Below are 57,671 nucleotides of genomic sequence, written 5' to 3'. Positions count from 1 at the left end.
GCACTGCATTGGTCTGGGCCTGAGGTAGTAAGCACAACCTGAAAATTTGCAGCATCTCCAGATGGACGTGGAAAAATATGTGTAATCTTGGGGATGGTCGTCGTAACCGCTTTACTGCCATCGCCAAAATCCCAGACAAAAGCATTGGGCAAAGGTTCCGGAAGTGATAGTTGAGCTTCAAAGGCAACTTCCATTCCCGATGCTACGGGTGTACGGGCGGTAAAGGCAATCCTGGCAATTTCCGGGCAGACAAACGGGACATCCACATTGACGGATGCCTGGGTTTTGCATGGATCCGGTCCCACACCGGCGACCGTTATTTTATAACGGACAGCTCTCCCTACAGGCCGCGCAAAGGTATGGCGAATTTGCGGTTGCCGGGTAGTTTGCTCAGGCGATCCGTCACCAAAATTCCAGACATAACTTTCTGCACTCAGATCGTTGAGTTGTGCAGAGAATAAACAATTAAGTTTTGAAGTTTCCAGAGATTCATTTTCTACAGAAAGATTCAAAATTTCCGGACATCTTCCTTTTACAGAATGCACAACCGTTTTTCCATCAATACATGAAGCAGGGCCGTTGATGGTGAGTTTGATCTGAAATTCTTTGTCCTTACCAGCAGGGCGGGAAAACGTATGGGTCAGCACATTGTTTTCGGTCACAATCCTTTCCGAACCATCATTTACATCCCAAGTAAATTTTTCAGGCTGAGGACCATGCGTGATCGCGGTAAATGTTACGGTCTGGGTTTTCTCTTCCAGTGCTGAAGGTGCGAGGGTTACAGCATCAATAACCGGGCAGGTTCCCGGGATTTCGCAATAATCGCGAAGGACTGTATAACATTCGCCAGGGCCCATTCCGACAACTTCAACCTGTAGCAAAACCGGTTTACCTGCCGGGCGCTGAAATGTATGCGTAATACTGTTTACCTGAACGGACACTTTCTCACTGCCATCTCCAAAGTCCCAGACATAGGATTCGGGGGAAGGCCATTCATGCACAGCCGTGAAGGTTACTTCATAGGTTTCGAGCGATTGTTCTTTTACAACCTGTTGCAATTCAGTAAAATGCGGGCAAACCCCAGGTATTTCGCAATCGATCCGGGCCTCTGAAAAACATTCTCCCGGCCCATTTGCTGCAACCCTGACTTTATAGGAGGATGATTTTCCCGCGGGCCTGTCATAGACATGAACAGGCATGGCGCTGTCTGTGGTGAGGACAGGTGTGCCATCGCCAAAATCCCATTCATAAGAATCTGCTGCCGGGCCATCTATCCATGCACGGAACTGAACTTCCTGTTTTCGGGGCGATGGCGCAAGCAGATCATAACTCATCTCACTGATGACAGGGCAAACCCCCGGAAGGATAAAAGTAAGCTCGCCCCCATCACTACAATTTGACGGGCCCTCCATCAGCACGCGAATCGTGCGTTTTTCAGGTTTTCCTCCGGGCTGTTTATAGATATTGGTAAATATCGGTTCCTGCGTAACAAACGGTTCTGTTTTTCCACCCAGCTCCCAGATAAACTGACCAGGTTTGGGACCCTTGTAGTGAACAGTAAAAGTGTATGCGAGCGCCTGGGTTTCAACCTGATCTGCCTCAAAGGTAATTTCCTGAAAAATCGGGCACTCAAACTTGATTTCCTTACCAGGCACAAACACATTTGTTTCAGCCAGGCCAGAACAGCTACCCGGGCCGGACGTGCCCACTTTCACCGGCAATTGGATGCCCTCTCCTTCTGGTTGAGAAAAACTATGGGAAATAGAAGGCAGTTCAGATATCTTTTCTTCTGTTCCATCGCCAAAATCCCAGATAAATTTTTCAGGCGCAGGGCCAGTGAATAAAACTGTGAAAGCTACAGAATAGCCATTTTCATTAGAATCCCCTTCACTCTGACTGATACCGGTGAGTATCGGACATTCACCCGGAATCTGGCAAAATACGGTAGCCTCATCGGTACATTTACCTGTACCATTTATCACCAGCCGGACTTCATACGTCATGGCATCGCCATCAGGGCGCTCAAAAATATGCGTAATTTCTGGTTCTGCTGTTTTTTCGGCTTTACTGCCATCACCAAAATCCCAGATATATTCTGAAGGAGATTCGCCATCTATATCAGCGGTAAAATTCACCGTCATCTGACTGGATGTGAGTTCGCCAGGAGTTTGGCGTATTCCCCGAATGGAAGGACAGACGGGTTCATCGGGAACCGAAGGTACTGTCAATCGGGTCTTGGATGAGGATTCACAACCGGCAGCGCCTTCCCCTTTCACAGAAATTTCATACGTTTTTTCTTCACCCGGCAGCCGTGGAAAGGTATAGGTAAATTCAGGCGTATGGGTGGATTGTTCGGATGAGCCGTCTCCCATATTCCACAAAAAGGATGTCAATCCGGAGCCGTTGGTTATGGCCAGAAAATCAATGGTCAGTGAACCCTCCGACAGGTCTTCCCTGGCAATTTTAAGCCCGGTAACGTCCGAACATTCGACAAAAATCTGCATGGGCTTTCCGCTCATCGGATATTTGCTGCGGGGAAGTTTGGCTTCAGCAACGATCAGCGTCCAGCCAGTTTTTTCTCCGGCGGTTCGCTCATTTGTGGCATCCAATGATCTTTTATCTTCCAGCAAACGCCAATGGTCGCGAAGGATTACGCTCCCCCCCTCTTCCATAAAAAAGCCCTGAGACCGATCGAGTGCCACACCAAATACGTGGGTGGTTTTAGCCTCCTTCTGATTATTTACCCGAATTCTTTCAAAATAATAACCACCTATCACCGTGAAATACCTGTCCGTATCTTCAGGAGGTAATTCGGTGTTTTCAACAATCGCATGAAGCAAAAGCTGGGGATCAAAATCTTCAGGCGAAGGAGAAACACTGGTAGTGAAAATCACCCCGCAATCTTTGAAGCCGGAGGATTCGTCCTGAGGGGTGATGGCACCGGAAACGATGGTGGATCTTTCGGTGAGTCCGGAGGGAATATTGATGGGAATCAGTCTCATGGCCAGGATGATTTTCAGAAATTCGGTAAAAAAATTATTTATTAAGCTTGAGCAACACTTCCTGAGAAAGTTGCATATAGTCAAAAGCACCGTTGGAGGTATTGTCAAAACGGAAAATATCCTGCCCCCACTCCTGAGCCTGAGCCAGGCTGATATTGGTGCGGATATAGGTTTCGAAGACAAGGTTTCCGTATTCAGCGTTTAGTTGATCCATGACATTTCGGTTCATCGACTTTCGCTGGTCATAGCGGGTAAACACAAACCCCAGAATCGCTAACTCAGGGTTGAGCTGTTTGCGCACTTTTTGAAAAGTTTTCATAAAACTATGCACGCCCCGTAGCGGCAAAAATTCAGCCTGAAGGGGCATAAGGACATAGTTGCTGGCGTTTAGCGCATTGATGGTCAGCAGATTAATCGCCGGAGGGCAATCGATAATGAGAAAGTCATATTTATCTTCAAGGGGCTGAAGCATCGTTTTCAGAACCTTTTCCCGGTTGTAAACGCTGACAAGTTCCAGTTCTATTCCGGCAAGATCCAGCGATGCGGGAATCAGGGGAAGATCACCTGAAAACAGAATCGATGCATCAATATCCGCTTCTTCTCCATCAAACTCCTGATGCAGAAGGTCGTAGAGATTGGGGGAAGGATCTTCAAAGCCCAGCGCCTGGGTCATATTAGCCTGGGGGTCAAGATCAAGGAGCAATACAGATTTGCCCAGTTGCCGGAGGCCGGCCGCAAGGTTGATGGCAGTAGTGGTTTTGCCCGAACCACCTTTCTGTATAGCTATGGAGAGTGTGATCATTCGCTTTCTCTTATTTGATATTTTTTAAAAACCTCCGCCAAACTGGATGCCGCCTACAAACCCAGGCGTTTGATCGGAAGAATCTGGCCTCGGCATAGGCAAACCATCCGTACCAGATGCACCAGGAGCCATAACTCCGACACCTAACTGAATCCAGAAATGGCTTTTCTTGGTCTGGACAGGAATCGCAATTCCCAGTGGCATTTTCATTGGGCCATAGGAAGAAGCTTCCAGATTTCGTAAAGGACTAAAGGGAGATTGATTGATGGTCTCCGGCGTTCTTTTCTGTATCCGGTCCAGTTCGGAATCGATATTGGCTGGCGCTGCCTGCTCAAGGTCTTGCCACCATGGATCGGAAAAATCAGGCGGACGAAAGTATCGCAAAACCTTTTTCATGAAAGTATTTTCCAGCATCTGCTTTCGGGCCTCTGGCGTAGTGGCCAACAATGCGATCAAAAGATCCGTCGATAGTTGCCTGACTACGAGTGCTGCCAATCTGCGTGCTACAACAAAATTATAGGCACCCGGATGATCCTTGGACATTTTGGAATGTGATCCTTCCGGAGAACGTTCTCTCACTGCTTCAGCCTGGTCGTGATAAAAACCTTTCATCTCCTGCCCACTTACGCTTTCGCCGATCTGAAGCAGGCTGTCGCTGGTTCCGTTAACACTTCCGGTTATCAGGTCATTTCCATGGCGGGAATCTTTCTGTGTTAATTCAACAAAATTAGAGTGCGCAAAAAAATCTTCTATGGTATGAAAGGCATTCCCGGCATATACCATTTTCTGTTCATCCGTCAATCCTTCTTGATCATAATTTGTTGCCAGTTCAAAAACCTGAGACCTGATATAGTCGATAGGGGTTTTATCAGCATGATTCAGATCGGCAAATTTGAACTTTCCGCCAGATCCCCTGGTTCGCCATTTTCCGTTTTGAACATCAAAAATGAAATTATCAAAATGTTCTTCGGGGTGGTAACCACCAAAGTCTTTATATTGATTTAACAGTACGGCATTCCCGGCTTTAGGTACCTGGCTGTAATCCCGCTGAGTATTTCCCTTGTGAATACCCTCAATTTGCCCCTTGCTAAATTTCAATTCACCTGTTTTCCCGGCCTTTTGAATAAGCGCGATTTGCTCATCTGTAATTTTATATCTTTCCCTCACCATAGCCTTCTCTTCTGCTGTATTGGCACTAATAATCGTCGTGATAGCTCCCGCCTCCAGTCCGGCATTGCCCAGCGCATACTCCTCCACCTGATGATGTACAGAATCACTAAATCGGGAAATCATGGGTTTAGACACCTGTGAAAGGGTCCGATGGCCCGACGAAATAGGTTTTGACAACCCCTTGGCCTCCCTCGAATAGACCTCGTCAGATATATTTGTTTTTGGAGAAGCAGTTGATTGGGGGAAAAAAGATTCACCCGAAACCCTTCCGAAGAATGGAATCGACTTTCTATATACGCTCGTGGATTCAGACCTTTCAACCGTTCTCATACTTTAGTGGTTTATTGCAGTTTGAATTTTTATTTTACAGCTCCCTGCTGAACAGTATGCGTAAGTTCATGCGCCAGCAATTTCTTGCCCTCACTGCTTTCTGGATTGTATTTTCCATGATTGAAATAAATATCACTACCATTTGTAAATGCCTGTGCCTGAATACTCTGGCTCATCTGAGCTGCATTCGTATTTGAATGAACCCGCACGCCGCTGAAATCGGCACCAAATGAGGAATTCATTTCTGCCTGTACAGATGGGGAAAGGGCCTGACCGCCGCCTTTGGTCGAACTGAGTTTTGACTCAAGGTCTGGGCTTGCCTGCAACAAATCATTTTCCTGCCGCATGATTTCCGGCTTCATCTGAAGTTCTTCTTCTTCCGGCAGGGGTTCCCGCTGGAGCATAGGGAGTATTTGCTTCTCTTTCTCACATTCGGCGCATTGTTGTTGAATACTGGGCGTAGAAGCTGTTGACCGGGAAACTACTTTTTCTGCCATTGCATCTGCCTCCTGCTCATACTTATCATTGGGTTGACCAATGGTAAGTTTTCGCTGAATGGTTTCCGGAGAAAAAAAGGACCCATTGCCCGACTTGTGAAAGAAGGGTTGGGAGGATTTTTGACTGCCGGAGGAAATGCCTTGTTTCTCTGATTTCATTGCCTTTTCATTTATCAATGTACAAATCCAAGCGTCTGTTATTAAGCATATACGACTTTCACCTTTGTTCTTCCAATCACGGAGTGGTAGTTGATCTGCCGCATTTTGATGGCGTCGCCCGGATCTACATGCACACAGCCGTGTGAGGAATCACCCAATGGCCCCAGGTGAATTGCTTCACCGCCGTTGTAAAACACAGCAAAGTGCATATTGGCCGGGCCCAGATTTTTGGTGTATCGTTTGCCGGGACCTACGCCGTCGGTCAGATCCGAGTATTTCCCGCTGTTATAAGAAATTCCTTCTATCCGATGTACCGTAAAGGTTCCCGCATCAGTATTGCCGACCTGTACAGAACCTCCGGAAATGGCAAAACTAAAACCGGATAACGCTACTGCATTGGGATAATAGCTGACATCAACCGTTCCGTTCCAGGTATCATTTCCGTCTGCATCTTTTTTCTTTCCGGTAAATGTGATGGTAATATTTTGAATCCAGGGTTTCTTCTCTTTATCTGATTTATTAAAGCTGTCTTCGACCATTCCGCCGCCATCCGCTTTTCCAAAGTTGAATGCAGATTTATTTCGGTATGGCTGAATCATACCATCAGTAAAGCTGACTTTTTCTTTGAAAAAAAATCCGCCTTCAGGGCCTTTATTGAAAAAGGGTTTTGCAGCAGCAACCCTATTTCCACTTGATTGTATGTTCTCTCTGCTTCTCATTGTGTATACATTTATGCCCAGTCCACCCGAAGTAAATCGGGCATCCATGAAAGTTTAATCCGGCTGATTCCCCAGGGCAGCTTGCCCAGCAGTATATCTTGCGTTTTTTGTTCGACGGCCAGTGACCAGCCATTTTCGGTAAAAGTAAGCTTACCTTCCCGCATGAGGAAATTGTACCGCAAGCCATCGGGACTGGTATTTTTTAATGCCTTCCAATGGCCAATTACCGCCTGAAGCAGGGTTTCTGACTCAACAGATTCGGGTTCCGTAATTTCAACTCCCCGTGTTACGGGAATTGATAACGGCAATCCGCATAAAAGTTTATTCAGACTCAGGTCGTGTTCCGGCGTTTCGGTTTTTCCTGATGCCAGATATTGTATCAGGTGAATCGCCCGGTGTCTGCTTTCTTCATTGACAAAATGGCCGTTTTGTATCAGATTTAACGCTGTGAAATAGTTAGCGAGAAATGGGTGGAGCAGTACCAATCCGGCATTTTCGATAAATATTCCTGTCCCGGGCTCCAATGGTTTTTCGGGTTGATTTTCCGCATCTTTATCAAACTCATTTTCGTCTGCAAAATCTTCTTTTTCCGGTTGAATGCGCTTTTTATTGGCAGGAGTTTCTGACTCAGGTGTGGGAGAATCTTTGGTCTGAATCTTTCCGGACAATGGTTTTTTTCCGGTTTGTTCCCAGAGTTGCAGAAGTACGGGCTGTAAGACGGATTCTCCAAAAACAGAAACGGGTTTCCCTTCCAGCAAAAATTCCAGCATTTGTTTCAGCAGTTCGCGGTAAGGGATTTTCAACTGACCGGAAAAAATGCGAACCAGCAGATGAACAGCCCGGCTTTCCGGAATCTGGCTTGTTTCCAGGCTGTATCTCAACACTTGAACTGACTGGTGAAATACAAAAGGAATGTCGTGTTTGTCCCAATGATTGGCTTTCCCCAATTGGCTAAAAAATTCCAGCCATTCTGCTTCCCGGCCTTCTATGACATCGGGCAAATTGCCCGTATAAGCGGTCAACGTTGCTTGCATTTTGGCGCCAAACTGCCACAGAAACCGGTCTCTCGCCCGGGGATTTTTGCGAAGCAAATTCAGAACCTTTTGTGCAGAATCCGGGTTTTTCGCAATCGTATCTGCCAGGGCAATTTCCCACTCTCCCCAACTTTCCTTATTCCCCCACCAGGGGAAAAAACCGTTTTCAAGAAAATACAGCAGGCTTTCTGTCAGACTGTGAGGAATCTTAAATGTGCCCTGGTTTTTGGCAGAGGCGGTTGCTGAAAGGCTATTGATTTGTTCACGAAGCGCCTGCTCCACTTTCGGGAGAATTTGCTCCATCAATGAGGCCGCCAGCCGCTGGGGATCCAGTCGCCCCAAATCCACTTCCAGTAAATCCAGGCGAATAACCGTATCCGCATCTACCATGCGGTCAAACATCGCTTCGAGTCTGGGTAAAACCTCATTCCGGAAAACAAAACTCACTTCCTGCTGAAGGGCAAATGTATCCCCTCCCGAAGGAACCTGTAGTTCAATAACCTGTTTTCCAATTATGTGTTTCTGCCCTGACATTCAGCGGTTTTTATTGGGTTTATTTCAACAATCGATTGATTTGATCGACAATATTGCCAGAGGTGGCTTTTTTCAGGGAAGCGGCATTCCAGGATTTTTTGACACCTGTCGCAGTCAGGCCGTACTCGGCAAAATCTGCAACTTCACCGGAGATAACCTCACTGGCTTCCGTAGGCAAGGCTGAAGGCGAGGTTTCTGCCAGACGATCCATATATGCGAGAAAGACCATTTCCAGCATTTGGCTGTAGTCCTTTTCCTTCGATCCGCTGGCTCTTTTATAGACAGATTTCAATTTGCCGGCAGCATCCTTAAACGCAGTGTTTAATGCCGTTGCGGTAAGTTTGTCCTCACCGATAAATTCCTGTGCCGCCTGGTACGTTCGGTTTCGCTGGTAGTCGCCCGACTGATTGAAGGCAAAAATGGCCTTTACCCGGCTTTGTCTTCTTTCAGCAAATATATCCTCCGTTACAGTGGCTTTTCGTGCTGGCGGAGCTACAGAAACAGCGGTTTCCTCTTCCATGGCAAATCCGCGCGATTGCGCCTGAGGCTCTTCTTTCGGATCACCGATCAGGGCAAAAAGGATAAGTTCGACCACCCGCCCCTCCGCGCTGGCTGTAGCGGATGCTACACCGGAGTATAAAATATTATCTTTCCGGGCCGTACCGGTCAACTCATAGCCGACCTTTTCTGTCAGCCCATCGAAGGACACAATTCCCTCGCGGGTCGAGCCATCACCTTTTGTCTGATTGGGCGTAACCTTTGAAGCCAAAACATCCTTTTCTCCTTTTTTACGAAGTTCTACAGTTGCATTTCCGAGGTAATATTTTTCTTCATCAAAAACATGAACTTCCATTTTTGCCCTCGGCTCAGAATAATAGGTCTGTTCCACAGATTCCAGATTCAGGCAACAGGATAGTTTGCCTTTCAGGGTGAAGTCTGCAACGACGACATCGTCATCAAAACCCGGACATTTGGGGTCGGCAAGTAAGATGAGTGTATCACCGGGTGCAACTCCGTTCAGGTGTTCCATTCCGGTCAAATGGCTCACATAATCTTTGTAGAGAAGCGGATTCGGAATCGGATCGCGTACTTCATCCATAGAGGCCGACAGGTAAAACAATACGACATCAAAATCGAGATTGTGCACAAGACGGGCGGCCTGTAAAAAGTCCATCACTTCGCCCGGGGTTTTGCCCAGATGCCCCTCTATCTGGAAAAATGATTTTTGCCGGAGGTCAAACTGCAATGGCTGCGCTGCATACAAGTTGCCTGTGGCTTTGGGATTCTGATGGAAAGTAAATGGCTCTTCGGGTGTGCAGTTCATGGCAGGTTGCCAGGCTTCGGGGAAGCTGATCAACGCTGAGACTTTTTCCTTCCAATTGTAATAAAAGGGTATAGCCTGCTCACCCAGTGGATAAAACCCAGTCTGCCCCGGTGTAATGCGAATATCCGGAACCCGCGAAAGGTCTCCATAAGTGGCTACTGTTTCTACATCAAAATACCCGATCAGATACAGGATCCGGAGAAACATTTTCCGGGTCCGGTCCCAGTCCTGGTACATTTGGTTTTTAACCGCAGAAGGCTGGAAAGTATGTCTATATGTAGTACCGTCTGGTTTTTGAGGCGATTCAAAGCGGCGAATCATCAGGTGGCGGGGGAAATCAGCCGGGCCTTTACAGGATTTGACCAGCTTACACCATTCGACTTCAAACTCATTGATTGCGACCACCAGATCGCGGATAAAATCGTAGTGGTACTGATTATAATCACTGGCGTCTTTTCCCTCAGGAAAGATGTGCAACAGTCTTTCCTGTAGTTCAATGATGGGATCATCGCCACCGACCCGGTTGATCATTTCAAAGAGATCTTCCTTCTTCATTTGAAGGAAATTCCTCAGTTCGTCATGCCGGCGGTATTTATCCAGTACATCTTTGATATGCGGCAGCATTTTTTCGATAATAGTACCATAAGCAAACCGGATATCATCTGTACGGGTGATCATCCCAAGCGGCATCAGACGATTGCCATCTGCTGTAACTGAAGGTGCCGGCAATACCGTATGAAAACGGGGAATGTGCAGCATCCGGGCGCTCAGCGGGCTGTTTTTTGCCATGCCCGTCAGATCCGTGTCATGCACCAGCAATACTTTTATATTCAGTCGGATACGCGACCCCTTATTGCTGCAATCAGTTACCCTGCATGATTTCAGGCTTTCGTCCATCGGCTCGATATACACCACCAGCACATGGCTTCGGATATATTGCTCTTCCAACGGATAGATTTTTTCCGGCTCCTTTTTCACCTCAATATCTACCTTATCCACCTGATCTGCCACCAGCTCGTATACAGGTTTTTTTGCATCACGCCAATAAGGGTAGTCAATGGTTTTATCTCCGTCACGGTCAATGCCTTCATAGAGGCGGTATCGGGAAAATGTCGCAGCCCCAAGTTCAATCAAAAACCCGTCAGAAGTAATACCCAAACCACTGCTAAGCGAAATCACATGTGACTCCTGGTCTAGCTTTTTTTCTGTAGCGGTATAGCTGGCGTGCAAGCCACAGACAATTCCGGTTCCGATCAGCCGGTTGCGGGTCAGATGATCCTGCTGGTCGAGGAATGAGCGAAGTTCATTGAGCTGAGTATCAGTCAGTACCTGATTGGGAACAAAACTGGGATAATAATTCTGTATGCTGTTGCTCATGGCAATAATTTTTCGTGAGTGGTTTATCCTAATGTGTCAAGATTGTTTTGCCCCAGCACAAACTGCGGGGTATCATTTCCGGCAGATTCACAATCGTGAAGATTCGCCGGTGGGTAGATATTTTCCAGTTGAAAAAGTTTGTCTATCAATGCGGCCATACTTTTCCGGTAGGTTTCGTGTTTTTCTTCTGTCAGATCTGCGAGCGCACATTCCCATTTTTCGAGCACCTGCTCAAACTGCCGCATTTGCTCATGCCCGATCCAGCAAATCCGCAGGTAAACATGCGCAGGTGCTTCCATGCGAATGGTTTCTTCCATCAGACGGCGGAAATGGATATTTCTAAACCGCCGGGGCCAGGCAGGAATAATGACGGAAGCGTGAAAAGAATAAGGATCCGGTACTTCCGGGCAGTCTCCATCACAGCCTTCATTTACGGGAAGATGTGGATCGCCAGGCTTTCTTTCCCGAAGCAGGATATGTTCAACCACATGAAACCCTTCTAAGTGCGCGATCTTCTTTAGGTAATGGATGACGGGTTCGCGCGCTTCTTCATTCGCCAGTACACCTACCAGTTGATCGTCTTTGCCCGGGCAGTCAACGATCATTTGCCATTCGTGATCGCATTTTTCCACGCGGAAGGCGATTTTTCCGGCTTCCATTACCAGCAAAAGCACAAAGTCCAGCATGGAAATCATAGCTGCTTTAGATGGGCAGGAAATGCTTCGAAACAGGATTTCCCCGTCCTCATCCACAATCGTAAAATATACTTCGCCCGGGTTATCAGCCACAATCTTCAACCGCTCGCCTGCCAGGTTATGGCTTTTCACACAGTGGATGCCCAACTTGCGGTAAACCCTTCGCTGAAGACCGGAAAGGTTTTCAGAATCAAGCGGATAACGATAATCATAAGCCTGTCCTCTTTCACTGCTCTGTTTGGGGTAGTCGGTGAGAAAGGCTTGTTTGTCTTCAATAATTCTCCGGGATACGGCAATCTTGTCGTCGTACATCCCAAACATCGTCAGGCTGTAGTCGGTAAAAACCTCGCCAAACCGGGCGATAAGGTGTTCGAGAAAACGGAGTTTTCTTTCATGCGCGACTTCAGGCGTTTCTATGATCGCTTCGAGTTGTACCTGCAGCTGCGTGTATTCTGCATATAAATCGGGAAGCCCGGCAATTTCTGTTTCATTGAGCTTTTGGGTGAAGTAGGTTCTGACTCTATCACCCTTTTCAGGATTTTCCCATGAAAAAAGGTCGTTGATATGCGACAACTGGGCAAGGTAGTTGGCGAATAATTGCTCAAAAAAAAGCAAAAATCCTTTCAATTGCGCCGCCTGTCCTTTTCTCAATGCGGATGCCGATTGTGGCACTTTATACTGCCCCACCATATAGTTTAGCGGAAGATCATTTTGCACGGGAAAATGGTCGGCCAGCTCCATATCTTCTCCTACGGGAACCGGAAGATTATCCTGATGTGCCTTGTGTTTTATCCGAAAACTCTCTGCCTCCCTGTTTTGCAAAATCTGAAGCGCTTTATCAGCATTGGCATAAAATGGGCGCTCATTTTTATAAAAAATAAAATTGGAACGGGAAGGACTAAAGTTAGGAATACGGCAGGGATCGGGAGAAGGGCAAAGCTCCCACTTTTCCTCATCGCGGAAACGATCATCTATAAAACTTACCATTACCAGATTTCTCACGGAAATCACACCCGGTATATCCATCAGCTCCTGGATGATATCAGAAGCGCGAAGCGGACGGCGGGGAATGAGTTTTCTAAACTCCTCATCATCAATAAAACCGTGATCCAAAGCAGGGCCATCAAATATTTCCTCCACAGATTTTTCTTTGGAGAACATTTCTTCCAGTGTATAAAATCTTACCGGTGGTTTGATGAAGTTTTCCATCCGGAAAAGAATTTCGGCCATGGTTTCCTCCACGTCCACGTTCGGTTTCAATTCAATATCGGCGCAGATCCCAATGTCCTCAGGCCGCAATTCTTTGATTCCGACCAGGTCTTCACACAAGTTGCGGCTGGAGAGAATTTTGTCCAGCGCTCTTTGTTTGACCGCAGTTTTGGTGAATAACATGGAAGGGATATTTTTCCCAACCGGTTTTTCAAAACTGATTTCCCAGTCATAGAAAAAATAGTATTCCTGCTCCAGGTATTCGCCAGCCATTCCCCCCAGCAAAATCATCACCTCCGGTTCTGAATAGGGAAAATCAGCCTGATGATTGGCGTACAATTTTACGGTTTCCGACCGGGCTTCGATCCGGTAGTTTTGACATGGCGGCAGTTGGCATCCCAGCGTTACGCGCGTTCTTCGATCCTCGCCCTTAATAACGACCTCTTCACAGCAGACGACGTTACCTGCCATATTCTTCACTTCGACGGTTACCTTTCCCTTTTTATGGCCATAGATATATACTGATTCAAGCGTTAGTTTACGCTCAACATCAAACTGGATACACTTGCCATCGGTAAATAAAAATTCGCCTTCGAGGTTTCTTTTGTCGTAGTCAGAAAGTCCAAGAACCGCTTTAGCCGGATAATCGGGCGCACTTCCCGGTTCGGGAAAATCCAATATCAAGTCATAGAAATAATAATAATTATCTCTTTCAGGCCCGCTGTGTTTGTCTCCGGGAATGATTTCCGCATATCCTTCAATTTCTGCCAGACAATCCACGCGGATACCGCCGATATTCATATACAGATTCACGGTAGAACCTTCTGCATCGAGAATATAATAATTATCTTCTTCTTCATCCGGAGATGGCACCAATACCCAGTTTAACGAAATGGGTGTTTTTACCCCGCTTTCCAAGACCTCCTGACTGGCAGTTTTGAGTACTTCTCCACCGGCATTGAGCAGGCGCACAACGACCGTTCCTGGGCAGTCAGGAAATACGCTCAAGGACCTGAGCAACATATCCCGGGTAACTTTGACACGCATTTTTCCAAAGCCGGGCGTTTCGTATTTGCCTTTGAGTTTTTCACCTAAGCAGTTATCTCGGTCTTTGAGTCCCAGCTTCAGGTCTTCGACAAACTCCTCAAACTCCAGAAACACCTCATACAGCCCGTTTAACTCCGTATCTGTAAATTTTTCCACCCAGGCATTTCTGACGCCCTCAATGTCCACCAGCATTTTTCGCAGGTCATTAAAGGTCACAGGGCCGTTGGTGAGAATTTCCCGGGCTTTATGAAACCCGGAAGGCGCAATGGCCGCCCCTTTTTCAGACCTTGTGAGCAAATCTTTGAGATCATACGCTGTCCTGTATCCCAGGTCCGTAATGCCATAACACAGCGCTTCCAGCAGGGTAATCCCTGGGTCAGAGGCGTTGTAGTCCGTCCATAGTCTGTTTGCCAGATTCTGAATATGCTGAATGCCGGTCTTTCGCAGCAGCTCGTAGTTCTGGCTGTCAGGCAAAACCTGATCGCGGATTAGAAAGAGGTTGTTATCTGACATTTTTCATCTTCTATGGGGTGAATCTCATGCAATAATGCAGGGGCGGGAACAAGCAATGACGAAGCGGTCGAAGCGGCCACAACATCACCCGTTACTTTTGCCCATGGATCATCTGTGTTTTTCCGGTATTCCAGCCGGAAGTCGGTTACATAGTCCACATATTGCTGCTCGTCTAAGAAATTGAGTATACCCGACGGCGTAATTTCGTTGGTAAATGAAATGCGGGTCTCCGGATCGTACAGCCACGGCGCCATAAATCGAATAATGTCTTTGACAATCTGTCCAGAATAAAACCCAATATCTTTTCCCCTGGCGAATTTCACATTGGCTTTTACCCGTACTTCTTCATAAACCGGCGATTCGACAATCACTTCGGTAAAATCAGAGACGCGGGTCTTGAGGAAATTGCGGATTTCGTTTCGAAGGTTGACACTTACAGCGGGTCTTTGCCGGTTGACAGCATTTTGATTGCGCAAATCGGGAATGACCACCAGATGCACATAACCTGCCGCCAGTTCGTTTCCAGGTTTGCCGTGATTGATACATTTGACTTTATAGATCTGGGGAAACTGCTCTAATACCAGCCGTTCATAATCCCAAATCGTAATTCCCCGGTTTTTGTGGCGCAGACGCTCACTTACTCTCACGTAAAACTGCTCGTCTGTTTCGGCCAGTCTCCCGCCAAAAGACGGGAAAGGTTGCAACACTTCACTAATCGCTGCCTGTCGGTTGATCAGACTGGTTATTGATTCCGAAGGCAAAACGGTCGCCAGATGCCGGGGATCATTCTCAGGTTGTTTTCGATAACCTGCCAACAGTGCCTGGGGAAGAATTTTTAATCCTTTCGCAATACCATCTGCGTAGTTGATAATACTCCCCCTGATCCAAAACAGCCCCCCACCTGGCAGAAGCGTATTGCTGTTTGTCATGTCATCGGGCAGCGAAAACTTCACGATACCAGATGTCAGCAAATGATTGGTTGTATCACCCAGAATACGGGAATTGTCGAGATCTTTCCACCGGTTATGGGAGAGGTACGACCAGGCCACCCTTTGCCCCGAATGCGCCGGGTCTTCACTTCCCTCGGCTACCTGAAACAAGATATGCAGATTTTGAGGCAGATCAAGATTTCGGATACCGATAAACAAATTACCGGTAGCATCAATGTACTGATGGTCCGCAGTTGGCGGAATGATATCTTCAGGGTTCAGGACTTTTGCCTCAAAGACAGGTACGAGCAGCGGGCTGGCAAATACCTGATCTGAGGGAGATTCGTCCACCGGAAAAAACTCCACATGGCCAAAAGGATGAATATGGAAGAACTGCTCTACGCGGTTTGGAAAATCTGCAGAAGATTTTACGAAAAAGTTAATAGTCTCCGAAGCAGAATAGCTGAGAGAAATCCGGTTAATTAGCGGCGTATAGGGCTCATTGGGTAACAGCTGAGATTTTCGCTCCATCGCAGATTTTGCGACAAACCGCGGGTAATCCGCATGGAAAAAGTCTTTCAAAAGTCGCAACTGCAGGAAGCCCCGTGCCATTCCATTCCGGAAAGCAGTAAAGGGTGCAAGTAAAGGATCGCGTTTTACATTCAGCCGGTCAAATGCAACCGCAATATCGACTTGTTGGGAGTGAAAATTGCGCAACTGATCGAGATCTTCCGGAGTAGCAGCATTTTCAGAAAACAAAGCCAATGGCCCGGAAGGAAGAGTAATCGGAGAATTGGGTTCGCCAAATGTTCGCCAGTTTCCATTAAGCAGCAGATTTACCCCGGCCTTAAAATAGCTATTGGAGTCAACCGGAGAGACAGCCGTTGCTGTATTCCCCGTATTCCCGGTATTATCAGAATCCTGGCTGAATAGGGCGTCGTTGTAGTTGGCATAATGGGTAGAGAAATCCAGCTTATCACCGGTTAAAGGCAAATCGCCCCATTCCAACTGAATATTTACGGTGGAGGGCGCTTTGGAAAACACCTCATGACTACCGATGTAGAAATTGCCGCCTACTTTGGGAGCAGAACCAAAAGGGGAAAACGGTTTGCCCGGAGCAATTGTGCCATCGTCATTTTCAAGAATCAGGTTTTGAATTCCGGCAACGGTTACCCCCAGATCAAATTTATAGACTTTGGGTTCGCGGAAAAATTTGTAAGGATAGCTATACAACACTTGCCGCCAGACTGCATGAGCGGTATCAGCTTCAGGGGACAACCCTTTGGTATTTCTCATCGCCATATACACCTTGCCCCCGGAAAGAACATGGCTATACTGGAAATAGGGCTTCTCATTATTATACACCGGAATCGCGCCGATAATCTGCCAGAGCTCAGGTGAGTTTTCGGGGTCATCCCCCACGACGGTTGTAAGCGCCCGGTAAATGTTGCGCCCGTACTGAACGTATTCCCCCGGCAGGAACCGCTCTATACCATTAAATGCTGCAATTCGGATCACCTCCTCCCAAAGCAGAAAATTTTGCCCGGGTGTGTGTCCGGTAGTTTGAGTAAGGGAAACAAAATACCTCCCCAAATCATATACAACTGCACCTGCATCATAAGCAACGGCAGAGTCATAATTTAAAATCTCTGTAATCTCTGTCCAACCGGTCCCGGAGCCCGGTTTGCTTTGGTTGGCGGGTAGTTCTGATTTATAGATGGCGCCCCCTATCCAAACGTGGTCGCCGATATCATAGCCTTTTCCCGGCTGATAGGTGGTAATTTGAACCCACGGCTCGTCTTCGGGTTCTAACTCAGGGGGAGGCGTACCCGAAATACCCGCATTGGCGCGAAAAACGGATGCGCCTGACTGAACATAATCCCCCATTACATATACTTCCTGCGGATCGTAAACCCCAATCGTGGCCAGATCGATTTTCTCCCAGATGAGAAGGTCAGAATTAGGCGGGATCCCCCGCGTCAGTGCCTGTGTGCGGTATATACGCCCGCGGAATCGGACAAAGGTGTCCACCGGATATTCCTGGCGCGCATCGTATTCTGCCAGCGTTGATTTTTTCTCCCAGGAAGGATTGAGATCGGGCGAAAGCTCTGCCGGTAAAATACCCGAAGAATTATTTACCTGGTAAATCGTTCCGCCATACACGCTGTAATCCCCATTGATAAATGAGCGTTTGGGATCGTAAGGCAAAATATTAAACGAACTGTAATCAGAAGGGGCTAATTTTTTCCAGATTTTCTCCCCGGAAGAAGGTCTGATTCCTGTAGTTTTGATATTAGCCTGATAAAATACATTGTCTTCAGAGACCAATGTTTTGTGAACATAAGCCCCCGAGCTGACCCAGCTTACAGGCGAGGTAGCTTCAACTACCCAAATCGGCGAATTGACAGAAGGATCGGATCCCAGAGTAATTCCTGTCGATTTGAAAAACTTAAAAAAGCCCGGATTGCCCGAAACAGGCACTTTTACCTTATCATCAACCTGGTATTGTAACGCAGCACTATAGTCCGGAACAGCGTTTGAATCTTCCACCCAGGGATTAGTGGCGCCGGTGGGATCAGCCCCTTTATTGCTTTGAAGCGCGACAAAAAAGCGCGTCGCCTGCGGGGTGACTACTTTGATTTTAGCATCCTTCAGATATTCTACATTCGCTGTCCAGGTCAACACGCCGGAGCTAATATCGGCCCATACACTGATCGTATCGGTAGGATGATCGCCCAGGCTGGATTCTATTGCCCGGAAAAAGCGAACATTTCCCGCGCCTGCCGTAACCTTAACCAGACTAGATGTTGCGTAGAAAAGCGAAATCGAATACTCTGTCACCAAAGCAGAAATATTTTGCCAGGGAAAACTCAGGTTCAACGGATGATCGCCGATGACATTTTGAGTGGCGACAAAAAAGCGATTGCTGGCAGGAATCCCCTGAAAGATACGCACCGTATTTCCAGTCTGATATTCGGTAGTGTCGTTGTAAAGGTTGACGACCGAAATGAGCTCCCACAACGGACCGGCTTCATTGGGTTGTACCCCTTGCGTTCTTGCATTGGAAAGGTAAGGGAGCAGTCCGGTGCCGGGATCAAATTGAACAAATTGCCCGGAATCATATAAAGTGGCAGGATTGTACAGCGCCATGGATGCCACGGGGAGGACACTTTGCCAGAAGGGATCGTTGGCTGCGCCTGTGGGAGGAACAGAAAAAAACATTAAGAATTTTGCCTGGTACACAACCCCATTGTGACTTACGTATGCACCCACAGAGTAAGTGGCACTTGTCTGATAAGTCGGGATTAATGTCCATCCATTGGCATTGGAATTCGGGTCAATACCAGACTGCACGGCCTTTGACTTGTACAATGATCCGGCATAATTGACCTGATCGCCTACCTGATAAGGTGCCTGAGGGGCAGCATTCCAACTGGCGACTTCACTCCATGAATTGGTGCTGCCATCAGGGGCAACCCCTTTTGAGCGGAAACTGGCCTGGTACAAATTTCCATTTACAACCGCAAATGAATTAGCAAGGTAGGCAGTTGTCGGATTCCACACAGCGTTTTCAATCCAGGAAGATCCCGATTGATCCGGAGAAGCATTCTGCGATGCAAAAGTGGCCTGGTACAGTTTATTATTTAATACCGCAACATTGCCGGGAAAATAGGACTGCACGGTGCTATACAAACCAGCCTCTGCCCAAACGCCCGAAATTCCTTCAGGAGAAACGCCCTGATTGGCCACAGTTGCCTTATACAATTTATCTTTAAAGACGACCGTATCGTTTGGCTGATAGCTTGTCCCGGAGACATACCCATCCATAGGCCCCCAACCATTGGAATTTGAACCCGGAGCAATGCCTTTTGACCCGGCCCGTGCCCGGTAGAACTTAGGCCCTTCCACCAGGATGACATCATCCTTTTTATATAATTGAGCAGGAGCGTTTTCGTAAGCTTTTATTTGTTGCCAGATCAAAATATCAGCTGCGGAGCCCGGCTCAATTCCCGAAGCTTCATCAGCCAACAACACAAAATAGGCAGAAGCAGAAGGCAAAAAATTGATTTCCCCTTTGACCAAAGGCGTATTGTTTGCCACATAATCGGGCGTCTTTCTCCATGAAGGAGAGAGCGAAGGTGCGATGGCCGGAACGAGTACTTTAGCCTGATATAGCCAGTTTTCAAAACTGACATACTCCCTGGCGATATAAGTTTTGGCGGGGTCAAATCCGATATTTCCCAAAGGGCCAGATTCCCAGATTTTCACCTGAATGGTGGGATTCAGGTCCCATACTTTGGCATTTGTGCGATATTTTTCCGGGCCATAAGAGACAACATCACCGGGCATATAGGGCGCGTCTGTTGAGCGATTTCTCACCTGCCAGGGATCGGGCGCATCAATATTGATTTTACTCCAGAGATACGCATTGGCATCGCCGGGCGGAATGCCAATCACATCTGCATTTGCCTTAAATATTGCGTTATCAAAAGAGATAAATTCGCCTTTGAGATACTCTGCATCCGAAGCATAAACCGCCACTCCGCCTCTTAAGTTGAGGTCCAGATCGCCCAAGGTTGAGAGTCCCCGGTTGTCAAAAATAAATAAAGCTACAGGGAAACGGGCCTCCAGTCCGCGTTGATGAATTTCCTCAGAATAGGGAACAATTGCAGGAACATCAACCCCCAGTGAAAGTTCGAATATCACTTCTCCCAGCGTTTCTTCCGAACCGGCTGATTCAGAAAGAAAAGGAATATCTGTGAGAATATCTACGACCCGATTTTCGACAACCACCCAGTCTTTTTCTCCTGAAAGATATATTTTCACATTGTTGCCCAACTCACTTTTGATACGGGATCGCCCGTATTTGGCAACGGTAGCGGCCAGATTGCGGAACTGAAAGACCATACGGATGGTGCGAGTTCCTTCCCCGAGCAAAAGCATAGGCGAGGCGATCGCAAAGCCTGTTTCGGCAAAAGGCATATTTTCACTTCCCATTAATTCCCAGGTGGGAAAATCTGCGGGCAAAACGCCGCCCAGGCCATTGGAAGAGTCTGCATCGGGTGCAGCATAGATATTTTCGATGGTAAATTCAGCAACTGCCTCTCCCGGATTTGTGGAAACCTCTATTGGCGGATCGAAATTTTTGCGGATAAACAGGGTTCTCAACCCAACTTCCGGATCGATTATGGCGCGGTTTACGACAACTTCTTCATTTGCAGCATAGATCCGGTCTGCGCCATTATCGTCTGCCCCCGCATCAAAGGTGGTATTTTCCGGGATCAGATGACTGTTAAAATTATTTGCCAGTGTAAAGATGAGATGAACTTCATCCGGATCTTCAGGACGGTTTTTGAGTTGAAGTACTTCTTTAAAATAAAAATCGAGATGGCGTTTTGTCAGGCTGTTCATATGATCCCGGGCAATCTTCATCAGATTGAGAAAAGCCAGGAAAAGTGCCATATGCGGTTGATGTTCAGGATATGCGGCAAAAGTTTCTTCCAAAAACTCCGGCGCCTGATGGATCATTGCCGCCATTACCTCATAAAACCTCCGAAAAAGACCTTCGAGTTTTGCCGTTTCGCGGTATATCTGGCGTTTGGTTTCAGGAATACCCCAGAGGAAGGGTTTTTCTTCCACAGGAAGATCCCCATTGGGCCAGGTACGCGTAAGCCTGTCGAGGTTTACATCCGGTAATCCGGCAGCTTTCATCGGAAGTCCCAGACTTCTCCCCTGTATTAACCACTGGAGGGTTTCGGCAAATGCATACTCAAGCCTTGATTGAATCTGACGATCGAGTGTTTTGTGCAGGCTGAGCCCAGGAATGGATTTCTGGTACCATAGATTGAGGGTTTGGGCAATTTCAAACAGGGAAACAAGAATCCCTGCAAATGCTTTTGCACTATCATCGGGTTGGTTTACCGATTTTTCCGCAGCTTTCACCTGGGTTTCAAACCGGCTTCGATAAGCTTCAGCCCCCGTCGAAGAAACCATAGCCACGAGGGTACTGATATCATTTTCGATAAATGTCTGCCAATTTCCCTCAGGCTGATTTTGGGTATTATAATATTGCACCAGCCCGGCATATTGACGGGTGTATAAGAGCCAATCCTGAATTTCCTTTTCGTCCACACGCACAAAGTCAGCACGAAGGCCATCCAGCAGTCGCTGGTCCTGGCTGGTGCCATCTCGTCTGAGCGGATTTTTATAGGTTGAACTAATCTTGTTCATAATATTTTTTCGTTCCGGTTATGCTTCATGGCGTTTCATTCCTGATCTGGCTACCTTCTTCGAGGTAGTAAGGGAAAACAAAATTGGTGCGGGTATTTGTCCCTGCGACCGTGTATTCGATAAAAATCCGGACAAGTCCTTCTTCAGCCACTGGCTCAAGTCGCACGTCGTCCAGTACGACCCTTGGTTCGAAATAGAGGATCGCCGTCTGGATTACATCTTTCATATAGACCTGAAGCGTGGTGTCCAAAGGCTCAAATAAAAGTTTCTCCATTCCTGCCCCAAAGTCAGGGCGCATGACCCTTTCGCCGATTCCGGTGGTAAGGATAATTTCAATACTACTTTGAATGTCCTCTTTCCCAGTGAGCATCTGCACGCCACCGGTTGACTTGTCAAATGTGGGTGGAAACCCCCACCCCCTGCCGATAAAATCGTAATCTGCCATATCGTTATCCTCCGATCATTACTGTAAATTCTCCCAAAATAATAGACCCGCCATGTGCCGTACTATCGCCCAGACGGGCTGCGGGTTTTCCGCCGATCATTACCGTTGAAGAGCCCTTGACAATCGAATCGGGAGGTCCCGTGCAGGTAATCATATCACCGACAACTGCGGCGGGTTTTCCGCCAATCAGAACTGTAGGTACACCTGGCCCCGTAATCGGGCCGCCCACATGGGGGGTTCCTGATGGATCCACCATCGGGCATACGTGCATATCGTTGAGTCTGGCTGCGGGCGGCATGGTTAATTGTTAATTGTTAATTGTTAATGGTTAATGGTTAATGGCTAACGGCTAATAGCTAATAGCCAACGGCTAATTTATTTTAACAAGAGAGCCTTTGATGGTAGCGACGGCGCTTGAGCTTAATTCTGCGCCGGCGGAGCCGGAGGCTTTTAACTGGGCGCCGCCTTTGAGTTCCATATTGGCCGAGCTTTCGGCCTTCAGATTTGCGCCTGCTTTCAGGATAATATCCTTGGCGCTTTTTAGGGTTATTCCGGCGGAATCGAGTGTGATGGTATTGCCATTCTTATCTTTGATTACGATGGATCCGGCTTTGTCGTCAATCACGAGGCTCTGCCCGCCGGGTGTTTCCATGGAAATGGATTTATCGTCGTCATTAAACACCAGCTTCATCTTCGAGCGGGTATAAAATCCTTTCTCATGATTGGTATCTTTTACCTTCACTGGGGCGGGGTTTTTGCTGCTGTGCAATTGTCCCAAAATCACCGGGTTGCGCGGATCGTCGTTGAGAAATCCGAGCACGACTTCATCGTTGATTTCGGGGCGGAAAAAACTTCCTCTTTGTTTTCCGGCGTCCAGACTTGCTACTCTCGCCCACACACCTTCTCCACTGGCATCGATAGTCGGGATAATGACTCTCACCCGGTCTTCGCCATCGGGATCTTGTTCCAGTTTGGTTACCAGTCCGATCGTCAGACCATGAACTGCCGGCAATAAACCAGAGGCCGGATTATCCATGATATTATCAAACTGCTCGTGAAACCAGGCTGGATCCAGACCAAAGCTCACTTCCGTTTCCCAGTTCATATTATCAAACTCATGCCTGACACCGGAAACATATGCATCGCCATTAAATCTTTTTCCCAATCCACCTAAAGCGATCGTATCTCCGGGTTTGATTTTGTCGTACCCCTGAAACCGCACGCGTCCGCGGATTTTCGACAACTGGCTCTTCTGCATCTGTGCATCTGCCCATTCTTTCAACTCCATATCCTTCAACTGTCCGCCATGCATCATGGGAAGATTTTTTATTCCAAGCGTTTGGGAAAGTTTGGAAGTGTCGATATTGCCAGGGGAAAGTTTTGGAGGTTTTGATCCTTTGGCAGAGACGGTTTTTTGTTTGGAAGAATCCCACGAAGTAGCTTCCACGCCGCCATACTGATAACGGGCATCCATTTCGGCCTCAAAGCTCAGAATAGAAGCCCCATAAAGTGCCGAAACAACAGGACTTCCCAGTTTTGGTTTTTTGGCAATTACTTTTCCATCTTCCGTAAACACAAGTAAACCATTGGCCTCAGCCCGGCTTAGCAGAAAATCCCAGTCTGTAGTATAATATTGGACCATTTCCGGGTGAGTCACCTTGGTGCCCTCGACCGAAGCCTGCGCCCCACTTTGAGAAATCAGCGATTTGATGATATCACTGTCTTTCTTTTTGTAATAGTAGGAATTTTTGCGGCCAACCGTCATTTTCACGGCTTTATCACGGCAGGAAATACGAAGAATCGAAGGCCGGGAAGCGCTTACTTTAATCGAATGGTGGGTAATGATCCCCTTAAAAACCGTCTGGTTTTTGGACTGATACCCCATCTGTATTTCCACATCCACACCAGGTACAAAATCCGCCGAACTACTCACTGAAAAGTTTTCCTCCGCAGAGTTGCCATCCTGAAGAATAATATCGGCAACCGATATCCTGTTTGCAGCACGGGTAACCACCATAGACATCACCTGATACTCAGGATTTATGTCTTTTCCATTGACCCTTAACTGGAAAGTAGGCGTATCAGGGATTATATTCTGGTGGATAGTTCGGGGAAATGTCATTCGTTTTCATTTTTTAGTGGGGGAAACTGAAGTTCCTGACCAGTTTTCAGCCTGCGGAAGTGTTTCAACTTGTTGTGGCGGGCTACTTGTAAATAATAAGACGGGTCATTGTAAATAGTATCAGCCATGAGTGGCAGATTCTGATTTTCACCAGCGAAGCGAATATGTGTAAGGTCGGGTGAACTCACGCGCCGCCTGCGTTCGAGCAAGGCATCGTCGATACTTTCTGTAAATGTGGCCTTTATTTTGGCGCGAAGTGGTTTTCCGTCGGGTTTAAACAGCGTATAGTTGACATCCGCAGACTTCAAAATACAATGTGAAACCAATGTACCCCAGCTAAGAATCAGATATCTCGGACGATGGGTTTTTCCTTCTACCTCAAAACACACATCCATAAATGCCTTGATCTTGTCCTCTATTTTTACGGGAGGAAGGATCTTATTTGCCCCAGGTACAGCAGCACCTATTCCCAGCCCGTTGCCAGGATCAGAAGCGCCTGTACCGTCAAACAGGAATTCGAACTGATAATCCTGTGGCCCGATATTGTTAAATACATGCCTGCGGCTATCATTTCCGGGCTCTCTCCGGGGAGTAAAATTGATCTGAACCCGCTCCGTATAGGAATTGGGGTTATACATCACCTCAAAAGATTTCTGAGGGGCACTTCTGGGGGTTCTCGCAGAATTTTTAAAACCCTCAATTTTGAACTTCTTCAGTTCACCGCTGGTAACACCGGGTATTTCTGGCAACATGGCTAACGTTCATTTTTCTTTTCCAACATCTCCTGGACGATTTCCAGAATCAGGCGTTTTTCTTCTGCCTGACGAAAAGCATTTTCATGCTCAGCATTTTCAGAAGCCTGATCATCCATTGATTGCTGTGGTTCAGGTGCGACCAGTGCCCTGATGACGAGTTCTCTGATTTCAAGTGGCATAATTTAGAAGGCTAACCGGATGTTTTTAAAATACTGGTAACTAAGTGTTATGGTCTCGATCACCACCGAGCTTTGTTCGGCATTGAAGGCCGACACTTCCCATCGTTTTGGGATGGCGTTGACCACATACCAGGAAGCAATCGGGGTATGCGCTTCATTCAGAAGGGAAACCACAAGGTTTACGGGCTGGAAATGAAAAAACTCAATGGCATTTCTTGCCCAGTTGAAAACGCCCGAAGAGATCGGCGCAATTCCCCTTTTCAACGTCAGATCAGAATAGCGCGTGCGGGTAGGAAGCTGGTGGGTAAACCGGTTTTCCCCACCCTCCACATAAGATTCCATTTCCATATCTACCGAAAGGCCGGAGACTTCCTGAAACATAATATCTCCCGGCGCAGCCGGTAAAAGCTGGAAAACGACGGAAAAGTGAAACCCCACGGGCGGATATTCTCCTAAAGCCATAGCTATCCGTTTTGAATGGTCAAACCTTCATGCGCTATTTCGATGCTCTCAATCGCCACTTCATTTCCGTCTGATTTCAAATCGGTAGATTGCACTTTCACCGGCCATGCATTTTTAATTTTCCACACAACCACAGGCTCGTGATTTTCATTGAGCAGGCTGATGGTCAGGTCCCTGCGCTCGATGGTGTTTAGCGCAACGGTATTCCACCAGGCGAAATACTCATTATCACCGGCAAATGTGCCGCGCTTCATGGTAACATTGCCGTACTTCTGCATTCCGGGCATTTTGGTTTTGAAATACTCCGGACTTGCGCCATGACGGTATTCGATGACTTCTGTCTCTACATCCAGGCCGGATACTTCCGTAAACCCGATGCTTGTTCCGCCCCATTCAACCTGAAAGTGGAACTTTGGTAATGGATAAGCTGCCATAAAAAATTTTGGTTATCGATACAATAATTAATTGAACTAAAAAATTCTATCTGATTGATGGTCAGGATGTTTCCATCCGACATGTATAGTGAATCACAATAAATTCTGCCGGGCGAACCGCAGCCAGTCCAATCTCAGCGATCAGTCTGCCTTCCAGAATATCCTGGCTGGTCATCGTTTCCCCTAAACCAACTGAGACATAATAGGCTTCATTGGTGGTTGTCCCAACTAGTGCGCCCTGCCGCCATTGGGCCCGAAGGAAATTGTCCAGCATAAGCCGAAACCGCATCCAGGTATTGGCATCATTGGGTTCAAAGACAAACTGCTCTGCGGATTGAGAAACAAAATCTTCCACAAAACTGAAATAGCGCCGTACCGGAACATACCGCCATTCGTTGTCATTTCCGGCCAGGGTTCTCGCGCCCCAAATAAGGGTTCCCCGTCCTCGGATGGAACGAATCACATTCACCGATTTTCCTGTTGGGTGTACGTTGAGCGATTCCTGATCACTGTCATCGAGCTCAATACACGGTCCCAAAGTAGATTTGATTTGCTCATTTGCCGGGGCCTTCCACACACCTTTGGTCGCATCTGTGCGAACAATCACCCCGGCAACTGCACCGGAGGGCGGCATTTTTTTCAGTTGAAGGGAAAGCGAAGCCTTCACTTTTGAGAAAAAGGGATGCAGGGAAAACAACTGAGATTCTGCGGATAATTCCTGAGCCAGAGCCAGATCAAATAATCCTTTGAGCGCCTGCAATATCGGCTTAGCCACAAGCAACAGATGTTTCACCAAGGATTCCAGAAACGGCGTTTCGCCCTCTGCCTCGCCTTCCGCCCAGTCTGAAAATGCTGGAATGTGCGGCACGACAGCTGTGCGAATCCAATTGGTTCCATTGAGATCGGAAAAAATTTCGTGGATCTCGTCAAAGTTTTGCTGCGGGAAGAGAAAGTCATACATCGAAGCTGCTTTGTACAAAGCAATCAGTTTTTCCAGCGCAGCGATATAGGTTTTGTCCGTTTTGCGAATGAATATGTAATCATCCAGCACATCTGAAAGCTGATTGTCCAGCCGGGGTAAAACCAATGCAACTTCCGAAATCCATAACAAAGCTTTTTCAAACAGCACCTTTCGCTCTTCGTCAGTGGGGATCAGAATCGCCTCATACAAGGAGCGCCAGCGGGTTTCGAGCAGGTGGAAATGTTTCCGGTTCAGCGATGAATCATGAACAAGACCAGCAATTGTGTTTACATATTGACCTTGCCGCAAAACTTCAGCGATCAACTCCCAGTGTTTTTGCGCTTCTGCCGAAGAAACATTTCCTGAAAAAATTGAATAGTCAGTGACAGGAGTCAGCGTTTCTCCGTCTTTGATCCGGAACTTCAGTTCATAAAAATGGAACTGATGATCGTACAGCGAGTAAATCCAGGGAAAATAAGCTGCCCCATATTGAAGATAATTGTTCCCAAGGGAATCTCTGAACCGATCAACTGCGGTCAGAAAACGGTCATGATTTTTGAGATCAGCAATCAGGAAACAATTTTTTGCCTTGCCACAATGCGCCAGAGCAGTCATATGCAGCTGACCGAGCTCTGTAAGATCAGAAAGCCCTACTGCATCGGGAAATAGTACCAACGTCACGCCATCCGCCTTTTCCAACGCTTTTACGCCTCCGAGTAGCCCCGAGGCGGTTGTCCCTCCGGCTTCCCCAAGTGTGATCAGATCTTCATATCCGCCTACAGAAACAATAAAACAATCGCCACCCCCATTGTCAAAATAGAGCTGCAAACTTTCATAGAGAAAAAACCGCCGGTCCGGGCCTGTAGCTATAAGGGTTTCCCCGTCAGGAAGCACATCTGCAAAGTAACTATCCGGCTGATAGTTTCCACCAAAAAGAGATTCAAAGTGAGCCAGCGTTTTGATCCGGAAAGGCTGAAAGTCGCCGTTTTCCGGTGCAAATTCGGTATAGCCGATAAATGCCGGGAGCGCGGTTTCTATCAACGGATCAGCAGGCTGCGGAGGCGTGAGATCCCGCAGGTAAATACCAGGCGTCTTGTAGGTCATGGGCGTTTTATTCTATATTCCAGATCAGGATTCCTGCATTTTGTGTGAGAATCTCAGAATGATAAATTCTGCAGGGCGTACCACGGCCATTCCTATCTCGACATTCATTCTGCCTTCGAGAATATCTACCGCCGTCATCGTTTCGGGAAGACCTACTCTTACAAAAAAAGCATCTTCCGGTTTTGCTCCTGCGAGCGCACCTGCACGCCACTGAAGTACAAGGAAGTTCTCAATCATTGCACGCACTTTCACCCAGGTATTGGCATCATTGGGCTCGAAGACAAATTGTTCGGAAGCCTTTTTTACAGATTCCTCTACCATATTGAAGAAGCGACGAACAGATACATACCGCCATTCATTATCATTTCCAGCCAGGGTACGGGCACCCCATACGAGATTGCCTTTGCCAACAAACGAGCGAATAGCATTGATTGACTTTCCGGAAGTATGCACATTCATATCTTCCTGTTCTGCATTCGTAATTTTCATAATCGGCTGAATCACCCCGTTCAGGCTGACATTTGCGGGAGCTTTCCATACACCGCGGCTGCTGTCAACAGAAGCATAAATGCCGACAATTGCCGGACTGGGCGGAAGGATACAGGGGATACTGTTGATGGCCAGTTGAGCACGTGCAAACAGTCCTTTATCCGCAGCTTCAAGCGCGGCCAGGTCTGCGATTGCTGCATTAGGCGCGCCATTTACCATATAACTAACGGTTACTCCAGCGGGTTCAAACTGATAATCAAAAATGGTTTCCAGGTTTGGAGCGTAAGCTGCACCGTATTTCAGGCTATTGTTGCCAACGCCTCTGTCGCGGAAGGCATTTTGCAGATCAACCACACGTGTTGTACTGCTATGCGGCAACATATCCATTACTGCAAAACGGTCCTGAAGTTTTTCACACTGCTGAAGGGCAAAATCGTATAAGGCACCCTGATCTGACTGGCCCGTACCTGAAGGATCAAAACTCAATGCCTGGGCTTCGGGAAATACGAGCAGGGTGGGTTCATCTTCTTTTTCCAAAAGGTTCAACCCGCCTCTGAGCCCGCTGTCATCATCGCCCAAAGCAATCGGCGAAGAATAATCACCCACCGATACGATGTAACAAGGGCCACCGCCATTGGCAAAATAAATCTGAAGCGAATAATACATGATATACGGAGAACGGGCGCCAATGGCGGCAGTCAGCGATTGAGCAGTGACACGACCTCCCGCATCGCGGGTTTCATTGATAGAGACAGTAATATTTTCTTCCGGAGCGGCACCCCCGAAATACAATTCGTAATCCACCATGGACGAAATTCGCCAGGGCTTCATACTCAGGCTTTGCCCATTGGTGTTGAGCGCAAAGGCTGTATGACCAATAAACGCCGGTATCGCGGTTTCCACCTGAGCCACAGACGGGGGGAACTTCGAGATTTCTTTTACATAAACACCGGGGGTTTTGAATGTGCTTGCCATAAGTGGTATAAGATTAACTGTTGATATAGATTTCAGAATAAATTTGATGATCGGCAGGATCGGGCTTAATCATAGATATACCCGGATTAGGGAGCAGGGTGTCAGTGTTAAATTTTTTTACCTGTATCAGAGCTTTTGTAAGCGGAAAGGGAGTAGCGGTGTGAAACCGCTTTTTTTCAGCAGGGCCTCCTTCCCGGATAAAATCGCCCAGTTGCGCATCTGTCTGACTCTGCTCCCGATTAAAAATATAACGCCAGAAAGTTGTTCTGTTTTTGAACGAAAAGACAAATTCGGGCGACAATAACTCCTGATCTGCACCAGACACACAGGCATACGCCCCCTGATCCAGATCTGTGCGGTGAATCCATTCAATCATCCCAAAAGGCCGGGATTCAGATAGCGCCTGGTCGACATAACAAGGGCCGGAAACCGGAGAACTAATAGCCACCCCGGAAGCATTTTCCAGACGGAAATCATAGCGACCGGGAGTGGCTTTACGGAGATCAATCACAACGGAAGCAGCACCCGATGGGGGAATCGTCTGCAGGAAATCCGGCTCAGATGATCCGGGGCGAATAAGTTTCAGTGTGAGAGGTCCGGATGGGTTCGATGGAAGATCAAGATTAAAATAAGCAGGGAGCAGGGACACACGATCTGCACCTGACACAAATGGCGGGGACCCCGCAGGTAATTCCAGCCAGTCAGCGGCAATACGTGGACCAGGGCCTGTAAGCCTGACGGCTTCATATAAAACAGAGGACGTACCCGAAGGTATAGCAGTCAGCGAACCCGGCTCATACGCAAGGGCAGGATTGTAACCCGGAACCGGGCGGCTGAGATATTTTACACCCGAAACCACATTGCCCGCTTCATTGGAAAAATAGTAAGCAGGAAACCGGTTTCCGCCTATAGGCAGTGCCGTATAGTTGAAAAAATTATTGTCCTTCAGCCGCATCAGAAAAGTCAGCCGTAAAGGCGCATCGAGCAACACTTCAGGTCTTGAAAAACCCAGTTTTGCCGCATCTTTCTGAATTTGCACCCCGACATAAAACCCATCAGCATTCTGCCGAAATACAAGTTTCCGTCCCCGCAATAATTGTGCGGTATCAGCCGTAGGCAAAATCTCCAGAAAAGACTGAGGTGCATACGACCGGCGGGCACTTTCCTGTTCACTTTCACTCAGCGAAGAAAATTCACGGAGGCCCTGGTTAAGAAAATAACCATGGTCTATTCTGACGGTGAACAAGCGTTTGTAAGCAATGGTAAACCCCATTGTACTTGATTATTTAATTTGCAATTCCGGAAACTTCATCGATCGCGGGTGAAGTGGCAGAAAGTGAATCCCTGCGAAGCATCACAAGTCGCGTTTTATACATTACAAATGGCACTTGCTTGCTGCCAAGCGAGCCCCAGAGATCATTGATCTGTTCAAAATTAAGCGTATGAATATCCAGGACGAGTTTCATCTCAGATATTTGTGGATCACTGGCAAATCCCGCATTGGGAGAATTGGCCTGTGTAAAAACATATTTACCCTGAAAAAATTCAATTACCTGCGAAAGCCTTCGCAAGGCGGTGGTGTAATTGTCGAAACTACAACTGAACAGCAGATACAGATTCAGGTTGATCGGCGGGTTAATGTACTCTGTCTGGCTTCCATTTTTTATAAAGGTCGGCGTATTTTTTAACCGCTTTTCCTCTTCTATATTGACCAGACTCAACACTACTTTTTCCAAAGCACCATTGTTGGTATTGCCCGAACTTTCTGCCAGGGCAATATTCCCCAGTTCAACCACGTCAGGTCTGTTGGCACTGTCAAGGTCAACAGAATTGATATAGTCATTTAGTTCGCGTACCAGAATAGTTAATGCCTTTGAAATCATGTGTTTGTGTTTGAAAAAGAATTCCAATCTCCATCTCAGAAAAGTAAATACCTGAAGGCAGCAAATACTTTATTTTGACAAAAAAGAGACACATTCGAAAGATTTTAATCTCCGAAAGTTGGCATCAAATGATGTTGCCACATTACTGAACTAGATAAATGGTCCCGGCAAGGATAGAACCACTAAACCACACTTGTGGGAAAAGCATGTTGTCGGGGGCCAATGCACCCAAATAGTGAAGTTAAATAAAACCAGGAGTTTGTAGGGGTATGCGAAAAAGAAAAGTGAATACACTTTCTCCTAAGCATCCCCAATTTAACCATTCCTTTTCGAATTCCAAACTTATATAAAAATTTTTAAGTAAGGTGAAAAGTCTCTCCTGAGGTTCTATTGCATAAGACGGAAATCCACAAAACACCTGACCTGATTATTCCACAATCCGCCCAAACCAGATGGCATTCATAAAAATTTTATTGGTTCCATACCAGAATGCCCGGAAATTGAGGTCGTCGGTCATGGCAATAATCCGTCCCTTTCCTACTTTGGCTACGGTAACCGCAGCGGTATTTCGCAAGGCTTCCACATTCTTGTCTGAGAGATAACCACTCATCAGCGGTGTGTCTGTGTACATGACTGGATTTGCCCAGGGATTGCCGGTTTTTTCCATGAAAAACCGGGCATTGCGGAACACCGGCAGATATTCCTGTCCCAACCCAAAACCCAATGGATGGGAAAGATCCACACGGGTTTGGCAAATCGCTCCGTTGATGTTCTGCGCATCTTCGATATTGGTTTTGTCTTCGTAGGCAAACAAGGTATCTCTTGAATTATCAGGGGTGGCTTTCATCTTAATTTGTGAAAATCCTTGTTGCGACAACCATTTGACTGCCCCTTTATCGGCGACAATCGTACCTCCTTTTCCCAGCCATTCAGACAGCCGGTCGCCTGCTGAAACACCGTAGCTGCCATGAACCAGGATCAGGGTATTGTATTTGTCCAGACTGGCAGATGATAGGGCATCTACAGGCAGCAGCGTTACATCCATATGGTATCGGGTATCCAGCAAATGCCAGGCTTCACCTGCTTCATAACTGTTGATATTTCCATCGACGATCAGTGCAATACGAGGTTTCTCAATGGTTTTAAATGTCGTGCTCCCCAATCGCACGCCTGTGGTCATTCCGGTTTTAAGAGAATAAATCACCGGGCCGTTTTCCATTTCTGCTACTTCTTTTACGGCCTGATACAATTCTTCCGGCGTCATTTCCTGCCCCTGGATCGGAATCAATACAGAACCGTAGTCAAATATTATTCCCTCTTCCGTACCAAAAGGCTGGGTAGCCACTTTCACTCGTATTTCCTTGTCTGCCAGCATGCTCAACGCCCGTGGAGAATAATAGTCAAACCATTCAAATGCATACGCATACTCAGACTTGCCTCCTTCTATATGCCCGTGCGGAACCTCAAAATCCACCTTTTCTCCCAACAGACCCGGCACATAGGTTTTCTTATCCAGGGGATCATACTGCACCCCAAACGCCAGGGGGAAAGTCCAGGCTGAAATGTCGTAAAACAAGCTGTCGTTAAAGGTTGTCCTTTTTTCAAACATCGCCTGAATCAGGCTGTATTGCCTTTGGTTGAGGGGAATGATATAACTATTGCCGGAGTCGTATTCATTTTTGCCGAGGGTAAGAGGTCGTGTCAAACGAAAAACTTCCACATCATGGCGCAGGGCCGTTTCCGCAAGCTCCCGTGCCCGGCTCAAATCCTTGCCTGCGGTAAAAACGTAAGCTTTCACTTCGTCTGCGTCAGCCCGTGATTTTGCTTTTTGGTAAAATTCTCTTTGATGGTTTAATAACGCTTTCCGCAGGGCAAGCGTGCCTTTTAAAGTAGCAAGTGAAGCGGTAAACTGATTGCGGATAGTAAAAGGAAAGGTCAGCAATCCATTTTCCGTTTCCTGTACATGCCCCCGGCTGCTGGCCTGCTCAAACAGGATCCCTACCCCACCGTTGATGTCAGGATAAGTTGAACCTTTTCCGTAAAAGAAATCATCGTAATCTTCTTCCGTAAAATACAGCGACCCAATGCTGTCCAGCGCAGCAGCATAATAAGGAGACATGCCATAGGTAAGCGAAACCGTTCCTTCGGGTGTAAGTGGATGCGTACGGGCAGGAATACCCGGCTGAAAGAAGAAGGTAGAGGAAGAACCCATTTCGTGATGGTCGGTGAAGTAGTTGTATTTCCATTCGTGGAATTTTGCCAGCCTGGCGCGGGACTCGGGAAGCTGTACCGGCAACCAGTCGCGGTTGAGGTCAAACCAATAATGATTGGTCCGCCCTCTCGGCCACGCTTCATTATGCTCGCGGGAATCAGGATCTGCATTCAGCGTCTGAATCCCCCGATGTGTATTCACCCAACTGGCAAAGCGGTTCATCCCATCCGGATTAAAGGAGGGGTCAATGATGATGATTTCGTTTTGAAGAAGTTGATCGATCCATTGTCCCTGAGCGGCAGCGAGGTAATAGACCACCAGCAGCGCAGCGTTGGAGCCACTGGCTTCATTTCCATGGATACTATATCCCATATGAACTACCACCGGCATTTTTTCGATATCCAGTGCCGATGATTTTTCGGGCAAGGAGAGTTGCACGTGTTCTTCCCGGATTTTCTCCAGATTGCGATGGTTTTCAGGAGAAGTAATGACCAGATGTAATAATGGCCGGTTTTCATAGGTACGGCCAATCACTTCGAGGGAAATCCGGTCGCTGGCGCTTGCCATTTCCCGCATATAATAGACCAGCTGGTCATGGCTTACATGCCATTCTCCGACTTCGTAGCCGAGGATATCCGCTGGTTTGGGAATAGACGGGTCGTAAGTGATATTTTGAGGCAGATAATCATTGAGAGATATCTGGGATACACCCTTTGACATCATCAGGATGATGATCAAGGTAAGCCAAACAGAAAGTAAGCGGGTCATAGCTTTTGCGTTAGATTTTGAAGGTCTGATTTTGTTACCGGCTTGCCCGGAGAGAATACATATAGGGTATCTTGTGTCTCAGATGCGGGAAAACAAATTGCTGTTCAGCAGTCTCTTCCATATTGAGAAAACAATTCCAGGTTGAATAGGGAAATTCATTGAAACTTTCAATTTTCAATCCGTTGCTTAAGATTGCGTTCAAAAGCTCACTCGTCGGGTGATTCCATCCATATTCTGTCATTTCCATCGGCGCTTCTATATCTGCATACGTTCCGCTATTCACTTCCACAATCGGGCCGGTATTAAAATAGGGATACACCACTTCGGTCATTTGCGGGTTATACATCCAGATAAAGGGATGAAAATCAACCATATAAAAAACGCCACCGGGTTTCAGGAAATGTGCTACTACTTTGGCCCACCGGTCGAGATCGGGCAACCAGCCAATAGTTCCGTAGGAAGTAAATACGATATCATACATCCCCGAAAGATTTTCCGGAAGGCTGTACACATCCGAACATACAAATTTTGCCAGATCGCCGAGCCCGGCAGTCAGCGCAAGTTTTCGCGCCTCTTCAATGGCTTTGGGAGAAAGGTCTATTCCCGTAACATCTGCACCCAGTCGCGCCCAGGAAAGGGTATCAAGGCCAAAGTGGCACTGCAAATGCAGCAGAGACTTTCCTTTCACGGAGCCCATTTCAGCCAGTTCAACATGCCTTAAGGCAGTATTTCCCGATAAAAATCCTTTGACATCGTAAAAAACCGTATCAAGGTGGTGAATGGTTTTTTCATCCCACAACTTCCGGTTAACGTCGAGATATTCTTCAGAAATCATAGGTTCCTGGGGGTTATTTTGTCGTGCGGCACTTTTCGTAAAATTCGCCTTTTCTGCCACGATCGCTGTCGATAATGCTGTAAAATTGAGATAGATACCGGGAAAGAGCGGTTTTAGTTTTTTCCTCCAGCCATTCATTTTCCTCAATCAGACGAAAAAATGCCGTTTTTTTATCGTGGAAAAGCTGGAATGAGGCGGCAAATTCTTCTTCTGTCCGGCAAAATCCCCGAAACAGACGATCCTTTACTGAGGCAATTCCCAGATCGGGATTGGGCATAGCATAAGGCACTCCGACAAATCCCGCCCAATCAAAGTCATAGGGAACGGCAACCGGAGGCTCGGCAGGGCTGCTCATCACAAGGCGAATGTTGTGGAGCTCGGCAATCGACCAGTCTGTATTTCCTACCATATATTGAAATACTGCCAGATGATTGGCCCATTCATAATTCGTTTTATCTGGGTGAACATTGGTAACGGCCAGGATTCGCCCACCCATACGCGCGGCAACCTGGTCTTCGTCTTCTATAAAAAACCCGAATTTTTCCAAAGGATCAGATTTTCCTTCGGAATCATTATAGGTTACCTTCACCAGGCGAACACGAAAACTACTGTCTGTCAGCACATTGTACATTCTGTAGATCAGATATTCAGAAACCACATACTGATCGTATATTTGTTTTTTGGACTGACAATGGGTGACCAGTTTCAATTTATTTTGCCCTTCAAACAGGGTGTTTTGCGTCAGGGTATCAAAATTGAGCAATAAGGGCGGGAAGTCGCAATTGCCTTTTTGCCTTCGGAAATTTCCCCTGACTCTGATACGCAAGGGAATAGACACTTCCTTTCCTTCCGTACCCGGATAGGAAATAGTCGCAGGATGGTATTCCCTCTCATCTGCACGGTCTTTCAGGAGCGTGTTCAGGTCTGTAGTGATTGTGATGCTCAGTATATCATCACTGGAAAACAACACCTGAGGTGCAGCTGCCGGTTTCTGCCCGAAAATCAGCAGAGGGAAAACGGAAGTCAGGAGCAGAATGTTAAAAACTAAATAATTTGGCTTCATATAGGGGGCTAATTAAACAGAATCATAACTGAGGGACTGGCTGAAAGGCAAATTTTACCGGGAGACCTTCCGGCACATGGGCTCTTTCCTCAAAATATACCTTGCCGGAATGATCAATCAAAACGACTGTAGAAACTCTCGTTCCATAAGTAGGGCTTTTAATACACATTGCAGAAAGCATACGTTCCAATTCCAGGGACACCCCCGTCGAAGGAAGGCGGTCATCCGGTGCGATGGTGTCATTATTTAACATCTCAAAAAGACTTTCAGGATTCATTTCGGTTTCCGGACTTATCAGGGCAGCCAGGCGTTCTTTTCCTTGTTGAACTTTTGGCCAGGCGGTATTGAGCAAATGGTTACTGAGACCGTAAACACCCGGATCCAGCCATTCGGGATTTTCATGGCGGTTTGAGTACCACCCCAGCGTATTGCTATCAAAGGTCAACAAATTAAATCCATTATAGGCTTCAGCCTGTGTGCTCAGGTGATCGAGGTAAGGGATTGTTCCCGTCTGACCTTCGAGAAACCGGGTAACCAGCGCACCTCTGGAAGGCGCCTGCGGCTTAATATTATTGGGTTCCCGAAAATTTGTAACAGCCGCAAAACGGCCGGATTTACTTACACCCAGCCAGGTTCCCCCGGCTTGCAAGTCTTTTCCGGCCAGAATAGCCGGGTTTTCTTCCCACCAGCCAGCACGAAGTGTAGGGCGGGCATAAAATTCATCACGGTTTGCGGCAATGATAAGCGGATAGCCTGGGTGCACGCGATAACCAAACAGGATCAAACACATGCCCTAAATTAGGGACTTTTTTGGAATCTTTGGTATCCAGAAAGGTAATAGCAGTTGTATGATTCATTTACCTCTCAGCACCATCTCTGGAAGTAATTCTGATAGTTCCTGTTTTTCGACCTAAACTACTTGACGAGAATTTATCCCTGATATGATCGAAATATACTACTTGTTTGCCGAAGTAGTATTTTGGGGTGGTGGTGCTGCGGTTCATGGTGGTAAAAAAAACTAAGGTAATTTAAAAAATTGGGTAAATTTCTTGATAAAAATGATCTATTTTCAATGGCGTTAATAGTGGGTCTAACGTTGACTGTCCCTTCACCAACAGCTTTACCGAACGATTTAGCTTGAAACCTGCGACAAAACCTACAGTTCTATCAACGTCCCCATTAGCGGCTACTAAATTTTATCTTCCCAAAACTTTTTTGCAAGAATTTTGAAAGATCCTCCTGTCGAATTTAGTTCAATTTTATAGGCGTACAATTTTACATCATTCATCGCACCATTCCATTTTAAATAGAAGTTGTCTAAATCCACGTCTTGTCCTTCAATTAATTCAGCTCTCAAAATTGTCTCATCACTTGCAATTCCAAAATTCAAATTAAAACAAGCCCAATAAACCTCCTCAAAAATGAAATTGGATTTGTTTTTATTTTCTGGCCACTCTATCTCAAGTAAAATAGTATCCTTTACACCCGGATTAGTCCTGTCTATTTGAATATTTTTAATTATAGCATCGTGCCAATAATATTCATTAAAATTCATATTCTTCATTATTATTTTGTTTTACCACCAAGGCCATTTGCTAGCATCGAAAATGTGGGGCCCGTTATCTAAATGAAAATGACTTTGAGTTGGCCCCTTAAAACCCGGAGGAGTAGTAGGGTCAATTCTTAATTTTTCAACAAACTTTCCATTTTGCATTATACCATAATTTGAACTTCGATGTGCATTTTCAATAAACTCTCCAGGTATTTTAGCTCCTTTAGGTAATACAACGCCTTCTTTTGTAACAAGAAATACCTTGCTTTCAACCTGATTTACCCCTTTCACCGCCCCCTTCTCCACCAACTTCACAAAGAGCTTCCCGCCGACGCGGGTGGTTTGGACAAAAACCCACTTCCCTCCCCAATATACCCCACTTACCTACATATTTCAAATAGAGCGGCATGGGAAGCTGGAGTTCCTCAATCGGATAACTCGGCGTTAAGGCCCCCGATTGGGGAGCGATGGCATTGTGCGCGCGGTTGCTCAGGTCAAGGGTGCTGCCTTTTACATATCCGATCCACGAAAGTGGAAGTGATTTGTTCCACCCAATTTCCATCGGGATCCACAAAGTTTACCGGATTGTTGAGTACGTAGGTAAATGAACTTATGGAAGTTGATATTCTTTGGGCAAGCAATCCGAAAGAAAATTGATCAACTCCGTGTCCTCATCACAGAAATACTTACCGAGGGAGATCCTTCCTCCTTGATGAACAAAAATATGTTTTTTAAATCCGAATTGAGTTCGAATTTCTACTTCTGCACGGATGTTTCCTCGTGTAACAGGTTGGGATTTTATTAAGTTTAATACCCTTTTTCGAATGAATTCAACCTCTTCAGGAGCATCAATAAAAACATGCACCTCATAGATTTTTCGAAAATATTTTTTGCTCACCGGAAATTTTGTTCTTGCTGTGAGAGGAACCGCATAAATATGAACTTCGGCTTTCTCTTTTAATAAATTTTGTGATTGTCCCGTTACCCAGAGGGAACACATCAGGAATGCTAATAGGCAATACTTGAGGTACATTTTATTATTTCTTTTTTCGATCTAAGGGTGTTGAACCGTTAAATCGAACCGTTTTTCGAATATTATAATAATCATTTCGGACTCCTTCCTGTAACGAAGGATTATTTTTCAGAACCGGATGATGGGTATTAATCTCATTCGCAGCAGGTGTTTCATATTTTTCAACAATCGTATTCTCCTGAGCGTCGCCTTCAGGACTTCCGGTTACTGTTTTTATAAACATTCTTTCCTCGGAACTCCCTTTTCCGTACCGTCCGCCTTGTATTGTTCCAAGCCTGTTGTAAATTCGATACTTACTTTAAATTCGGTGTCATTGGCCAGATCATTTATATAACCCTTGGCCGTTTCCATGTTATCAACCAGATAGTTTAAGCCTTTTGCAATATTGAGCGCATATTCATCATTACCGTTATAAGCCTCTCCATTTTCCGTCAACAATTGACTATTTTTATATTGTAATCGCTCTCCTCCTGTTCTTGTAGTTATCCATATCTCCTCCCCATTCGGATCAATAAATTTCACCGGATTATTCGCCACATACGCAAAAGGAGAGATTGAAAAATACTCCTCCGCCATCGCATCCACCCCCCACCAACGCCCCGCCGCCGGGTCATACCACCGCGCACCATAGTCGTACAGCCCCAAGTCCAAATCGGTCTCCAGTTCCTTCCCCGTGTACCGATACGGATTCCCGCCGCCCACAAAGGCTGTGCGTATATACTAAGATGAAATACCCATTCCTCCTTTTTTCTGCAATTCACTACTTCTTGTTATCAATCACTGAAGCCAGAATAAGTCTATTCTCTTACAATTTTTAAAAGTAATTCTTTGGAAAATGTTTCTGTTGAAAAAAAACTATCTGATTCCGGAATATCTTTCTTTCTCATTTCGAGTATTTCAAATTGAATTTTTATTGGAACTTCAAAACTATTATAAGATGATAACATTAATACTAAATATTTCTTCCCTTTATATTTCTGAATTTCCCACTTGTATTTATAAAATAAATAAGCAACGGGAGGTTCCTGATAATACATATGATAGTTAAGGTTTACATATTTTCCCGGGCGCAGGCCCAAAGAGAAATACGCAAAAACATTATTCTGAAGGGGAATACTGGTTACTTCACTGGTGAAAAATAAGAGCGTGTCTTTTTGAAGCAAAATATCGTTCACTGTCATAATATACCAATCAATCTCAACTCTTTTCATCGTATCCAAACCAATCCTATCAAGCCCTAAATCTATTGTTGTCCAATCTCCTATGAGATTTTTCTTATTGATAGAAACCTGGCTGTGTACCGGGTTTATCAACGCTACTAATAGGGGCACTACCAGGTAGATTTTAATACATTGCATGATTACTGGTTTTTTAAAAATTTCTTGTAGGTTTTTCCTGATGGTCCCATAGAGGCATTATGAATTGCAGATGGGCTAGTTGAAAATCTTTTACGTGAACCAACATACACATCTACTACTTTTGGTCGTGTATCTGATCCAGTGATTTCCCTTGTATTGGGATTGGCAACAGTTGTAATATTTGTGCCGCTTTTTCCAAAAATAATATTCATTTCATAATTGAGAAACCCAGGAAGATCATTATTGGGAGATGCATCGACTGGATACGCTACAGTACCAGATTCAGATATTCCAAAATTCAGGGGATGATTATGAATTGTAACATCTCCCGGAGGGGGTACACCCACTTCAGCTCTTGATCCAGGAAGATATTCTACTTTATTCCCAATATTTTCGGAAGTACGCTTGTAGTTGCCGTCTTCATTTTTTGTCAGTACATACTGAACTTCATTATCACCGCCCAACCCCTCAGCATGTGAAATTAACGCGGATGTTTGATCAACAACATCTTTGTTCATCACGAACATATCGGAATTTTCAAAACCATTCTTCAACGCTGGGTTTTTGTCCACAAGGTTACCACTTTCAGAATTCTTCCTTATTTCTTCAGCATTTTCTTTATTAGTTACAAAAGCCACTAAATTATTATTTTCATTATCTGTTCCTATCCATTTTCCATTATAGTAGTAATCCGTTTCATAATTCCCACTCGGATCGCCAAACTTCAACGGGTTATTAAACCCATACCGATACGGCGTCCAGCCCGGCGCCCGATCCGCCATCGCATCCACTCCCCACCAACGCCCCGCCGCCGGATCATACCATCTTGCCCCGAAGTCGTAAAGACCCAAGTCCAAATCGGTTTCCCACTCCTTCCCCGTGTACCGGTACGGGTTCGTACCGCCCACAAAGGCCGGGCCGCCCAACTCCATGCCGAAGGGATAGTTGTGATGCTCTTCAATCAGCGTAGCGGTTCCGTTTACCATTTCAAACATGACTCTTGTGCTTCCTAAATGGTCGCGGATCGCATACTCGTAGTCGTAGCCCCCATTTCCATCCGGTACGGCTCGGCCCTCCTCATGGTACAACGCTTCGAGCGTGCTGCCATTGTATTCGATGGGGCCGAAGTAGTACTTTGAGGTGGTGGTGCTGCGGTCCATGGTGGTTTTTTTCCACTTGCGCCCGGAGGCGTCGTAGGTGAGTTCGATGTACTTTGTGGCGTCGTAAGTGATTTTTGCGGGGAGGTTCAGATGGTTGTAGGTGATGCTGGTGATGCCGCGATAACCGTCGGCGGTGAGGTTGCCGTTGTTGTCATATTCGTAGCCGTCCGCACCGGAGGAGATTTTTTTGAAGCCGCGTGTGAGGTCGGAGATTTCGGTGATGGCGGTGAGTTGGTTGGCGTAGTCGCCGTCGTAGCTGTAGGTGAGTTTGTCAATGTCGCCATAGGTCGCGCCGCTGATCCAGCCGTTCCGGATGAGGCTCGTGATGTTGCCGTTGTCGTCATAGGTGATGGGATTCACGCTGTAGCGGTTGAGCGCGCTACTTTGCCAGGCGTTGCTGCTGTTGTATTCGCCGTAAACGGCTTTGGTCAGCCGGTTCTGGCTGTCGTAGGTGAAGCCGTAGGCGGCTTTGTTGCGGTTTTGGCCGTTGACCTGGCAGTTGGCACCGACCCGCCATTCGATCGAGGAAATATTGCCGTTGTAATGGGCGGCGGCGCTCAGGTTGGCATTGGCGGTGTTGTAGTTGATCCGCTGGGCAAAAAGGTCGGTGGCCGAACAGCCACTGGCATCGTTGATGTCGGTCAGCCACATACGGATGTTGTACTGATAATCCACCTCCTGACTTCCGGCCAGGCGTTTTTGTTGCAGTTCGTCCCGCTCGCCGTAGGTGTTTTCGGAGAGCAGCACCTCCGTGCCGTTGTCGCCGATCTTGTGGTAGGTGTTTTTCAGTCTGCCCGCATGATCGTAGGTGTAGCGTTGGTTGACGACGTAGGTTTGGGACACCGAGTTAAGCACCGAAGTGTGCTGCAACCGGCTATGCAATACCCAACCCATAAAGTGATACTGCCGCCACATCCGGTCGGTGCCGTTGTAGGGGTGGACAGAATGGGTCAGTATCTCCCGGCCCTTCTTGTCGTAAAAGGGGTAGGATTCGGCAAAAACGGTGGGGGCGGTTCCGGCAGTGTTCAGCACCCCGGTCTTGAGGCCGGTACTCATGCCCCGGGCAAACCGATACGCCTCGTTGGCATAGATAAATTGCTCCGCCGTCGTCCAGAGCGAATAGGTGTAATTGTCGGTATAGTTGCCGTCAAAGTCGTAGTCGTCATAGTATTGCACCGTATAGACTTCGGTTGCTGAGGTCGGGAAGGATAGATTCGTCGTATAAAAGTGTCCGGTAGCGGTTTTGTTTTCGAATAATCCGTCGGTAGGCTGGGGCGTTGCCGTACCGGTATATTTTCCGGTCAGGATGACCCGGCCCAGAATGTCGTATTTGGTAAATGTTTTGAAGCCATTGGGATCGGTGCTCAGCACTGGCCGATCGAGGCGATCATAGCTGTACGTGGCGGCGGCCTGGGTTCCTGGCACGTATTTGCTGATCATGCGGTAGCGGCTGTCATAGGTATAGCGGAAACAAAATTTGTTGACCGCAGGGGTATTTACCGTGTAAGCAGCGGTGCTGTGCAGCAGTTTGGCCCCTTCGGGCTGTATGACCTCGGTGATATTACCCACCAGATCATACAGATAGTAAGTCAGGGTATTGCCCCGGTTCTCCATGACTTTCCGGCCCAGCAAATCGGTATAGGTTAAGACGGTTTTTTGATCTTCGTCTTTGCTTTCTACTTTAAAGAGTGTATTCGGGGCGTAATAGGCATTGGCGGTTCGGGCATCGCGCACCTCTTTGGTCGCGTTAAAAGAATACTTTACCGAAGTAGGAACCGTATTCCATGCCCCTGGATGTTTGATACCTTGCGGTCGGGACAGGGGGGAGACTTCGAGGATTTGTTCGGTAAATGCATTTCCGCCCAGTGCGGTGTAAAAGCCGGATTGTTCGCTTGTTGCACTGGTGCGGTAGCTGTTGTTCACCGCCGTGCCGGTGCCATTGACGGTATAGGGCAGGTACTCCCGGTAAGGTCTTCCGTAGGTGTCGTATTGCGGAAAACTGACTCTGTCGTTGGCGGCAGGGGATGCGTCAAGGGCCACGGTTTGATCTGCCCGGCCCAGGCCATCAAAGTAAGCGTAACTGCGCTGCACATCGGTGCCGGTAAGGGCTGCCGCCGCTGGGGTAGTCGTGATGCCCTCAGTCTGAATCTGGCGGGTATAGACCGCATTGTAGGTGCTGGTATTGGCATAAAAGTAGTCATGGGTCAGCACAAAATGGTCGTTTACGTCCCGGCCTGTGATCAGCCGGTTGAGCACGTCGTATTCAAAGCGGTTGATTTTGCCATCCACGTCGCTGATACACTGGGGCAGATAGGTGTTTTTGTCGTAGGTAAAACTCTTCATCTGAGCATCTGCCGGGTAAATGCGCAGCTCGTCAAGGTAAGCCCCGGCCGGGATATTTACCCGGAGGGAGTGGGTCAGCGAGACGATATGTTCGGAGTACACCCAGCCTCCGGCGTGTTCGGTATCGCTGCCGTAAATATTGCGGTGTACGGTCGTGGAACCGCTGTTATTGGAGATCGTAATGGGGCTGCCTTTGGAATAATAGGACACGATGTATTTACCGGCAGTTAACGCGGGACTGGCCAGATAAGTGGCTGCGGAAGCCTGGTAATATCCGTTGCCTGAAGCACCGCCATTGACTACGTATTTGACATAAGCGGTATTGAGATTGATCCAGCCCCCCTGATAACTGTCTGCATGATCAAAACTGGTAAAGGCCATTTCGTTGATCGTAGCGTTGGCGACAGCAGCGGTGATCCGGGCACCGTCGCTGGAATAAATGTAGCTGCTTTCCTGATCGTATTGTCGTTTGGCGGAACGAATGTTTCCGTTCGCTGTGTCAAACTGGGTCACCAGATACAGGTCGGCATAACTTCCGCTGGCATATTTTTCCTGAATAGTGGTCGGAATATGGACATTCCCACTGCCGGGATACAACTTCTTGGTTCCATATACCTGTGATCCGTTGATATAATAAACCACTTCCACCGGCTCGCTGTACATCCGTTTGGTCAGCATAGCCGCAGGAACGTTGCCGGAGGTGGGGTAAACCATTACTTGTCTGCTGAGTTCGTTGTTGCCACCGTCGAGTATTTTTACTTCTGTAGGCAGGAGAGCCGAGGTGTAACTGTACTGGTATTCGGTCTTTTTGATCAGGGAGGTCTGGTTGGCGGTATAGGGTTGGGAGTTGTAGGTGGTGACTTCGGTGGTTACCCGTTTTTTGCGTGAAACGATCGTTGTGTAATTCCGCTTCAACTTACTCTGAAAAGTGGCCGACTGCTGGCAGCCGCCGGTACCGGTTCCGGGACCACAGCAGGGCAGACGCCATTCATACGAGTTGGTTCCGATTATTTTGCAGAGTACGCTTTTATTATCCTGCACATCGTGGGCTTCGGCTACCATGCTGTACAATACGCCGGTAGTACCGATGATATAGGTGTAATCGGTTTTTTCCAGCAGGTTGTCGGCAGCGTCATAGATTTCTTTGGTGAGCACATCGCCATTGTCGCCCGAAGCATTGCCCACGATATTTCTAAAAAAATAGACCGTTTTGCCGTTATTGATTTCTTCCACACGGGAGTAACCCACATGGGAACCACTCACCCGGTCAAGGGTAATCGTCGGGGTCGCATTCAAGGTCACCGAGGTACAGGTATAGGACATTCCCAGTGGATTGCATTCCCCCTGTGCCTGTAGAGGAAAATGTTGATTTTGAGTCGTTTTTCCGATCCGGAAGGGGTGCAGCAGTTTGCCGCTGCTATCGCCTGAACCCAGACCCGCGGTATATTTGTACTGCTTTTTGAATGCCAGGACGCCCGTCTTGGCGTAAGACCGAATCTCTTTTACCCGTAGCCCGCCGACCAGCGTCAGCGTGGGCAAACACACATCAAAACTTGCTACCTGATGCCCTTCATAGTCAATGATCGTATAACCTCCGGTGGGATAGGTGATCTGGGTCAGGATGCCGGCCTTCATCCGGGTTTCGTCGGGGGTGCGTACGCCATTACCGGCATAAGTAGTACCGCCCGGGCACGGGGTGGTGTAGGAAGGGATCGCACCCGAACCGTTATTCAGATTGGCATACCCCCAATAATCGCGATCGATGGTACCCGGAGCAGGGATAGGAGTCGTATTGTAAGTAAAAGAATAAGGAGGTTTGGCGGCAGTGGTACTTTTGCGTTCATAGACCGAGGAGAGGAATAACCGCCCCTCGCGGCAGGCGTAGCTAAAGGCCCAGCCGGTGTTTTCGACTGTAGCACCCGGACCGGTGTATCGTGCCAGGGAATTGAGTTGTTTGCCGCCATAAGCATGGGTACAGGTATTGTTGGCGTTGGTGAAAGTCAGTTTTTCGATGGCCGAAGTGCCTTTGAAAAATTTCGCTTCTTTGATAAACCGGCGATTGGTGATAATGGCGACGGTAGCGGAGGCACTGTTTGTTGAAGGGGCCGTGCCGCCGCACAATTCCTGGTTGCAGTTCCACCCGTCCGGAGCGGGGCCGGTCGTATAGGTCATCGATTGGGTCAGCCAGTTGTTGATCACCGGGGTAAAAGGCGTGGTCACCACGTCATAATCAAAGGTAATTTTGCCCATGCCCTCGTTGGGATGTTTCACTTCCTTTAAATACCAGGCGGAATGGTAGGTATAGCTGGTATTGGCCAGGGGAAAATCATAATTGACATCGTAGGTGATGGCGGTTGTCTCCGGATATTCGAAAGTATAAATAAACCCTGCGGCATCGCGGATTTGAAAACTGCTGATGTCGCCGTTTTGGCCGCCTGCATTGGTGATATAAGCTGGAATAATCTCCAGGTCGGTCGCATCCTCAAAGAAAATCGTCTTGTCGGGTTTGATATAAAATTTCCCGGAAAAAGAGCCAAAATTAAAGCTGAACAGGTCGGGCTGTGTCTCAATACTGCCACGGGCGACGCTATCCAGAAAATAATTTTCGTGGATAAGATCCAGAAATTCCGTGGGGGTGGTCTGCCAGTGTTTCACGGCGTTGTAGTAGTTATTGTCCAGATCGGGAAATCCCTGCACGCTGCGGGTAATTACCCCCCCCCCTTCCAGGGACCAGTTCTGGCCCACCTGAGCGGGCAACATGTCAGGCTTTACCCCGCTGCCGTCATAGCGAAGGCTGAAATTCCAGTTCAGTACCTTGTCACCGATGGAAGCCAGGGCAATCGAAAAGTCCAGCGCACCGGTATGGCGGGAAATCCCCACATCGCCATATTGCCCCAGCGAAGAAGCCTCCGGCCCCGCCGGGATGGTCAGATTGTTGCGCAAATCAATCGCCCGCATCGAGGATAAAGCCGGCTGCGCGAATAGTTGAAAACCACTGCCAAGACTAAGAATGAGCAGCAGGGGGAAGAGATACCGTAGTATTGTGTTCCTGAATGGCATGTGTAATTGTATGGTGTTTTGTGGCAAAAGTGATATGATATATCACGATTACTCAAATCTAAGAAAAAAGAGTGGAAGTGTCAAGTCTCCCCAAAAGGTGGACAAAAAATAAGTTCCGAAGAATATTTTCACCCAACGGAACTTACCTATTAACCAATTCTTATCAAGAGAATCTGCTGCTGAAGGTGGCCTGAACGGGATAAAACTCTTCCTGCCCGATATTTCAGGAATATGAATCGGCGGATAGTTGAAGTACTCGTACAGAACCTCCTTCAGACTGTGAGAATGTGTGGTTTGACGAAAAGTAACATCCTGACGGTAACCCGGGAAACAGCCCGGACCAGGGTAAAACAGTTTAATAAAAAAATACTTCCGTCAAACCAATGATGGAATTAAGAGAGCGTACGATGATGTTGATGGGAAATAAAACGGCAAGGTGGTGACTGAGCGTAAAATAACATGCAGCAGATCATGTACAGGTTAAAGAATATTTTTATTCGTAGTGGGATTGTTCCCTGTTGTCGTTATTTCTTACAATTCAAAACTAGGGCTTTTCTATTTAATTCGTTTGATTTTTCGCGGCAAATTACCTGTAAGCGCCTGCCTATTTCGGAGATATTCTAACATTCCGGCTTTGGTAATTTCCAACCTTCCGGCCCGTGATTTTTCCAGATTGACCGGATATTTTTTCGCAATCCATCAAGTCAAAATTTTAAATCTGCCCGGCATGGTCAAAAATCTGCTATATCCCCTGATTGGTGGGAAAAATATTGAGCGATTAGCACAAAATTCCTTACATATTCTCTCGCTATTTTTCTGTTTCTGAAAGGATTTCAAACATGCGGGAAAGGGTTTCGCCCTGATCATCTACCAACGTCAATTTGTGTTTTCCTGCAGAAGGCTGAAGACTCATTTCGTGAATTTCTTTCGTGGTCCCGATAAAGTTTTCATCCAGATGCCAGTAGATCTGTGCCGTCCGGTCTCTATGTGCAACCTCAAACACGGTACTGCCCATTTTCCCGTCAAGTTCTTTGGGAACAAAAATCCGCGCATCATTCCCCGGATAAATCATTTCCATCCTTCTTCCTCTTGCCAGTTCTGCCCCCTGACAATCGGTGCGAAAGTCTGGCAGAAGTACATAGTCCGGGTTGCGGGAACGGTAGTAGATTTCTTGTACGGGTGGCAAAATAAAAAATGGGCGTTGAATCATATTCAGCGGAGATTCACATTCGCTGTGCACGCGGTATGTTCCGGTATGATCCAGATTTATTCTTTCATGGTAAGGACACACGGGCGTTCTTGTTCCGGAAAGCGGAATCCAAACAGTATCGGCTACCAGACAGTTTTCCTGGCTCCTATGCCCGCTTTCACGGCAAATGGACACCTGCGTCATTTCGTCATATGGCATGGAAAACCATCGCTGCTGTGTACCCAATGCATTAAACAGGTCAAACATGACCGGCGCTGCCGATGTCGCGCCCGTCAGTCCGGTTCGCCCTTCCCCATCTGCATTGCCCACCCAGACCGCCACGACAAAATCAGGCGTACAGCCTACCGACCATGCGTCCCGGTTTCCATAACTGGTGCCTGTCTTCCATGCGATTTTTTCCGAGGAAGAAAAATTCTCCCAAAAACTCTCATTTTCGGGGCGCGTTACCGCTACCATTGCTTCGAAAGTATGCCAGACTGCGGCTGCACTTACATGACCTGATTTTTGCAGCTGATCAAATTGGGAAGCGGAAAGCCTGCCCCGTGATTTTTCCAGATGGTAGTTGGGCGGACGGAATCCCGCCGGGTCATAAAGCCCACTGTAGGAAGGATAGTCAGCCAGCGTCCGGCTCATACTGGCGTAAACGCCTGCGAGCTCCCACAAACGCACCTCGCCGCCACCAAGTATCAGCGTTAGTCCGTAATGATCGGCAGAACGGCCCAAAGTCGTAATGCCCCAGTCGCGAAGAATATTCAGAAATCGGGCGATCCCATAATCTTTGAGCATCCGCACGGCGGGGATGTTGAGCGACCGGGAAAGCGCCCTGCGGGCTGGAACTGCGCCACTATACGTGCGGTCATAATTGGTAGGACTAAACCCCGAATAATGAGAAGGAATATCAGGAACCAACATGCCGGGTAATAACTCCCCGTCATTGAGCATGGAGGCAAACAGAAAAGGTTTCAAAATACTGCCCGAACTTCGCAAAGAGGTAACCAAATCGACCGCACAGCCATTCTCGCCCGCCTCACATGGCGTATTTCCCACATAAGCAACGACATCGCCGGTTTCTACCTCCAGAATCAAAGCTGCAGCATTGTGAATACCATTTTGCTGTAAATGCACATTTCTGCGGCTGATGATTGCATTTGCCTGTAGTTGAATATTTTGCCTCAGGGTTGTACGTGTAATGGCAATCTTATGCTGTGCGACATTTTCCTGGTGAATTTGTTCTAATAAATGGGGTGCATAGGAAGGAATCGGCAACGGTTTTTCGGGCAGGCTTTCCAGCATTGCGAGCCGGGCGGTGGTGGAATCAATTACCCCTGATTCAGACAATCGCGCCAGCAGGCGGTTGCGTTTAGTCAGCAGAGCATCACGGTTTTTGCCGGGGTGAATCAGGCTGGGCGCATTGGGCAAAACTGCCAGCATCGCAGACTCAGACCAGGAGAGCTTGTGTGTTTCTCTGCCAAAGTATTTCCATGAAGCAGCATCCAGGCCGACGACGTTACCGCCAAAGGGTGCATGAGCCGCATACAGACGGAGAATTTCTTCTTTCGAATAGCGCATTTCCAGTCTTAGCGCCAGCAGTATTTCCAGAAATTTTTCTGCAAATGTTCGCGATTTGCCTTTTCTCGAAAGGCGGATTACCTGCATACTCAGGGTACTTCCTCCACTGACAATGCCTCCGCTGGAGAGATTCAGCCTGATCGCACGCGCCATTGCCAGCGGGTCAACACCCGGATGGGAATAAAATCGCTTGTCTTCAAAAGTAATCAGTGCGGTGGCAAATTTTTGGGGTACGGAATCAGCTTCAGGAAAACGCCACTGCCCGTCTTCGGCAATACGCGCCCCGAGAAGATTTCCATTCCGGTCAACCATCACAGTCGAAACAGGATCTTCAAAAAGTGTGGATGGCAGAGAAAACGCAAACCACACGCAGAAAATAAAAGAAAATATTACTTTGCCCTTATGTCTCCATAAAAACCTATGCCAGGGCTTCCGCTGCGGGTCTGAAACCCATAACCGAAGTCCTGGCAGTGATAGGCGCATAGTGTTTTCCCGAAGGGATTATTTTTGTCTTCTCGAACGGCGGTTAGGGCCTTCTTCCTGCTGGCGGTCCTTTAACGCATTCTGTTGTTTTTTCTGCTGGTTTTCCACCCATTGTTCCAGTCGCGACTTGGTGGCCTTTCCACTTCCTCCGCCTTTGCCTTTTTTACCCTTTTGCGCGTCTCGTTTTTCGTACATCTGGGCGAGCAGTTTTTCATCGCTCTGGAAAAGGCCAATCGTCAGCGTTTGTGCGATCTGGAGTATGTTTGACATAAAATAATACAAACTCAGACCTGCGGCATAACTGTTGAGGAAAATCAACAGGAAAAACGGCATGAAGTAAGAGATATACTTCATTTGCGCATTTGCAGCCGTAGCAGGTTGCGAACGCTGTTGGTAAATGGTATAGACAAATGTGGAGATCGCCATCAGAATGGTAAACAAACTGACGTGATTACCATAAAATGAACTAACCAGCGGAATATGGGTGTCCCATGATAAAATAGAATCATAGGTAGAAAGGTCTTGTGCCCAAAGGAAAGATTGTTGCCTCAATTCAACCGATTGGGGGAAGAAAAAGAACAATGCAATCAGAAACGGATAGGATAAAATCATGGGCAGACAGCCCCCAAACATACTCACCCCCATCTCCTTATACACCGCCATTTTGGCCATCTGGAGTTTTTGCGGATCGTCTTTATGTTTTACATCCAGATCTTTCATTTCCTGGGTTCCGTTGAGCACCCGCATCTTGGCCATAGAAATGAAGCTCTTGTATGAAAGCGGGAACATCAGCGTACGGATCAGGATCGCGAGAATAATAATGATCAGACCGTAATTCCCGATATAATTTTCCAGAAATTTAAAGACATAAACCGTTCCTTTATTGATCCAGCTTACAAATGGCCAGCCTAAATCCATTTCATCTTCCAGGTCCAGCCCATAAGACCGCAAAGTATAAAACTCATTGGGGCCCATATAGAGCGAAAACTTATTCTTGTTGGAATTGGATTTATCAATATCCACGACAAGTTTTGCATCCATGATCCGGTTGATCGTTTCATCATTTTCGGGCGTTGTCATGGAAACGGTGCCGGAGCGAAACGTCTCATCTGCAATGAGGATATGGGAGAAAAACTGGCTTTTAAAGGAAATCCATTTTACCAGAGCGGTCAACTTTTCAGATTCAGGTTTATCAGAATAGGAAAGCTTATCCACGTCGTTGCCTACGCGATACGCAACGGTTGACTTCTGCCTGAGATTTTTGATAGCCAGCTCGGTTTTAGGCATATAGGATTTCCAGAGAATGGTAAAAGAAGATTCTCGTCCCAGTGACTCACGAATTCCCTCAAAATTGATCTCATAGCCTAAATCATAGGTATTGCCTTTGAAATGATATACCTGCTCGATATACTTTCCATCCTCAATATTTGCCCGGAGTGTCAGCGTCTTTGTCTCATCTCCGCTAATGGTAAATCCTGCTTCCGAAGGCTCAAAAAACAACTCGTCAGACCTGACCGCACGTCCCTCATAAGCAAAAGGAAAATAAAACTCATTGCGCGGGTCATCGGCGATAATAGGGAGCGGAAGAGAATCAAACGTCACATAACTATTCAGAAAAGCAGATTGAATATGTCCGCCTTTTGTGTTGATATTTACCGTAAGCTCATCCGTTTTTACCGTGATGATTTTTTCCTCACCGGTGACAAGCTTATATAGGTTGCTGTAGCGGTCGCGGAGTTGCATGACCTGCTGCGAATCACCTGCAACAATCCCTCCATCGTTTGGAAGGGTTTGCCTGGACGGCGACGGACTCAACGAGTCTGGTGTAACCGTAGAGAGTGTTTCTGTATTATTGGTGGGAGTTTTGGGGGGTGCAGGCTTCGGTGCAAAAAAGTAAAAGTAAACGACAGTCAGCAACACCATCAAAATCAGCCCCGTAATCGAGTTCCTATCCATGAGTTAGTGATCGAATTTCATTAATAATCTATTTCCTGTGTGTTGCAGGAATAACCATTCGTCGGATCAGCCCTGCAAAACTTACAGCAAGCGGCAAATTTAGTCAAGAATTTTCAATTCTGCCGGGAAAACCCAAATTAATCTACTGTGGTGCTTCCTCCCGAACTTTGACATCCTTCTTTTGTTTGTGAGCATAGGCCGCATTGACGAAAGCCAAAAACAAAGGATGGGGTTTTTCCACTGTATTTTTGTACTCGGGGTGGAATTGTGTTCCCATAAAATAGGGGTGATCCCGCAGTTCTATGATTTCCACGAGTTCTGAATCGGGGTTTACACCGGAAAGCACCATTCCATGCTTTTCGAGCTTTTTTGCAAAATCATTGTTCAGTTCATAGCGATGGCGATGCCTTTCGGAAACACGGGTTTTCTGATACGCTGTATGTGCCAGTGAATTTCTTTTCAGCACACATTCATATGCCCCCAGCCGCATAGTCGCTCCCATTTGTTTGATCTCCTTCTGGTGTTCCATCATATTGATCACCGGATAGGCAGACTGCGCATCAAACTCCGTACTGTTGGCACCCTCAAGTCCCACCACATTGCGGGCAAATTCGATGACCGCTACCTGCATGCCGAGGCAGATACCGAAGAAGGGAATATTTTTCTCACGGGCATACTTCACACTTCTGATTTTACCCTCCAACCCACGTTCTCCAAATCCAGGCGCAACCAGAATTCCATCCAGGCCTTTCAATATCCTGCTTTGATTTTCCTCCGTCACATCCTCTGCGTGTACCCATTCAATTTGTACACTCAATTCATTTTCCGCTCCGGCTATTTTTAGTGCCTCTGCAATGGATAGATAAGAGTCGTGCAGTTCAACATACTTACCGACCAAACCGATTTTTACTTCGTCCAGTGGGTTTTTCAGTTTTGAAACAAAATTTTTCCAGAAAGAAACATCCGGCTCTTCGCGGAAAGAAAGTCCCAGTTTTTTCAATACTACTTCATCAAGGTTTTCTTTTCTCAGCAGAAAAGGCACCTCGTAAATCGTTGAAGCGTTGATATTTTCAATCACAGACTCTTTGGAAACGTTACAAAATCTCGCCACTTTTTCCCTTACATCATCCGGGATTTTCACTTCCGTACGACACACCAGAATATCAGGCTGAACGCCGGACTGGAGCAGACTTTTTACAGAGTGCTGGGTAGGCTTGGTTTTAAGTTCGCCCACAGCCTGAAGGTAAGGCACGAGGGTTAGATGAATAACCAGGCAATGTTCCGGGCCATATTCATAGCGAAACTGGCGCAAAGCCTCGATATAAGGAAGCGATTCGATGTCGCCTACGGTTCCCCCGATTTCTGTGAGAATAATATCAAACTTCTGGTTTTCATTCAGCAGTTGAAACCGGCGTTTGATTTCGTCTGTAATATGGGGAATTACCTGTACGGTTTTTCCGCCATATTCGCCCATACGCTCTCTTTTGATCACCGTCTCGTAAATACGACCTGTAGTGACATTGTTGGCCTGAGAAGTAGGTACGTTGAGAAATCGCTCGTAATGGCCCAGGTCAAGATCTGTTTCGGCCCCATCATCTGTCACATAACACTCTCCATGCTCATAGGGATTGAGGGTACCCGGATCAATATTAATATACGGGTCAAACTTTTGGATAATGGTGCTGTAGCCACGGAGTTGAAGCAGTTTGGCCAGCGAAGCGGCGAGAATTCCTTTTCCCAAAGAAGAGGTTACACCGCCAGTCACAAAGATGTATTTCGTTATATCAGCCATGTTTTGTCAGAAGGTTTCGCAAAGCTATATCGCAATATTCAGAAACGAAAATTTGTTTGTAATAATCAGGAGAAAATCCAACAGAAAAATTATTCATTCTTCTGCATATTTGTATTCACAAGCTGCACAACCCGCAATTTATTTATTAACACCATGAGGGCGATTATTATTGGAATAATTTCTACCATTCTCCCTTCTGTATTTGCCCAAAATGCTATGTTTATCCCTTTCGGCCAGTCCGTTGAACAGGTAAGCGAATACCTGTACTCAAGAGATTACGCGCAAAAAGTTGACAAAACCCTCAACACAGAATGGGTAAACAGTGTCTCTTCCTCACAATCTGTCGTGTACTATTTTGACGATGATGTCCTCTATTCGATTGAGGACACCCGGTTTTACAAAGATCGTAAAGAAGCAGAGCGAATCGTAAAAACCTGCCTGGACTTCATGACTATGGAAAAAAACAGGGTCAGGGTGCTCGATTCAGAAAATGGAATCAATCATTATGCCGTCGTGACAGAGGATCGGCTGGTCGAATTGATTGTAGAAAACGGAAAGAAAAATGAAGGGGCAAATCTCCGGCTTAAATCTACAAGCCGGTTATATGGTCCGAGAATGAAAACCGAAGACGTGGTAATGAAAGTCGTGCAGTAAGAAAAATTTTAGCTTTCCGGTTAACAGCAGTTAGTTGCTGAAGTCCCGTCATCCTTTGGTTGGCGGGAATTTTTTTTGTATCCGGTGGTAAAAAAATACGGCAAGCAATCCGGCAAATACGCCGATCGCCGCGCCCGCAAGCACATCTCCGGGATAATGTACCCCCAGATAAATACGACTATAACTGGTCAGAATGGCTACACTGAAAGCAACGATCGTAAACGGTTTTCGCTGAAACAAACTGCTCAAAAACACAGCCATCGCAAAAAAATTAGCTGCATGAGAAGAGGCAAAACCATAGATCCCGCCACATTCTCCATAAACGGTATGGACAACAAACGCCAGTCCCGATTCCGGCCTGCAGGGACGGTACCGCTCTACCAGCGGTTTGAGTAAGCCGGAGGCGGTCTGGTCGCTCAATGTGATCATCAATAGCCAGCAACCCGCTACCAACAGCGCGCCTTTCCATCCCTCCTTACGGAAAAACCACCCCAATATGAGTACATACACCGGAACCCACACCCAGCGGGTGCTCACCAGATACATCACCGGATCCAGCCAGGCTGCATGCCAGCTATTCAGCAGTTGAAAGGCAGCTATATCCCACTGTTCCAACACTCCAATCATAGATAATTCTGGGTAACAATTACATACAAATCAATCAACAACAATAGACCACCGGTCATTGCCCAAAATAAAGCAACCCGGGATCCCCGCAATTTTATTCCATCCTCACGCCCTGTATATCGGGTTACCAATTGTAAAATTCCTATACTGATCACTATACCCAACAGGCTGCCGACGAGAATATCTCCCGGAAAATGAACGCCAATATAAACGCGAGAATAACATGCTACGATAGAGATCAACGCCAGCCATACTCCACTTAGGGGCGATTTTTCTCCCAACCTGATACTGATGAAGAAAAAAACAGCCGCAGCAACAGCACTATGCCCGGAAGGGAATGATTGATTTTTTTCAGCGGCAAGTGAAATAAAATGTATGTCGGCAAGCTTGAATACACGGGCCGGACGATACCAGTCTTCGAAGAATATCATTTTCCCTGCTCCAATGGCTATGGCAATCGCAATCATACTTAAGACCAGGGCCATCAGCACTTCCGGACGGGTTTTTCTTCCAAAAATCAAAAATATACTCCCCACAAACATCCCATGTCCCAGATGAGTCAGATGGGGCATAATACGATCCAATAGAAGACTATGCCATTGATTGACCAAAAGAAAACTTCCATTATAACCCAAAATTCCAACCAGCAATCCACATGCTACCCAAAATACCAGGTAGGTAAACAAATAATATTTTGCCGGACGAATACTTGCAAATAGATCCATAAATGAAGATCGGTGCCTGCCAAATATAGAGATTAAAAATCAGAATCATCAAACCACGAGTAGGCTTGCCAGGCTTCTCCGGGATTGGCCCTCCGTAGTTTCAGCTTGGCACGGCCTGTACCTGAATAGACAATTTCCTCCGTTTCTTCTATCGAAAGGTTAAAGTTTCTGACTACCAGCGCTTCTGTATCGGTGGTATCGAGCTGGGTATAATAATTCCAATCCAGATTTATTTGCAATACACTCTGAAACAGATTATAAGATGTAATCAGTTCCGTCGCCCGGTCCCAGGAAATATCCTGTCCCAAATCGGGATCATAATAGGAGAAGGTAAAATCACGGGAAAAAAGCCTGCCGTACAAAGTCGTATCGCGAAGTTCGTATCCATTTTTGAACAGGCGAAAAAAACCGTCGATATTCGTAGGATCACCCAGAATATTGATGTCGGCCAGTCCTTCGGGGTTATAGGCCGGTGCAAACGGATTACAACTTAGGGACGCGCAAACAATTGTCGCAGACAATGTCAGTAGTAGCGGGTAGGTTTTTATCATTACTGGATATAGGTTAGCTTCAACTGACTCCAACTGGAATCCCGGTAAATTTCAATATCTGTCCAACGGTGGATTTCCCATTCGTTGAAATCATTTATTTTGATCACCAGTTGGATCTGCCCTTTCAACAAGCGCGTCAGGCTGGTGTCTGAATGATTGATATGCAGGGTATAGTCACCTACATATTTTAAAGAATCAGCGGTCACATCCTGTAAATCGGTCTGGGTCAGATTGAGCGAATTTCCGGATGGCGCTGAAAGATCTGCTACAAAATTGTCGAAATACGTCTGCTCATCCTGGATTGACCAACCCTTCCAAATGCTTTCATTGTCGTTGAGCAATGAGGCAGAAGGGATAAACTGAAGAGAATCTGCATTAAAACACCGAAGGTAATTTTGAGTATTCCGCTGACTGATCGCAGTTTTAAGGTTGGAAAGCAAAATCAGGTAGTCTGTCGGACTCACCCAATCCGAAGCAGTGCTGGAAGGAGGTTCGACAGGGCGAATGGAAAAACAAGCCATCCATCCGGCAATCACAAAAAAAACAACCATTACCCGCAAAAACCGATTCTTCATATTCAGGGGCTTAACAGCGACCAACCATTAAATTTACCGCCCTTCTCCCCCATCTTCAAAAATTTTTCAAAAAAAAGCCAACGCGACAAAATATATTTCGTAATATTGACCGACCGGTCATTCAAAAACTTATATGAGTCCAAAAACAAAAAAACAATTAGAGGAAATACGCGGACAGAGTCGTGAAAAGATTCTGAACGCTGCACTGGAATTATTTGCAGAACAGGGCTACCACAACACATCGATTAACCAGATCCGGATAAAAGCAGAGGTTTCCAAAGGGTTGATTTACAATTATTTTGAATCTAAAGAACAATTGCTCAATGACCTGGTTATGGAGTCGATGGCTGAAGGTGATGTTTATATGAATGAAATGATGCAGTTGGCAACGGCACAGGAAAAAATAAGATATATCATAGACCTCAGCTTTGAATTTATTGTGAAACGGGCAGATTATTCACGGCTGCTGACTTCCCTTGCCCTGCAGATCGAGCATTTCCCTGATTTTCCCGGTTTAAAACAAATCATCATCGGAAAATATACCGGCCTGATGCCAATACTTGAATCACTTTTTGTGGAGATAGGCATCCCAAATCCTAAAGAGGAAGCATTATTGTTTGCCGCAATGATTGATGGTGTTGGGATTGAATATTGTGTATTAAAAGATGCCCTTCCTGCCGATACAATTAAAAAATATTTAATAGAAAAATATACTAACCGTTAATCTTAATCACTTCAAAATGAAACGAATACATATCCTTACG

41 protein-coding genes (2 of these 41 only partly in view) are annotated in these 57,671 nt (G+C 46.8%); 3 read left to right on the top strand and 38 right to left on the bottom strand.

Annotated features, from left to right (window positions below):
• From R3D00_16690 to R3D00_16525, 34 genes are all read right to left on the bottom strand, one after another.
• A protein-coding gene (locus tag R3D00_16690; GenBank protein ID MEZ4774825.1) for a PKD domain-containing protein crosses the window boundary here: on the bottom strand, positions 1-3,002 show its start. The gene continues 4,243 nt to the left of window position 1, outside the view; 3,002 of the gene's 7,245 nt are visible here — the first part of the coding sequence; its start codon is at positions 3,000-3,002; the stop codon falls past the left edge of the window.
• Positions 3,003-3,036: 34 nt separating this feature from the next.
• A complete protein-coding gene (locus tag R3D00_16685; protein ID MEZ4774824.1) occupies positions 3,037-3,804 on the bottom strand; it encodes a ParA family protein in 768 nt (255 codons plus the stop codon).
• 24 nt (positions 3,805-3,828) lie between these two features.
• Entirely contained in the window at positions 3,829-5,097 is a 1,269-nt protein-coding gene (locus tag R3D00_16680) for a hypothetical protein (GenBank protein ID MEZ4774823.1), read from the bottom strand.
• A 236-nt stretch (positions 5,098-5,333) separates the two neighbouring features.
• Positions 5,334-5,960, bottom strand: a complete 627-nt coding sequence (locus R3D00_16675) for a DUF4157 domain-containing protein (protein ID MEZ4774822.1) — start codon at positions 5,958-5,960, stop codon at positions 5,334-5,336.
• Between the two features lie 41 nt (positions 5,961-6,001).
• On the bottom strand, positions 6,002-6,679 hold the full coding sequence (locus R3D00_16670; protein ID MEZ4774821.1) for a L,D-transpeptidase: 678 nt from the start codon (positions 6,677-6,679) through the stop codon (positions 6,002-6,004).
• 11 nt (positions 6,680-6,690) lie between these two features.
• Positions 6,691-8,247 (bottom strand): contractile injection system tape measure protein, encoded by a 1,557-nt coding sequence (locus R3D00_16665; protein ID MEZ4774820.1) that lies wholly within the window; start codon positions 8,245-8,247, stop codon positions 6,691-6,693.
• A 19-nt stretch (positions 8,248-8,266) separates the two neighbouring features.
• The gene (locus tag R3D00_16660; GenBank protein MEZ4774819.1) at positions 8,267-10,948 is read right to left on the bottom strand and encodes a hypothetical protein; all 2,682 of its coding nucleotides are present in this window, start codon (positions 10,946-10,948) and stop codon (positions 8,267-8,269) included.
• A gap of 23 nt (positions 10,949-10,971) precedes the next feature.
• On the bottom strand, positions 10,972-14,412 hold the full coding sequence (locus R3D00_16655; GenBank protein ID MEZ4774818.1) for a hypothetical protein: 3,441 nt from the start codon (positions 14,410-14,412) through the stop codon (positions 10,972-10,974).
• On the bottom strand, positions 14,388-21,572 hold the full coding sequence (locus R3D00_16650) for a baseplate J/gp47 family protein (GenBank protein MEZ4774817.1): 7,185 nt from the start codon (positions 21,570-21,572) through the stop codon (positions 14,388-14,390). The genes R3D00_16655 and R3D00_16650 overlap by 25 nt, the downstream gene beginning before the upstream one ends.
• 25 nt (positions 21,573-21,597) lie before the next feature.
• A complete protein-coding gene (locus R3D00_16645; protein ID MEZ4774816.1) occupies positions 21,598-22,017 on the bottom strand; it encodes a GPW/gp25 family protein in 420 nt (139 codons plus the stop codon).
• A 4-nt stretch (positions 22,018-22,021) separates the two neighbouring features.
• A complete protein-coding gene (locus R3D00_16640) occupies positions 22,022-22,315 on the bottom strand; it encodes a PAAR domain-containing protein (GenBank protein MEZ4774815.1) in 294 nt (97 codons plus the stop codon).
• Positions 22,316-22,387: 72 nt separating this feature from the next.
• The gene (gene vgrG / locus R3D00_16635; GenBank protein MEZ4774814.1) at positions 22,388-24,139 is read right to left on the bottom strand and encodes a type VI secretion system tip protein VgrG; all 1,752 of its coding nucleotides are present in this window, start codon (positions 24,137-24,139) and stop codon (positions 22,388-22,390) included.
• On the bottom strand, positions 24,136-24,891 hold the full coding sequence (locus R3D00_16630) for a LysM peptidoglycan-binding domain-containing protein (protein MEZ4774813.1): 756 nt from the start codon (positions 24,889-24,891) through the stop codon (positions 24,136-24,138). Before R3D00_16630 ends, vgrG begins: the two co-directional genes overlap by 4 nt.
• A 2-nt stretch (positions 24,892-24,893) precedes the next feature.
• Positions 24,894-25,073 carry a DUF5908 family protein gene (locus R3D00_16625; protein MEZ4774812.1) on the bottom strand — a complete coding sequence of 60 codons (180 nt, stop codon included), beginning with the start codon at positions 25,071-25,073 and terminating at the stop codon, positions 24,894-24,896.
• A gap of 3 nt (positions 25,074-25,076) precedes the next feature.
• Positions 25,077-25,535: a phage tail protein gene (locus tag R3D00_16620; protein MEZ4774811.1), complete on the bottom strand. Its 459-nt coding sequence runs from the start codon at positions 25,533-25,535 to the stop codon at positions 25,077-25,079.
• A gap of 2 nt (positions 25,536-25,537) precedes the next feature.
• A complete protein-coding gene (locus R3D00_16615; GenBank protein ID MEZ4774810.1) occupies positions 25,538-25,969 on the bottom strand; it encodes a phage tail protein in 432 nt (143 codons plus the stop codon).
• Positions 25,970-26,030: 61 nt separating this feature from the next.
• On the bottom strand, positions 26,031-28,034 hold the full coding sequence (locus R3D00_16610; GenBank protein ID MEZ4774809.1) for a phage tail sheath subtilisin-like domain-containing protein: 2,004 nt from the start codon (positions 28,032-28,034) through the stop codon (positions 26,031-26,033).
• Positions 28,035-28,058: 24 nt separating this feature from the next.
• Complete coding sequence (locus R3D00_16605) at positions 28,059-29,498, bottom strand: phage tail sheath C-terminal domain-containing protein (protein ID MEZ4774808.1); 1,440 nt, start codon at positions 29,496-29,498, stop codon at positions 28,059-28,061.
• A 13-nt stretch (positions 29,499-29,511) separates the two neighbouring features.
• Positions 29,512-30,771: a hypothetical protein gene (locus R3D00_16600; protein MEZ4774807.1), complete on the bottom strand. Its 1,260-nt coding sequence runs from the start codon at positions 30,769-30,771 to the stop codon at positions 29,512-29,514.
• A 13-nt stretch (positions 30,772-30,784) separates the two neighbouring features.
• Positions 30,785-31,381 carry a DUF4255 domain-containing protein gene (locus R3D00_16595; GenBank protein ID MEZ4774806.1) on the bottom strand — a complete coding sequence of 199 codons (597 nt, stop codon included), beginning with the start codon at positions 31,379-31,381 and terminating at the stop codon, positions 30,785-30,787.
• A gap of 427 nt (positions 31,382-31,808) precedes the next feature.
• Positions 31,809-34,361 (bottom strand): M14 family zinc carboxypeptidase, encoded by a 2,553-nt coding sequence (locus R3D00_16590; GenBank protein MEZ4774805.1) that lies wholly within the window; start codon positions 34,359-34,361, stop codon positions 31,809-31,811.
• A gap of 34 nt (positions 34,362-34,395) precedes the next feature.
• Positions 34,396-35,196: a class I SAM-dependent methyltransferase gene (locus tag R3D00_16585; protein MEZ4774804.1), complete on the bottom strand. Its 801-nt coding sequence runs from the start codon at positions 35,194-35,196 to the stop codon at positions 34,396-34,398.
• Positions 35,197-35,209: 13 nt separating this feature from the next.
• Positions 35,210-36,259, bottom strand: coding sequence for a hypothetical protein (locus R3D00_16580; protein MEZ4774803.1), 1,050 nt, complete (start codon positions 36,257-36,259; stop codon positions 35,210-35,212).
• Positions 36,260-36,281: 22 nt separating this feature from the next.
• Positions 36,282-37,049, bottom strand: a complete 768-nt coding sequence (locus tag R3D00_16575) for an NRDE family protein (protein MEZ4774802.1) — start codon at positions 37,047-37,049, stop codon at positions 36,282-36,284.
• Positions 37,050-37,448: 399 nt separating this feature from the next.
• Positions 37,449-37,823, bottom strand: a complete 375-nt coding sequence (locus R3D00_16570; protein MEZ4774801.1) for a hypothetical protein — start codon at positions 37,821-37,823, stop codon at positions 37,449-37,451.
• Between the two features lie 256 nt (positions 37,824-38,079).
• Entirely contained in the window at positions 38,080-38,373 is a 294-nt protein-coding gene (locus R3D00_16565) for a hypothetical protein (GenBank protein MEZ4774800.1), read from the bottom strand.
• Between the two features lie 48 nt (positions 38,374-38,421).
• Entirely contained in the window at positions 38,422-38,844 is a 423-nt protein-coding gene (locus tag R3D00_16560) for a hypothetical protein (GenBank protein ID MEZ4774799.1), read from the bottom strand.
• Between the two features lie 4 nt (positions 38,845-38,848).
• Positions 38,849-39,067 (bottom strand): hypothetical protein, encoded by a 219-nt coding sequence (locus R3D00_16555; protein ID MEZ4774798.1) that lies wholly within the window; start codon positions 39,065-39,067, stop codon positions 38,849-38,851.
• Entirely contained in the window at positions 39,058-39,546 is a 489-nt protein-coding gene (locus tag R3D00_16550; GenBank protein ID MEZ4774797.1) for an RHS repeat-associated core domain-containing protein, read from the bottom strand. The genes R3D00_16555 and R3D00_16550 overlap by 10 nt, the downstream gene beginning before the upstream one ends.
• A 95-nt stretch (positions 39,547-39,641) precedes the next feature.
• The gene (locus R3D00_16545) at positions 39,642-40,175 is read right to left on the bottom strand and encodes a hypothetical protein (protein MEZ4774796.1); all 534 of its coding nucleotides are present in this window, start codon (positions 40,173-40,175) and stop codon (positions 39,642-39,644) included.
• A gap of 29 nt (positions 40,176-40,204) precedes the next feature.
• Positions 40,205-46,765, bottom strand: a complete 6,561-nt coding sequence (locus R3D00_16540) for a DUF6443 domain-containing protein (GenBank protein ID MEZ4774795.1) — start codon at positions 46,763-46,765, stop codon at positions 40,205-40,207.
• Between the two features lie 808 nt (positions 46,766-47,573).
• On the bottom strand, positions 47,574-50,027 hold the full coding sequence (gene pbpC, locus R3D00_16535) for a penicillin-binding protein 1C (protein ID MEZ4774794.1): 2,454 nt from the start codon (positions 50,025-50,027) through the stop codon (positions 47,574-47,576).
• Between the two features lie 18 nt (positions 50,028-50,045).
• On the bottom strand, positions 50,046-51,983 hold the full coding sequence (yidC, locus tag R3D00_16530) for a membrane protein insertase YidC (protein MEZ4774793.1): 1,938 nt from the start codon (positions 51,981-51,983) through the stop codon (positions 50,046-50,048).
• 142 nt (positions 51,984-52,125) lie between these two features.
• Positions 52,126-53,775: a CTP synthase gene (locus tag R3D00_16525; protein MEZ4774792.1), complete on the bottom strand. Its 1,650-nt coding sequence runs from the start codon at positions 53,773-53,775 to the stop codon at positions 52,126-52,128.
• Between the two features lie 153 nt (positions 53,776-53,928).
• Here R3D00_16525 and R3D00_16520 point away from each other — a divergent pair, with 153 nt between their 5' ends.
• Positions 53,929-54,429 (top strand): hypothetical protein, encoded by a 501-nt coding sequence (locus tag R3D00_16520; GenBank protein ID MEZ4774791.1) that lies wholly within the window; start codon positions 53,929-53,931, stop codon positions 54,427-54,429.
• A 48-nt stretch (positions 54,430-54,477) separates the two neighbouring features.
• Here the strand turns inward: R3D00_16520 and R3D00_16515 are convergent, their stop codons facing one another.
• The 4 genes from R3D00_16515 to R3D00_16500 are packed head-to-tail and all read right to left on the bottom strand — an operon-like array spanning position 54,478 to position 56,907.
• Positions 54,478-55,056: a phosphatase PAP2 family protein gene (locus R3D00_16515; GenBank protein ID MEZ4774790.1), complete on the bottom strand. Its 579-nt coding sequence runs from the start codon at positions 55,054-55,056 to the stop codon at positions 54,478-54,480.
• Positions 55,053-55,781: a phosphatase PAP2 family protein gene (locus R3D00_16510; protein ID MEZ4774789.1), complete on the bottom strand. Its 729-nt coding sequence runs from the start codon at positions 55,779-55,781 to the stop codon at positions 55,053-55,055. Before R3D00_16510 ends, R3D00_16515 begins: the two co-directional genes overlap by 4 nt.
• A 32-nt stretch (positions 55,782-55,813) precedes the next feature.
• Complete coding sequence (locus tag R3D00_16505; GenBank protein ID MEZ4774788.1) at positions 55,814-56,332, bottom strand: hypothetical protein; 519 nt, start codon at positions 56,330-56,332, stop codon at positions 55,814-55,816.
• Complete coding sequence (locus tag R3D00_16500; protein MEZ4774787.1) at positions 56,332-56,907, bottom strand: hypothetical protein; 576 nt, start codon at positions 56,905-56,907, stop codon at positions 56,332-56,334. Before R3D00_16500 ends, R3D00_16505 begins: the two co-directional genes overlap by 1 nt.
• A gap of 133 nt (positions 56,908-57,040) precedes the next feature.
• Between R3D00_16500 and R3D00_16495 the strand changes: the two genes are divergently transcribed.
• Entirely contained in the window at positions 57,041-57,631 is a 591-nt protein-coding gene (locus tag R3D00_16495) for a TetR/AcrR family transcriptional regulator (GenBank protein ID MEZ4774786.1), read from the top strand.
• 16 nt (positions 57,632-57,647) lie between these two features.
• On the top strand, positions 57,648-57,671 hold the start of the coding sequence (locus tag R3D00_16490) for an outer membrane lipoprotein-sorting protein (GenBank protein ID MEZ4774785.1). 732 nt of this gene lie beyond the right edge of the window; 24 of the gene's 756 nt are visible here — the first part of the coding sequence; the start codon lies at positions 57,648-57,650; its stop codon lies beyond the right edge, outside the window.

The sequence above is a fragment of the Bacteroidia bacterium genome (genome assembly GCA_041391665.1).
Taxonomy (GTDB): Bacteria; Bacteroidota; Bacteroidia; order J057; family J057; genus JAGQVA01.
This window is presented reverse-complemented; position numbering and strand designations above follow the sequence as displayed.

What these genes read in the sequence shown, in the direction of transcription:
- R3D00_16680 (MEZ4774823.1), bottom strand. Translation starts at nt 5,097, where the DNA reads ATGATTTCCCGATTTAGTGATTCTGTACATCATCAGGTGGAGGAGTAT.
- R3D00_16585 (MEZ4774804.1), bottom strand. Translation starts at nt 35,196, where the DNA reads ATGATTTCTGAAGAATATCTCGACGTTAACCGGAAGTTGTGGGATGAA.
- R3D00_16590 (MEZ4774805.1), bottom strand. Translation starts at nt 34,361, where the DNA reads ATGACCCGCTTACTTTCTGTTTGGCTTACCTTGATCATCATCCTGATG.
- R3D00_16660 (MEZ4774819.1), bottom strand. Translation starts at nt 10,948, where the DNA reads ATGAGCAACAGCATACAGAATTATTATCCCAGTTTTGTTCCCAATCAG.
- R3D00_16560 (MEZ4774799.1), bottom strand. Translation starts at nt 38,844, where the DNA reads ATGTACCTCAAGTATTGCCTATTAGCATTCCTGATGTGTTCCCTCTGG.
- R3D00_16610 (MEZ4774809.1), bottom strand. Translation starts at nt 28,034, where the DNA reads ATGACCTACAAGACGCCTGGTATTTACCTGCGGGATCTCACGCCTCCG.
- R3D00_16675 (MEZ4774822.1), bottom strand. Translation starts at nt 5,960, where the DNA reads ATGAAATCAGAGAAACAAGGCATTTCCTCCGGCAGTCAAAAATCCTCC.
- R3D00_16645 (MEZ4774816.1), bottom strand. Translation starts at nt 22,017, where the DNA reads ATGGCAGATTACGATTTTATCGGCAGGGGGTGGGGGTTTCCACCCACA.
- R3D00_16595 (MEZ4774806.1), bottom strand. Translation starts at nt 31,381, where the DNA reads ATGATTTCAAAGGCATTAACTATTCTGGTACGCGAACTAAATGACTAT.
- R3D00_16670 (MEZ4774821.1), bottom strand. Translation starts at nt 6,679, where the DNA reads ATGAGAAGCAGAGAGAACATACAATCAAGTGGAAATAGGGTTGCTGCT.
- R3D00_16640 (MEZ4774815.1), bottom strand. Translation starts at nt 22,315, where the DNA reads ATGCCGCCCGCAGCCAGACTCAACGATATGCACGTATGCCCGATGGTG.
- R3D00_16650 (MEZ4774817.1), bottom strand. Translation starts at nt 21,572, where the DNA reads ATGAACAAGATTAGTTCAACCTATAAAAATCCGCTCAGACGAGATGGC.
- R3D00_16575 (MEZ4774802.1), bottom strand. Translation starts at nt 37,049, where the DNA reads ATGTGTTTGATCCTGTTTGGTTATCGCGTGCACCCAGGCTATCCGCTT.
- R3D00_16580 (MEZ4774803.1), bottom strand. Translation starts at nt 36,259, where the DNA reads ATGAAGCCAAATTATTTAGTTTTTAACATTCTGCTCCTGACTTCCGTT.
- R3D00_16685 (MEZ4774824.1), bottom strand. Translation starts at nt 3,804, where the DNA reads ATGATCACACTCTCCATAGCTATACAGAAAGGTGGTTCGGGCAAAACC.
- R3D00_16630 (MEZ4774813.1), bottom strand. Translation starts at nt 24,891, where the DNA reads ATGTTGCCAGAAATACCCGGTGTTACCAGCGGTGAACTGAAGAAGTTC.
- R3D00_16495 (MEZ4774786.1), top strand. Translation starts at nt 57,041, where the DNA reads ATGAGTCCAAAAACAAAAAAACAATTAGAGGAAATACGCGGACAGAGT.
- R3D00_16615 (MEZ4774810.1), bottom strand. Translation starts at nt 25,969, where the DNA reads ATGGCAGCTTATCCATTACCAAAGTTCCACTTTCAGGTTGAATGGGGC.
- R3D00_16565 (MEZ4774800.1), bottom strand. Translation starts at nt 38,373, where the DNA reads ATGGAAATTGGGTGGAACAAATCACTTCCACTTTCGTGGATCGGATAT.
- R3D00_16555 (MEZ4774798.1), bottom strand. Translation starts at nt 39,067, where the DNA reads ATGTTTATAAAAACAGTAACCGGAAGTCCTGAAGGCGACGCTCAGGAG.
- R3D00_16520 (MEZ4774791.1), top strand. Translation starts at nt 53,929, where the DNA reads ATGAGGGCGATTATTATTGGAATAATTTCTACCATTCTCCCTTCTGTA.
- R3D00_16655 (MEZ4774818.1), bottom strand. Translation starts at nt 14,412, where the DNA reads ATGTCAGATAACAACCTCTTTCTAATCCGCGATCAGGTTTTGCCTGAC.
- R3D00_16600 (MEZ4774807.1), bottom strand. Translation starts at nt 30,771, where the DNA reads ATGGGGTTTACCATTGCTTACAAACGCTTGTTCACCGTCAGAATAGAC.
- R3D00_16515 (MEZ4774790.1), bottom strand. Translation starts at nt 55,056, where the DNA reads ATGATTGGAGTGTTGGAACAGTGGGATATAGCTGCCTTTCAACTGCTG.
- R3D00_16605 (MEZ4774808.1), bottom strand. Translation starts at nt 29,498, where the DNA reads ATGGCAAGCACATTCAAAACCCCCGGTGTTTATGTAAAAGAAATCTCG.
- R3D00_16625 (MEZ4774812.1), bottom strand. Translation starts at nt 25,073, where the DNA reads ATGCCACTTGAAATCAGAGAACTCGTCATCAGGGCACTGGTCGCACCT.
- pbpC (MEZ4774794.1), bottom strand. Translation starts at nt 50,027, where the DNA reads ATGCGCCTATCACTGCCAGGACTTCGGTTATGGGTTTCAGACCCGCAG.
- R3D00_16505 (MEZ4774788.1), bottom strand. Translation starts at nt 56,332, where the DNA reads ATGATAAAAACCTACCCGCTACTACTGACATTGTCTGCGACAATTGTT.
- R3D00_16665 (MEZ4774820.1), bottom strand. Translation starts at nt 8,247, where the DNA reads ATGTCAGGGCAGAAACACATAATTGGAAAACAGGTTATTGAACTACAG.
- yidC (MEZ4774793.1), bottom strand. Translation starts at nt 51,983, where the DNA reads ATGGATAGGAACTCGATTACGGGGCTGATTTTGATGGTGTTGCTGACT.
- R3D00_16510 (MEZ4774789.1), bottom strand. Translation starts at nt 55,781, where the DNA reads ATGGATCTATTTGCAAGTATTCGTCCGGCAAAATATTATTTGTTTACC.
- R3D00_16620 (MEZ4774811.1), bottom strand. Translation starts at nt 25,535, where the DNA reads ATGGCTTTAGGAGAATATCCGCCCGTGGGGTTTCACTTTTCCGTCGTT.
- vgrG (MEZ4774814.1), bottom strand. Translation starts at nt 24,139, where the DNA reads ATGACATTTCCCCGAACTATCCACCAGAATATAATCCCTGATACGCCT.
- R3D00_16500 (MEZ4774787.1), bottom strand. Translation starts at nt 56,907, where the DNA reads ATGAAGAATCGGTTTTTGCGGGTAATGGTTGTTTTTTTTGTGATTGCC.
- R3D00_16570 (MEZ4774801.1), bottom strand. Translation starts at nt 37,823, where the DNA reads ATGAAGAATATGAATTTTAATGAATATTATTGGCACGATGCTATAATT.
- R3D00_16525 (MEZ4774792.1), bottom strand. Translation starts at nt 53,775, where the DNA reads ATGGCTGATATAACGAAATACATCTTTGTGACTGGCGGTGTAACCTCT.
- R3D00_16540 (MEZ4774795.1), bottom strand. Translation starts at nt 46,765, where the DNA reads ATGCCATTCAGGAACACAATACTACGGTATCTCTTCCCCCTGCTGCTC.